The 57671-nt window shown below is 44.0% G+C and carries 46 protein-coding genes and 1 riboswitch (1 of these 47 running past the window's edge); of the genes, 12 read left to right on the top strand and 34 right to left on the bottom strand.

The window, feature by feature from the left end:
• The 4 genes from ACRQQK_RS09705 to rplU form a co-directional block, all read right to left on the bottom strand.
• Positions 1-432: the 5' portion of a threonine/serine exporter family protein gene (locus ACRQQK_RS09705; protein ID WP_457511196.1), read on the bottom strand. 330 nt of this gene lie to the left of the window's left edge; 432 of the gene's 762 nt are visible here — the first part of the coding sequence; it begins with the start codon at positions 430-432; its stop codon lies off the left edge, out of view.
• 129 nt (positions 433-561) lie between these two features.
• Entirely contained in the window at positions 562-1737 is a 1176-nt protein-coding gene (cgtA, locus tag ACRQQK_RS09700) for an Obg family GTPase CgtA (RefSeq protein ID WP_457511195.1), read from the bottom strand.
• Between the two features lie 223 nt (positions 1738-1960).
• Positions 1961-2218 carry a 50S ribosomal protein L27 gene (gene rpmA, locus ACRQQK_RS09695; protein ID WP_004409945.1) on the bottom strand — a complete coding sequence of 86 codons (258 nt, stop codon included), beginning with the start codon at positions 2216-2218 and terminating at the stop codon, positions 1961-1963.
• A gap of 21 nt (positions 2219-2239) precedes the next feature.
• The gene (gene rplU, locus ACRQQK_RS09690) at positions 2240-2551 is read right to left on the bottom strand and encodes a 50S ribosomal protein L21 (RefSeq protein WP_042489259.1); all 312 of its coding nucleotides are present in this window, start codon (positions 2549-2551) and stop codon (positions 2240-2242) included.
• Between the two features lie 268 nt (positions 2552-2819).
• Here rplU and ispB point away from each other — a divergent pair, with 268 nt between their 5' ends.
• Entirely contained in the window at positions 2820-3791 is a 972-nt protein-coding gene (gene ispB, locus ACRQQK_RS09685; protein ID WP_457511194.1) for an octaprenyl diphosphate synthase, read from the top strand.
• A gap of 68 nt (positions 3792-3859) precedes the next feature.
• Here the strand turns inward: ispB and mdh are convergent, their stop codons facing one another.
• Positions 3860-4792, bottom strand: coding sequence for a malate dehydrogenase (gene mdh, locus ACRQQK_RS09680; RefSeq protein WP_457511193.1), 933 nt, complete (start codon positions 4790-4792; stop codon positions 3860-3862).
• Positions 4793-5115: 323 nt separating this feature from the next.
• Here mdh and argR point away from each other — a divergent pair, with 323 nt between their 5' ends.
• The 5 genes from argR to ACRQQK_RS09655 all read left to right on the top strand — a co-directional run bounded on the left by argR (position 5116) and on the right by ACRQQK_RS09655 (position 10673).
• A complete protein-coding gene (argR, locus tag ACRQQK_RS09675; RefSeq protein ID WP_042489268.1) occupies positions 5116-5586 on the top strand; it encodes a transcriptional regulator ArgR in 471 nt (156 codons plus the stop codon).
• 367 nt (positions 5587-5953) lie between these two features.
• Positions 5954-6922 carry a TAXI family TRAP transporter solute-binding subunit gene (locus ACRQQK_RS09670; protein ID WP_457511192.1) on the top strand — a complete coding sequence of 323 codons (969 nt, stop codon included), beginning with the start codon at positions 5954-5956 and terminating at the stop codon, positions 6920-6922.
• Positions 6923-7063: 141 nt separating this feature from the next.
• Positions 7064-9643, top strand: coding sequence for a TRAP transporter permease (locus ACRQQK_RS09665; protein WP_457511191.1), 2580 nt, complete (start codon positions 7064-7066; stop codon positions 9641-9643).
• 62 nt (positions 9644-9705) lie between these two features.
• Complete coding sequence (locus ACRQQK_RS09660) at positions 9706-10146, top strand: universal stress protein (protein ID WP_102955317.1); 441 nt, start codon at positions 9706-9708, stop codon at positions 10144-10146.
• 140 nt (positions 10147-10286) lie between these two features.
• Positions 10287-10673 (top strand): DUF2061 domain-containing protein, encoded by a 387-nt coding sequence (locus ACRQQK_RS09655; protein WP_457511190.1) that lies wholly within the window; start codon positions 10287-10289, stop codon positions 10671-10673.
• Between the two features lie 43 nt (positions 10674-10716).
• Here ACRQQK_RS09655 and ACRQQK_RS09650 read toward each other — a convergent pair whose 3' ends face one another.
• The 27 genes from ACRQQK_RS09650 to ACRQQK_RS09520 form a co-directional block, all read right to left on the bottom strand.
• On the bottom strand, positions 10717-11517 hold the full coding sequence (locus tag ACRQQK_RS09650) for a glycosyl hydrolase 2 galactose-binding domain-containing protein (protein ID WP_457511189.1): 801 nt from the start codon (positions 11515-11517) through the stop codon (positions 10717-10719).
• Positions 11518-11616: 99 nt separating this feature from the next.
• Positions 11617-12036 (bottom strand): ribonuclease E inhibitor RraB, encoded by a 420-nt coding sequence (rraB, locus tag ACRQQK_RS09645; RefSeq protein WP_457511188.1) that lies wholly within the window; start codon positions 12034-12036, stop codon positions 11617-11619.
• A gap of 212 nt (positions 12037-12248) precedes the next feature.
• Positions 12249-13694 (bottom strand): metalloprotease TldD, encoded by a 1446-nt coding sequence (tldD, locus tag ACRQQK_RS09640; RefSeq protein ID WP_042489291.1) that lies wholly within the window; start codon positions 13692-13694, stop codon positions 12249-12251.
• Between the two features lie 27 nt (positions 13695-13721).
• Positions 13722-14555 (bottom strand): carbon-nitrogen hydrolase family protein, encoded by an 834-nt coding sequence (locus ACRQQK_RS09635; protein WP_457511187.1) that lies wholly within the window; start codon positions 14553-14555, stop codon positions 13722-13724.
• Between the two features lie 29 nt (positions 14556-14584).
• Positions 14585-18481 carry a YhdP family protein gene (locus ACRQQK_RS09630; RefSeq protein WP_457511186.1) on the bottom strand — a complete coding sequence of 1299 codons (3897 nt, stop codon included), beginning with the start codon at positions 18479-18481 and terminating at the stop codon, positions 14585-14587.
• 11 nt (positions 18482-18492) lie between these two features.
• A complete protein-coding gene (rng, locus tag ACRQQK_RS09625; protein WP_457511185.1) occupies positions 18493-19962 on the bottom strand; it encodes a ribonuclease G in 1470 nt (489 codons plus the stop codon).
• Between the two features lie 25 nt (positions 19963-19987).
• Complete coding sequence (locus tag ACRQQK_RS09620; RefSeq protein ID WP_457511184.1) at positions 19988-20587, bottom strand: Maf family protein; 600 nt, start codon at positions 20585-20587, stop codon at positions 19988-19990.
• A 1-nt stretch (position 20588) separates the two neighbouring features.
• Positions 20589-21077, bottom strand: coding sequence for a rod shape-determining protein MreD (gene mreD / locus ACRQQK_RS09615; protein ID WP_457511183.1), 489 nt, complete (start codon positions 21075-21077; stop codon positions 20589-20591).
• A complete protein-coding gene (gene mreC, locus ACRQQK_RS09610) occupies positions 21067-21954 on the bottom strand; it encodes a rod shape-determining protein MreC (protein ID WP_102955313.1) in 888 nt (295 codons plus the stop codon). Before mreC ends, mreD begins: the two co-directional genes overlap by 11 nt.
• Positions 21955-22003: 49 nt before the next feature.
• The gene (locus ACRQQK_RS09605; protein ID WP_042489310.1) at positions 22004-23047 is read right to left on the bottom strand and encodes a rod shape-determining protein; all 1044 of its coding nucleotides are present in this window, start codon (positions 23045-23047) and stop codon (positions 22004-22006) included.
• Positions 23048-23200: 153 nt separating this feature from the next.
• Positions 23201-26608, bottom strand: a complete 3408-nt coding sequence (locus tag ACRQQK_RS09600; protein ID WP_457511182.1) for a DUF6701 domain-containing protein — start codon at positions 26606-26608, stop codon at positions 23201-23203.
• A 5-nt stretch (positions 26609-26613) separates the two neighbouring features.
• Positions 26614-27063 carry an MSHA biogenesis protein MshP gene (locus ACRQQK_RS09595; RefSeq protein ID WP_457511181.1) on the bottom strand — a complete coding sequence of 150 codons (450 nt, stop codon included), beginning with the start codon at positions 27061-27063 and terminating at the stop codon, positions 26614-26616.
• Positions 27053-27751 carry a PilW family protein gene (locus tag ACRQQK_RS09590; protein ID WP_457511180.1) on the bottom strand — a complete coding sequence of 233 codons (699 nt, stop codon included), beginning with the start codon at positions 27749-27751 and terminating at the stop codon, positions 27053-27055. The genes ACRQQK_RS09595 and ACRQQK_RS09590 overlap by 11 nt, the downstream gene beginning before the upstream one ends.
• On the bottom strand, positions 27751-28293 hold the full coding sequence (locus ACRQQK_RS09585) for a type IV pilus modification PilV family protein (RefSeq protein WP_457511179.1): 543 nt from the start codon (positions 28291-28293) through the stop codon (positions 27751-27753). The genes ACRQQK_RS09590 and ACRQQK_RS09585 overlap by 1 nt, the downstream gene beginning before the upstream one ends.
• On the bottom strand, positions 28293-28772 hold the full coding sequence (locus ACRQQK_RS09580) for a pilus assembly FimT family protein (protein WP_457511178.1): 480 nt from the start codon (positions 28770-28772) through the stop codon (positions 28293-28295). The genes ACRQQK_RS09585 and ACRQQK_RS09580 overlap by 1 nt, the downstream gene beginning before the upstream one ends.
• Before the next feature lie 111 nt (positions 28773-28883).
• Positions 28884-29363, bottom strand: coding sequence for a type II secretion system protein (locus ACRQQK_RS09575; RefSeq protein WP_457511177.1), 480 nt, complete (start codon positions 29361-29363; stop codon positions 28884-28886).
• Positions 29364-29393: 30 nt separating this feature from the next.
• Positions 29394-29963, bottom strand: coding sequence for a prepilin-type N-terminal cleavage/methylation domain-containing protein (locus ACRQQK_RS09570; protein ID WP_457511176.1), 570 nt, complete (start codon positions 29961-29963; stop codon positions 29394-29396).
• Positions 29964-30079: 116 nt separating this feature from the next.
• On the bottom strand, positions 30080-31303 hold the full coding sequence (locus ACRQQK_RS09565) for a type II secretion system F family protein (RefSeq protein WP_457511175.1): 1224 nt from the start codon (positions 31301-31303) through the stop codon (positions 30080-30082).
• Between the two features lie 8 nt (positions 31304-31311).
• Entirely contained in the window at positions 31312-33036 is a 1725-nt protein-coding gene (locus tag ACRQQK_RS09560) for a GspE/PulE family protein (protein WP_457511174.1), read from the bottom strand.
• Positions 33026-34195: a tetratricopeptide repeat protein gene (locus tag ACRQQK_RS09555; RefSeq protein WP_457511206.1), complete on the bottom strand. Its 1170-nt coding sequence runs from the start codon at positions 34193-34195 to the stop codon at positions 33026-33028. The genes ACRQQK_RS09560 and ACRQQK_RS09555 overlap by 11 nt, the downstream gene beginning before the upstream one ends.
• An 8-nt stretch (positions 34196-34203) precedes the next feature.
• Positions 34204-35046, bottom strand: coding sequence for an ExeA family protein (locus ACRQQK_RS09550; protein ID WP_457511205.1), 843 nt, complete (start codon positions 35044-35046; stop codon positions 34204-34206).
• Between the two features lie 5 nt (positions 35047-35051).
• On the bottom strand, positions 35052-36731 hold the full coding sequence (gene mshL / locus ACRQQK_RS09545; RefSeq protein WP_457511173.1) for a pilus (MSHA type) biogenesis protein MshL: 1680 nt from the start codon (positions 36729-36731) through the stop codon (positions 35052-35054).
• A 14-nt stretch (positions 36732-36745) separates the two neighbouring features.
• Entirely contained in the window at positions 36746-37090 is a 345-nt protein-coding gene (locus ACRQQK_RS09540) for an MSHA biogenesis protein MshK (protein ID WP_457511172.1), read from the bottom strand.
• Complete coding sequence (gene pilO, locus ACRQQK_RS09535; protein WP_457511171.1) at positions 37083-37724, bottom strand: type 4a pilus biogenesis protein PilO; 642 nt, start codon at positions 37722-37724, stop codon at positions 37083-37085. The genes ACRQQK_RS09540 and pilO overlap by 8 nt, the downstream gene beginning before the upstream one ends.
• Complete coding sequence (locus ACRQQK_RS09530; protein WP_457511170.1) at positions 37721-39169, bottom strand: MSHA biogenesis protein MshI; 1449 nt, start codon at positions 39167-39169, stop codon at positions 37721-37723. Before ACRQQK_RS09530 ends, pilO begins: the two co-directional genes overlap by 4 nt.
• Positions 39170-39175: 6 nt before the next feature.
• The gene (gene csrD / locus ACRQQK_RS09525; protein ID WP_457511169.1) at positions 39176-41167 is read right to left on the bottom strand and encodes an RNase E specificity factor CsrD; all 1992 of its coding nucleotides are present in this window, start codon (positions 41165-41167) and stop codon (positions 39176-39178) included.
• Between the two features lie 136 nt (positions 41168-41303).
• Entirely contained in the window at positions 41304-41840 is a 537-nt protein-coding gene (locus tag ACRQQK_RS09520; RefSeq protein ID WP_457511168.1) for a single-stranded DNA-binding protein, read from the bottom strand.
• Between the two features lie 291 nt (positions 41841-42131).
• Between ACRQQK_RS09520 and ACRQQK_RS09515 the strand changes: the two genes are divergently transcribed.
• The 4 genes from ACRQQK_RS09515 (at position 42132) to ACRQQK_RS09500 (ending at position 48642) form a co-directional block, all read left to right on the top strand.
• Entirely contained in the window at positions 42132-42779 is a 648-nt protein-coding gene (locus ACRQQK_RS09515) for a LuxR C-terminal-related transcriptional regulator (RefSeq protein ID WP_457511167.1), read from the top strand.
• Between the two features lie 146 nt (positions 42780-42925).
• Complete coding sequence (gene galU / locus ACRQQK_RS09510; protein ID WP_042489356.1) at positions 42926-43795, top strand: UTP--glucose-1-phosphate uridylyltransferase GalU; 870 nt, start codon at positions 42926-42928, stop codon at positions 43793-43795.
• Positions 43796-43948: 153 nt separating this feature from the next.
• Positions 43949-46771: an excinuclease ABC subunit UvrA gene (gene uvrA, locus ACRQQK_RS09505; protein WP_457511166.1), complete on the top strand. Its 2823-nt coding sequence runs from the start codon at positions 43949-43951 to the stop codon at positions 46769-46771.
• A gap of 104 nt (positions 46772-46875) precedes the next feature.
• On the top strand, positions 46876-48642 hold the full coding sequence (locus tag ACRQQK_RS09500; protein WP_457511165.1) for a PglL family O-oligosaccharyltransferase: 1767 nt from the start codon (positions 46876-46878) through the stop codon (positions 48640-48642).
• A 43-nt stretch (positions 48643-48685) separates the two neighbouring features.
• Here ACRQQK_RS09500 and ACRQQK_RS09495 read toward each other — a convergent pair whose 3' ends face one another.
• A complete protein-coding gene (locus ACRQQK_RS09495) occupies positions 48686-49807 on the bottom strand; it encodes a pyridoxal-phosphate-dependent aminotransferase family protein (RefSeq protein ID WP_457511164.1) in 1122 nt (373 codons plus the stop codon).
• Positions 49808-50074: 267 nt separating this feature from the next.
• A riboswitch (Lysine riboswitch) is annotated at positions 50075-50252 on the top strand.
• Positions 50253-50369: 117 nt separating this feature from the next.
• Here ACRQQK_RS09495 and lysC point away from each other — a divergent pair.
• Positions 50370-51722, top strand: coding sequence for a lysine-sensitive aspartokinase 3 (gene lysC, locus ACRQQK_RS09490; protein WP_042489367.1), 1353 nt, complete (start codon positions 50370-50372; stop codon positions 51720-51722).
• Between the two features lie 69 nt (positions 51723-51791).
• Here lysC and metH read toward each other — a convergent pair whose 3' ends face one another.
• Entirely contained in the window at positions 51792-55472 is a 3681-nt protein-coding gene (gene metH / locus ACRQQK_RS09485; protein ID WP_457511163.1) for a methionine synthase, read from the bottom strand.
• Between the two features lie 196 nt (positions 55473-55668).
• On the opposite strand from metH, the gene ACRQQK_RS09480 reads away from it, so the two are divergent.
• On the top strand, positions 55669-57000 hold the full coding sequence (locus tag ACRQQK_RS09480; protein WP_457511162.1) for a cation:proton antiporter: 1332 nt from the start codon (positions 55669-55671) through the stop codon (positions 56998-57000).
• Positions 57001-57671 lie beyond the last annotated feature (671 nt).

The raw sequence follows: 57671 nt of genomic DNA, 5'->3' as shown, positions 1-57671 counted from the left end.
AAAGGTAATAGCAAATACCGTCCAGTCACCGCCAGCGAGGCGGGAAAAAGAGGAACAGGACAGCCCAATCATCAATACCACTAACCAACGGTTGTAGCGCTCAGGACTAATCTGGTTAAGCTTCTTCTGCGCTAAGGAGTGATCAAGCAGACCTTTTTCCATCATGATGCAAATACGCTGAATCTGAGTCACAGCGCGCATGTTGATACCACGATCAGCGCAGCGTCTGGTGGTAGTAATACAGTGGTCGTTTTCAAGTGTCGTGACAACCAAAGATCCAGCTGAGAGTGAAACTTCCACCTCTGTCATGCCACAGGCACGCCCCATCCTTTCCATGATCCCAACCACCAAAGCGCTTTCAGCGCCGTGAGCCAGTAACATTTGACCTGCTTGTGCGATTAACCTCGATACGGCTCTCTGTTTGGATGCCATGATTCCTTTCCTAACGTCCTAAGGGTAAAAATTGTGAAGCTCTAGTTTGCATGAAAATCATATCGTGAAATATGATTTAGACACAAAAAAGCCGCAATAAATCATTGCGGCTAATTTCAGTAGACAGAACTATTCACGAACATAGATAACGTGTCCGTCATCTTCTTCGTCGTCCCAATCATCCCAATCGTCATCATCTTCTTCAGTGACAACATTGCGACCAGCCATTGCGTCTTTGTGGTAATCATCCCACATAAACTCAACTTTCTGCTCTTCGCTCAACTCTTCTTCTGCGCGAGGTAGAGTTTCCATAAAGTCAGCCAACTCACGACAAAGCTCTACAGTGCCCTGTTTGTTCACCGCTGAAATCTTGAAGTGTGGACCTTCCCACGCTAGCGCTTCTAAGATCTCTTGGATCTTTTCATCCGCTTCTTCTTCAAGCATTAGATCTGCTTTATTAAATACTAACCATACTGGCTTCTTCGCTAGTTTTTCGCTGTACTGCTCAAGCTCATCCATAATGGTCAGAGCATTTTGTGCAGGCTCACTTCCATCAATAGGTAAAATATCGATCATGTGAAGCAATACACGGCAACGCTCTAGGTGTTTCAAGAAACGAATGCCTAGACCAGCACCTTCAGCGGCACCTTCGATCAACCCAGGGATGTCAGCAACAACAAAGCTTTTCTCTGGCACAACACTCACTACACCCAAGCTTGGGATCAATGTAGTAAATGGATAGTCTGCAACCTTTGGTTTCGCTGCTGATACAGAGCGAATAAAAGTCGATTTACCAGCGTTTGGCAAACCTAGCATACCTACGTCAGCAAGCAGCAATAGTTCGAGGCGTAGTTCACGAACTTCACCTTTAGTACCCATGGTCTTTTGACGAGGAGCGCGGTTTACAGACGATTTAAAACGGGTGTTACCAAGACCGTGCCAACCACCTTTTGCAACCATCACTTTTTTGCCGTGTTCAGCCACTTCACCCACGATTTCATTGGTGTGGATATCCACAGCACGAGTACCTACAGGCACTTTCAGTGTAATATCTTTACCACGTTTACCAGTACAGTTGCCGCCACTACCGTTTTGACCACGTTCCGCTGCATAGAAACGCTGGAAACGATAGTCAACTAGTGTATTTAAGTTCTCATCAGCTTCGATGTAGACATCGCCACCGTCGCCGCCGTCGCCACCATCAGGGCCACCTTTCGTTACGAATTTTTCACGCCAAAAGCTAACAACGCCGTTACCGCCATCGCCTGCTTCGACTTTAATTACCGCTTCATCAACGAACTTCATTACTTACTCCGCATTACTTGCGTTGCAATATCACTTATTACCAGTGATATAAATTTTAGCAGATCCAGATTCATCGTGTTGACGAGAGATCTAAACCTACATATTGGAACAGATAAGGAGGGACTCTATATTCTTCTACTGAAGAACCCCTTCTTTTTTGCTCTGCATAAATAAAAAACCCCACCGTAACGGTAGGGCTTTTGAATTCAGTTAGGTATTAAATTTATTCAGCTTCGATGCTAACAAATTTACGGTTTTTAGGACCTTTAACTTCAAATTTCACTTTACCTTCAGTAAGAGCGAAAAGAGTATGGTCTTTACCGATACCAACGTTAGTGCCAGCGTGGAACTTAGTACCACGTTGACGAACGATGATGTTACCTGCTAATACAGATTCACCACCGAAACGCTTAACACCAAGACGTTTACTTTCTGAATCACGGCCGTTACGAGTAGAACCGCCAGCTTTTTTGTGTGCCATTGTTAAACTCTCCTAAGTTACTTAAGCGTTGATGCCAGTAATTTTCACTTCAGTGAACCACTGACGGTGGCCTTGTTGTTTACGAGAGTGCTTACGACGACGGAACTTAACGATTTTAACTTTATCGCCACGACCGTGTTGTACTACTTCAGCAGTAATTTTACCGCCTTCAACAAGAGGTGCACCAACAGTGATTTCTTCACCGTTAGCAACTAGAAGAACTTTATCAAATTCAACAGTTGCACCAGTTTCAACGTCTAATTTCTCTAAACGAAGAGTTTGACCTTCGCTTACACGGTGTTGTTTACCACCAGATTGGAAAACAGCGTACATATTTTACTCCGCTCTTTCCGCACAGCCTATGCTATATGTGAGCAATGAGGGTGTGCGCTAAACTAATCATCAATAGGGCGCAGATTCTACGTGAATGATGGTCCTATGACAAGCCATATTTTAAAAAAATTGGCGAAAAGCTAATCGCCAAACAAAAGTGCCGCAATCATGCCTTTATGACGTGTATTAATCAATGCTTTTTAGTGTATTATTCAACAATTCTAGAAGACAAAATGCCTTACAAGCTCTAACTTCAGCCGGATGTACAATGGATTTTAAAGCTATCCAAGCGCTTACTGCCGATGACATGGCAAAAGTGAATGAAACAATTCAAGCTCAACTCAACTCTGATGTCTCTTTGATCAATCAACTCGGGTTCTATATTGTCAGCAGCGGCGGCAAGCGTCTAAGACCTTTGTTAGCTGTGTTATCGGCAAAAGCTCTTGGCTATGAAGGGACTGCTCACACCACCGCCGCAGCGTTTATTGAATTCATCCATACAGCAACCCTGTTGCACGACGATGTCGTCGATGAATCTGACATGCGTCGAGGCAAAGAAACGGCAAATGCGGCATTTGGAAATGCGGCGAGCGTGTTGGTCGGCGACTTTATCTATACTCGTTCATTTCAAATGATGACAGAGCTAGGATCAATGAAGATCCTTAAGCTTATGAGCGATGCAGTAAACGTGATTGCGGAAGGTGAAGTTCAACAATTAATGAACTGCAACGATCCTAACACCACAGAAGAGCTGTACATGCAGGTCATCTATTCTAAAACTGCTCGTCTGTTCGAAGCGGCAACTCAAATCGGGGCAATTTTAGTTGATGCTCCTGAAGAAGTAGAAACGGCTTTACAGAACTATGGTAAATATTTAGGTACCGCATTCCAACTTATTGATGATGTCATGGATTACACTTCTGACGGCGAAGAAATGGGTAAGAATGTTGGTGACGACCTAGCAGAAGGCAAACCTACACTTCCGCTGCTGCATGCAATGCGCAATGGTACTGCTGAGCAAGCTGAAATGATTCGCGACGCAATTGAGCATGCAAACGGTATGGAACGTCTAAACGACATCCTCGCTGCAATGGAAGAAACAGGCTCTCTCACTTATACCGTCAACAAAGCATTGGAAGAAGCGGATAAAGCGATTGCACAGCTTGAAGTTCTGCAAGAGAGCGAATACAAGCAGGCCTTAGTGACTCTTGCCCATATGGCAGTGAATCGCAGCAAATAATCACAAATAATTATCCATAAAAAAGCCGCTCCATCTAGGAGCGGCTAGAAAATTGTTTAAACACTGAATTACTTAACGAACTCAACACCAGTTTGAATATCGCCGTTAAGTGTTTCTAACATGCCATCCAACGCAGCTTTTTCAAACTGGCTAAGCGGACCATAGCTCAACACTTCTTCTACTCCGTTTTTACCCAACTTAACTGGTTGAGCAAAGAAAGGAGCATGTTCACCGTTACCTTCAACATATGCGTATTCAATAACATCTTCACCTTGTAGAGCTTTGACTAAAGACAAACCGAATCGGCAAGCCGCTTGTCCCATTGATAGCGTTGCACTACCGCCACCCGCTTTTGCTTCTACAACTTCTGTACCTGCGTTTTGAATACGCTTGGTCAATGCTTCCACTTCTGCATCCGTAAACTCAACACCTTCTACTTGAGAAAGAAGAGGAAGAATCGTCACACCAGAGTGACCACCAATCACAGGAACGCGAACATCACCTGGGTCTTTCTGTTTAAGGTCCGCAACGAAAGTCTCAGCACGAATAACGTCCAGAGTCGTAACACCAAACAGCTTGCGTTTATCGTAAACACCCGCTTTTTTCAAAACTTCAGCAGCAATAGGAACTGTGGTATTCACTGGGTTAGTGATAATACCCACACACGCATTTGGGCAAACTACTGCAATGCGCTCTGCCAAAGATCTTACAATCCCAGCGTTCACATTGAATAGATCCGCACGATCCATACCCGGTTTACGAGCAACACCAGCTGAAATTAAAACAACATCAGAGCCTTCAAGAGCAGGAGTTGGGTCCTCACCACAATAGCCTTTAATAGAAACAGGGGTTGGTATATGACTTAAGTCCGCAGCAACACCAGGCGTTACTGGAGCAATATCATACAGGGCAAGATCTGATCCTGCTGGTAAACGGTTTTTAAGCAATAAAGCGAGGGCTTGACCAATGCCACCAGCGGCACCAATTACAGAGACTTTCATTATCGTTCTCCTTGTGAGTTTTTCTCTTATTTATGTTTTGTAGGGTAGTGTAATATCTGACCAAAAAATTATAGTAATCACAAGTTGATTACAAACAGTTAACGCCAGCTTTGCGACCTCGAACACTTCCTTGTCAACTCGCAAATCGTTAACTGAGTACTAACATATCCCTTGCCCTTTTAAATCTCCCTTTTTTCTCTCTCCCTGAGCCCGAATTCTACCGATTTAAAGTGACCTTTAAGACAGTTTTGAACCTTAATTTGCCTGCAAGTGAATATCTATGCGAGAATATGCACCATTATTGAATTAGTGGTAACAAAAATATGCGTAGTGCAGATAAACAAGACAACTTAGTCCGCGCTTTTAAAGCTTTATTAAAAGAAGAACGTTTTGGCTCTCAAGGCGATATCGTTGACGCTCTTAAAAATGAAGGCTTTGACAATATTAACCAATCTAAAGTCTCCCGCATGCTTACGAAATTCGGTGCTGTACGCACACGTAACGCAAAAATGGAAATGGTCTATTGCTTACCTGCAGAACTAGGCGTACCCACTGTATCAAGCTCTCTGAGAGAACTCGTACTGGATGTTGACTACAACAATGCGCTCGTGGTTATCCACACTGGTCCTGGTGCTGCTCAACTTATCGCTCGTTTACTTGATTCTCTAGGTAAATCTGAAGGTATCCTTGGCGTTGTAGCTGGTGACGATACTATCTTTATTACCCCTACGCTGAACATTACAACGAAGCAGCTATTTACCTCTGTTTGTGAACTGTTTGAGTACGCTGGTTAAATAGCCATCTGAGTGTAACTCATTAATCGCTATACATTATTACCTTTCTAGAAGTCACGTAATGGGATCAATTCGTGACTTTTTTGTATCTATAATCCACAAATCAATCATTCTTTGATCACTCAAAAATAATTCAACCCATGAATTACAAATTTGAAACATCATGAAACAATTCATTCTAAGTTAGTGGTAATACTTAGCTTTTATGACTACATTTTTAAACATCACTATTATTATGTGATGTTTTTTTGCTATTATCCTGACACTTTTTCAACATAAGGATTGAAAAAGCTACTGTTTCTCATGAAGAAACGACCAAAGCAGCTACACTTGTTTTGGGTAATTATGAATGAAGGAAGGGAAATTCATGGCATTGAATAAAATTATAAAGGTCGGCGCTATTGCTGCAACTATCCTTGGTGCAGGCGTTGTTAACGCGCAAGAGTTCATCACAATCGGTACAGGTTCTGTCACTGGTGTTTATTACCCTACGGGTGGTGCAATCTGTAAGCTTGTTAACAAAGACCGTAAAGAACACAACATTCGCTGCTCTGTAGAATCTACCGGTGGTTCTATTTACAACGTAAATACAATTCGCTCAGGCGAGCTTGATTTCGGTATCGTGCAGTCTGACTGGCAATACCACGGCTACAACGGAACAAGTGAATTTGCAGAACAAGGCCCATACAAAAAATTACGCGCGATGTTCTCTCTTCACACAGAACCTTTTAACATCATCGCTCGTACTGATTCAGGCATTAATGGTGTAGCAGATCTTGCCGGTAAACGAGTAAACATTGGTAACCCAGGCTCTGGTGACCGTGCAACAATGCAAGTTGTTATGGATGCATTTGGCTGGACGAATGACAGCTTCACATTGGCTTCTGAACTCAAAGGCTCTGAGCGTTCTCAAGCATTGTGTGATAACAAAATCGACGCATTCATCTACATGGTTGGTCACCCAAATGGCTCAATCAAAGAAGCGACTACCTCATGTGACGCTAAGCTAGTTCCAGCAACTGGCGAACAGATCGACAAGATCGTTGAGGGCAACCCTTACTACGCATACAGCACAGTTCCTGCAGGTATGTACCGTGGCACAGATCAAGATGTGAAGAGCTTCGGTGTAGCAGCAACTCTAGTAACAACATCTGATGTTTCAGATGAAGTCGCTTACAACGTTGCAAAAGCAGTATTCGAAAACTTCGAAACTTTCACTCGTTTGCACCCTGCATTTGCAAACCTGAAGAAAGAAGACATGGTTAAAGCGGGTCTTTCTATCCCTCTTCACCCAGGTGCTGTGAAGTACTACAAAGAAATCGGTCTGCTAAAATAATTACTAGCAACTCCGACAATAAGGGGGCTTAGGCCTCCTTATTGTTAATCTCTATTTACGTTCAATATTTTGGGTTTTCGCTCATATTTAGAAAACCTCTCTTCGTTGTAACTCTTTACCATCATTAAAAGGATAATGTACATGACGCAGACAAATTCTCCGTCTCAAGATGTGCAAGAGATGGTCGCACAAGCGGATACAGGCGCCAGAAACCCAAGAGGTATTCCGGGTCGCATTTTGTGGTTTGTGCCACTATGTTGGTCATTATTCCAACTTTGGTACGCATCTCCGTTACCGTTCGTTTTTAATTTCGGCGTACTTAACGATACTCAAGCAAGAGCGATTCATTTATCGTTTGCTGTCTTTCTTGCCTTTACAGCCTATCCGGCTCTAAAGAATTCTTCACGAGACCGAATCCCGCTTATCGATTGGGTATTCGCACTTGTAGGTAGCTTTTGTGCTGCATACATCTATTTGTTCTACGCGCAATTAGCTGGCCGTTCAGGTGCACCAACCTTGCTCGATGTTGTTACAGCATCGGCAGGTATGTTATTGCTTTTGGAAGCAACTCGACGCGCGCTTGGTCCACCTTTAATGGCTGTAGCTGCAGTATTCTTGCTATATACCTTTGCTGGCCCATATATGCCAGAGGTTATCGCTCACAAAGGCGCGAGTTTAAATAAAGCAATGTCACATCTATGGTTAACCACCGAAGGTGTATTTGGTGTTGCTTTAGGTGTTTCAACTTCATTTGTATTCCTGTTTGTACTGTTTGGTGCAATGCTGGAAAGAGCGGGTGCAGGTGCCTACTTCATTAAAGTCGCTTTTTCTTTACTAGGACATATGCGTGGCGGCCCAGCAAAAGCGGCGGTTGTTGCATCCGGTTTATCAGGACTGGTTTCTGGTTCGTCGATTGCCAACGTTGTGACAACGGGTACGTTTACTATTCCTCTAATGAAGAAAGTTGGCTTCCCAGCATCAAAAGCTGGTGCTGTCGAAGTTGCAGCTTCAACTAATGGTCAGCTCACGCCGCCAATCATGGGCGCAGCTGCATTCTTGATGGTGGAGTACGTCGGCATTTCTTATGTAGAAGTGATCAAAGCTGCACTTTTACCAGCACTAATCTCGTACATCGCTTTGATCTACATTGTTCACTTAGAAGCGTGTAAAGCAGGCATGCAAGGTCTGCCAAGACGACACACTTCGACATTCTTACAAAGCATGCTCTCTTTCACCGGAACTATTCTGGCTATCTGTGTCATTAGTGCGGTGGTTTATTACGGGATTGGCTGGACAAAAGATGTCTTTGGCTCAGCGGCGACAGCGTTAGTGGGCATAGCGTTACTTGCTTCCTATGTTGCACTGGTTAAGGTATCTGCAAAGCATGCCAAAGATGGCGGGTTTAATCTTGACGAAGATATTCAAGAGATCCCTGATGTTGGCCCAACAGTAAAATCTGGTCTGCACTTTCTGCTACCGATTGTTGTTTTGGTTTGGTGTTTAACCGTTGAACGTTTTTCTCCGGGCTTATCAGCATTTTGGGCAACCGTCTTTATGATGTTCATTCTGCTGACACAGCGCCCATTGATGGCAGTGTTTAACCAATCAAATGATGCGGCTGAACAAGCAAAAGTAGGTGTTGTCGATTTACTTGAAAGCTTAGTTTCTGGTGCTCGAAACATGATTGGTATTGGGGTTGCAACCGCAGCTGCCGGCACGGTCGTGGGTGTGGTAACGCTGACTGGTATTGGCCTTGTGATGACAGACTTCGTTGAGTTCATCTCAGGCGGTAGCGTGATTATGATGCTACTGTTTACCGCTGTGATCAGCCTGATTTTAGGTATGGGCTTACCAACAACTGCAAACTACATTGTAGTTTCAACTTTGATGGCTCCAGTTATTGTGACTCTTGGTGCTCAACACGGATTGATCATCCCACTTATCGCTGTTCACTTATTTGTGTTCTATTTCGGTATTTTGGCTGACGATACTCCGCCTGTAGGTCTTGCAGCGTTTGCCGCAGCTGCGATTGCCAAATCAGACCCAATTCGCACCGGTATCCAAGGTTTTACCTACGACATACGAACCGCCATTTTGCCGTTTATGTTTGTGTTCAACACCCAGCTACTGCTAATGGGGATTGATACTTGGTGGCATCTAGGGTTAACCATCATCTCATCCATTATTGCGATGTTGCTGTTCTCAGCCGCGACACAAGGTTGGTGGTTTACCAAGACAAAATGGTGGGAAGTTGTTGCTCTGCTCGCTTTAACATTTACTTTCTTCCGCCCAGGTTTCTGGTGGGATATGGTTTACCCAGCACAAGAAGTGCATCCGGGTGTTGAGCTTGCTCAAATCGTAGAACAGACGCCAATTGGTGAGCCGGTACAAATGCTTGTTGCTGGTGAGACCATTGACGGTAACTTCGTATCTAAGACGGTGCTACTGCCATTTGATGACAGAGCTGCTACTCCAGAAGAACGTATTTCTTCTATGGGTCTAATGCTCAACAATGATGGTGAGAAAATGATCGTTGATATGGTGGAGTTCGGCAGCCCAGCAGAATCAGCGGGTATCGATTTTGGATGGGAAATTGAATCGATCATTATTGATAGTGAACGACCAATGAAAGAATGGGTATTCCTTCCAGCTCTACTCCTGACAGTGCTACTTGGCTGGAATCAACGAAGAAGAGCGAAAAAAGAGCAAGTTATAGCCTAACCTTTCGTCTGGCTAGTTCAATAAGGGAATAGCCAGACATTATCACTCAGAGAAATAACATTATGTATAAACACATTCTTGTTCCTGTTGATTTAAATGAGCACGGTTTCTGTGACAAGGCTGTTGAACATGCGGTTTGGCATGCAAAACAGAACAACGCTAAAGTTCATCTGCTCAATGTTCTGCCTGGCATTCACATGTCGATGGTTGCTACCTACTTCCCTAAAGAAGCGGCAAAACAAATGAAAGAAGATGTGAAACAACAACTGAAAAAATTTGCACAGCAGTTCAGCACTGACGGCGTTGAATTTGAAGTGTATGTTGCAGAAGGGAAAGCTTATAGCACCATTCTTGATTACGCTAAAAAGGTTCACGCAGATTTGATTATTATGCCGAGTCACAAACGATCTCGAATCGATAAAGTGGTATTAGGTTCTGTCGCCAGCAAAGTTGTTGAAAACTCCCCTGTCAATGTACTGGTTATCAAACCAACGGGTCTATAAAAGATTAACAATAGAGAAAGGCGCTTAATGCGCCTTTTTTGTTAGTTTTTACCTATCACACTAATTCAAAAACACCACTAGCAATAATGCGAATAGTTATCAATAATGACCCCAACAAAGAAAACAAGATTGGGCACATTATGAAAAAGACTATCAGTTTTGCAGCATTACACTTCAGCATTGCTTTTACCGTTGCATACGTACTGACAGGCGACATCATTCTAGGCAGCCTGATCGCAATGCTTGAGCCAATGGTGAACACTGTAGCATTCTACTTCCACGAGAAAGTTTGGGACAGATACGCTCCGCTACAGCGCTATGCTCATAACCCAAGAATCAAAACCATGAGCTTTGCTGTTATTCACTACACAGTGGCATTTAATGTGGCATACATACTAACAGGCAGCTGGTTAATTGGTGGAGTGATGGCGCTGATTGAACCAAGTTTTAACACTTGTGCTTACTACTTCCATGAAAAATTCTGGCAGAGCAAAGCCAATCATAATCACTGGCAATGTGCTCACTAAGAGAAAACCCCAACTCTAAGAGCTAGGGCTTTTGGTTTCTAATCTATACAAAGTGAGTCACGCAAAACTCTCTAGATAGACCGAGCTGACACACTTTTCTCTGCCCATCCAACTGAATGCTTAACTCATAAAGATCTTTCGGATTTGGATTAGCTTTGTCGTAATACTTCGGGGCGTCGACCTGAAATAGTGCACTGACATGGTCACTGCGGATATCAATTGGCAACTGATACGTCATACCATCGAACTTAACTGCTGCTGAGACTAGACCCGGAGAGAACGTAGTGAAGTACAAATTCACCAACAACTCACAACCGCCACCGTAGTGCCAGATTTGTTCTGTAGTGATCGAGCCTAAACGTACATGACGGATGAACTGCAAATAAGGCTCACGCCAAATGCCTATTCTGTCATCGTACTTTTTCACGTCTTCACTCAATAAACAGACTTCAACTTCAGCGATTTCTTCATCCAGCAGCCAATCTTCATCTTGTTCCAGAAAGAGGATCTCAAAACGATTTCTCCCCAGTGTTAAATGCGGAAGAACATCTTTTCGATAGACCTTCTGAGAGCCATCGCAATCAAACAGAGCGACACCGTTCAAACGGACTTCCGCATGATAATCAATACCTTCCAGAACAAGGTCAACGGCTCCGAAGTTCAACATGCTCTCATCGACTTCAATATCGTGCATGAGATGCCATTCCTGATGTGCAATCTCGCCTTCAGATAAAGTTTGAGGTAACACAGCACTGAGTGGTGACGGAAAAGTGATATCGTCCTGAGGTATGGATAAATCGGTGAGCGGTGAAAGTTGCCATAAACCGGCGAGAGAAAGCTGCATAATATTCTTATTGGATGAATTTTTTTATAGAAGAGTTGGCACCATTTAAACATAGTGCTAATAAAAAATACCAGCCTAGGCTGGTATCTATATTAAGACTTACTCTTCATCATCGTCTTCATCTTCGTCAGGGTACAAGGCATCTTCGCCCTCGTAGAAAGTACCCCATCCGTCATAGATGATGTCGTATTTTTCAGCTAGATTAACCAGTTTTTCAACTTGAGCGTCGATCGCTGCTGGATCAAGAGCAGACTGCATAGTTGCATCAAAGCACAGCAGTTTACTGCCGTCTTCATCTTCTGCTTCTTCAGCTTCAAGAACTTCAAAGCCCATTTTAAAAGCTTCAACAGCAGCTTTTTCTAGCTTTTCGAAATCTTCAGCGAAAAAGTGGTGTTCAATCTCATACAGCGCTTCAGGATCACTGCCATCTTCCAGCAGTGCTTGAATGATTTCGCGAGTATCTTCCTTTTGAATTTCTAGGAAGTCTTCCACTGATAGATAATCATCTTGTTGAGGCATAAAAATGTGCTCCAAAGTGTACAAAAAGGGTATCAATTTAATTGCGCGCAATATCGCATGGATCGTTGTGAATTACCACCTGCATAACGATCTTAAAACGATCTTTCTGGTAATAACCACTTTACTGCTAACAAGTCATTCTCTACTAACAAGCAATAAAGCCTACAACAATCCATAGGCTTTGCTTTAATGCTTCTAGCTGGAAGACACGGTTATTCCGTGCCACCCACGGTCAACGCATCCAATTTCAGTGTCGGCTGACCAACACCTACTGGCACACTTTGTCCAGCCTTGCCGCACACACCAACACCACGGTCAATGCTCAGGTCATTACCCACCATTGACACTTGCTGCATTGCTTCAATACCAGAACCGATTAAAGTTGCACCTTTAATTGGGCGAGTCACTTTACCGTTTTCAATTAAGTATGCTTCTGATGCAGAAAACACGAACTTACCGGAGGTGATATCAACCTGACCACCACCAAAGTTAGGCGCATACACCCCTTTCTTCACCGTAGAGATGATCTCTTCAGGAGTATGTTGACCCGGCAGCATGTAAGTGTTGGTCATTCGCGGCATTGGCAGATGAGCATAAGACTCACGACGGCCGTTACCCGTTGGAGCAACGCCCATTAAACGCGCGTTGAGTTTATCTTGCATATAGCCTTTAAGAACACCGTTTTCGATCAGTACATTGTATTGACCATTCACACCTTCATCGTCCACGTTCAGTGAACCACGAAGATCTTTCAAAGTGCCATCATCGACAATAGTACAAAGATCAGAAGTCACTTTCTGTCCGATTTTGCCAGAGAATACTGATGACTCTTTACGGTTGAAGTCGCCTTCTAAACCATGGCCTACCGCTTCATGCAGTAGAACACCCGGCCAACCAGAACCTAATACCACTGGCATAGTGCCCGCAGGTGCTGCATCGGCTTCTAAGTTAACCAGTGCCTGACGGATCGCTTCATCTGCATAAGCAAAAACGATCTTCTGTCCGTTCTCTTCATTTAAGAAATAGTCGTAGGTAAAACGGCCACCGCCACCAGCACTGCCGCGTTCACGGCGATCGCCACGTTGCGCTAATACGCTGATAGATAAACGAACTAATGGACGAATATCGCCAGCGTAAGTGCCGTCTGTCGCCGCAACTAACACTTGTTCATGTACACCACTCAGGCTTACAGAGACTTCTTGAACGAGTGGTTCTTTGGTGCGGATGTAAGCATCTATCTGCTGTAGTAATTCTGTTTTCTTTTGTTTTTCCCAGCTTTCTAATGGGTTAACAGCCGCATAGTAGGTTTGGTTACTATTACGCTTAAAGGCTTGTACCGATGCATTCTGCCCTTGCTGTGCAATACCGCGCGCAGCAATCGCACTTTGCTGTAAACCTTCTAACTGAATTTGGTCGGAATACGCGAAACCTGTTTTCTCGCCGGTGACAGCTCGCACACCCACACCACAGTCGATGTTGAATGAACCATCTTTGATAATGCTGTCTTCTAAAATCAAAGACTCATGCCAGCTAGACTGGAAATAAATATCTGCATAATCAATCTGGCGGGTTGCGATGCTCGACAGAGTATCGGCAATATCTTGCTCAGTAAGCCCTGCCGGTTTTAATAATGCTTCTTCAATGCGGGTTATACTCATGTTTAGCTCTTTTTCTCTATAAATTGCTTATGAAAGAATAAATTGATTGCGAAAGCGTGTGTGGGCACTAATAGGCATAGCAGCACGCACACTCTCTATTTGTTCTAACTCGATATCAACAATCAGACTTGCAGCATCTTGCTCTAGTGAAGCAATGATCTCACCCCAAGGACTGATCACCATTGAATGCCCCCAAGTTTCTCTTCCGCAAGCATGATGGCCACCTTGACCAACTGCGATAACCCAACACTGGTTTTCTATCGCACGAGCTCTTAGAAGCACTTCCCAGTGCGCCTTGCCAGTTACGGCAGTAAACGCAGCAGGTACCAACAGTATCTGGGCTCCTAATCGACGTAATTCTGCATACAGATTAGGGAATCGAACATCATAACAGATGGACAAACCCAGCTTAGCAAAGGTCGTTTCTGCCACAACGATATCGTTACCCGGAGTAAACGTTTCTGATTCACGATAACGCTTGTGACCATCAGCAACGTCAACATCAAACATGTGCAGCTTATCATAGTGAGCCACAATATGACCTTGCGGATTAAACAGAACGGATGTGGTAGTCACGCCTTGAGTCTCCGCTGAAGTTCGGCGAATCGGCATACTACCGATGAGAACCCAAACCTGCTGCTCTACAGCTAAGCGCGATATTCTTGCCTGAATAGGCCCATCACCCAGTTCTTCAGCACTGTTGTGGTAGTCCTCTTTGTTACCAAACACTACCGCATTTTCTGGGGTAACCACCCACTTAGCGCCTTGCTTTGCCAACTGCGTAGTTTGCTGTTCAATATAAGTGAGATTCTCATTCACATCCGAGCTGGATGTCATTTGAATTAAACCAATACGTTCCATGTAAATAGCCCAACCTACTTTTGTCTGACTTATTTTGCGAGATCTCTAAGTTTTTTCGGCAGCTTAAATTCACCGCGACTACGAGAGAGTTCTTTTACTGTCGGTGAATCCATCGGACCTTTCACCTCATAATTTACTTCGGTGAAAACTTCGACTACAGGTGCTATCACCGTGGTAATAGCCAACACATATAACGCCGTTTGTGGCGTTACTGCAAATGCGGTCAGTACAGGAATACCTGAAGTAATATCCGGCACGAAGTTAACTTCTGCATCTACAGTACGAGTATTGAGATCTGCTAATCCCTTGATGGTCATGTCACCAGCAATGGCATCCATCTTTATATCATTGGTAACAAAAATACCTTTATCAACTTCACCGCTGCCAGTGATCGAATCAAAGGCCATACCTTTATCGAATACATCACTGAAATCGAGCTGCATTTTACGAATGATAGAGTCTAAGCTGAACAGTCCCAAGAACTTCGCAGCACCGCTGACATCGGATATCACCCCTTTACCCAGTTCCGTTTTTACATTGCCTTGAACGGTATTGACCTTCATCGACCAAGGAGCTCCATCCCATTGTAAATCAGTCCACATGTTGAACGAGGCTTTTTGAATCCCAGAGCTGATACCGAATCGTTCCATCAGGTCGCTGTTGTTTTCACCCTGAACTTCAAACTTTAGCTTAGTGTGGCTGGTTGTGTCGGTCAGTGTCCAGTCACCACTCATATGAACGGTATTGGTACCACTCACAACATCCACTTTTTTCCACTCCAGAGTGTTACCTCTACGCTGGAAGTCCATATTCACTTTGCCGACTTTATAACCTTGCAGCCAAAAATCGTTAATCACCAGAGTAAGATTCGGCATCAGGCGATGAAACTCTCGATCAAACTCTGAAATCAGAGGGTCAGATTGTTTAGTATGCGCTGCCAATAAAGGTTTCGGCTGTTCTTCATCTAACGATGGAACAAATACATGCAGACGATCGAAAGAGACCGATAAATCATAAGGCTGAATATAATTGGCTTGCCCTTTTGCTTCTTGGCTTTCCAAGTTCATCACCCAGCCAAGGCCTTTCCGACGCGCATTAAAGTCAACATCGTGCCATTCAATCTCGGCAAGGGTCAGTTCTTGAGTTTTTAGATCGACACGTTGTGGAACTGGAATCTCCGGAGTGTTCATTTTATCTAGACTTGACTTGCCCGCTTTAGCGACAGGCACATCATTCATCACAGAAATCCAGTCATCTAAGTTAAATCGGTCAAGACGAATCTGAGCATGATGCCCCACCACTGGACTAATTTTAAAACCACCTTGCCCAAGTACTAAGTTAGTCGCTGTTAACACGGGTGTTTTAGGTCTAATATCAATCTCAGCCTGATACTTGGCTTGAGGAAGCTGAAGACGCGCAGTAATCGACTCCTGATTCCCTGAAGCCTGCAGATGCGCTTTGCCCGCTGTTTTCGTTTGCTTTGCCAATGGGTACGGGTATTCACTCGACACCATTTTCAGGTCTGCGGTGCTATCTATCTGGTAAGTAAAGCCAACATCGTTTAACTGCAAAGCCACACTGGTTTGCCACGGTGCGTGGCCTTTCAGACGTTTAAGCCAACGTTCCCCAACATAAGGCACCAGAGGTTTCACATCCCAGTCACCGATAACATCAATGTTTACCGCATAACCTTGAGGCGTACTTTCGCCCTGAAAATCAAAAGAGATCGGTTGTTTTAACAACTTGGATGACAAGCCTGCAGCGGTAATCACGTCGTTGTCGAAGTTAATGCGACCGGATACCGAATCCAACATCATTGGTGGAGCATCAATATCCACATGATTTTTTGACAAGTCAGCCCAACCCCAAGCCCGAGGTTCTTTGTCTCGGGTAAACGGGATATTTAACTGAAATTCAGAAGTAACTTCACCGCTCACTTGAACGGCGTTAAGCGCCGCACCCACAGAGTCAACAAGCGGGGTCGCCGTCATATACGCCCGAACGTCATTCCCTTCCGCCACAGCACTGGCTTCAATCTCGATATGACCATCTGGCGCTAAACTTGGGATGCGCCCGGTGATTCGTTTGGCTCTCACATCCATTAAGGTTGCCGCATTTGAATCCAAATACATGGCAGCGTTTTCGAACAACAAATCCAATTGCAAATTAGTGATCGTCGGCCAAGCAGTATCAAAACTAAATTTTCCTTCTTTCAGCCCAACCCATGCTTGAAATACGCCATTATGATCCTGATACGGAAATGAGCCTAAATCGCCATACCAAATCAGTTTAGCGGTATCTACTCGACCACCTTGAATGGCGGTAGACAAGTAGTCCGTCAAGTCATCGCCCAGCGCAAGAGTTGGCAAGTAGCGCCAAGTCTCACCCGCATTATAAGCATCCGCTTCTAGATAAAATGACAAGAATGGACTTTTATCGTGAGGAAAATCGAGACGAAATGCGCCTAATGCCTGCAAGTCAGGAGTAGCAACGGTGACTTTGTCGGCCCAAAGTGACCAGCCTTCACTGTCTGTTTGCCAAACTAAATTCACATCACCATGACGAATGTTCAGTGGCGCCTGAAACACATCGCCATACGGCAAGGTATCATCAATCAAGGTGGCATGGATTTTTGCAATATCAGCAGAACCGCTAATCTTTGCCTGAAGTTGATGCACTTCAGGAAGTAAATACCATTGTGCGATTCGACCATCCGTTAGCTGCGCAGAATAACGCAATGAGTCGATGTTTTGTCCCATAGAAACTCGGATATCTTCCAATAATCCGCCCGGTTTCAGGTCATTAATCAGTTTGGTCGATTGCTGAGAATTTGGCATCAAAGCCGCTAGAGGCAAGAGCGTTTCTACATCTATTTGAGAAAAATTTAACGTCCAACCTTCCGGTTGCCAATCAAGAGCAACATCGAGATCTGGCCAAGCTGTATCATTGGTACGTAACTGCAAAGAGTGGGCATTAACCTGCCACCCTTTGTCAGCAGGCATTAGCTTAACAATGCCAGACTCCAGTAAGAGTTCGTTGGTACTGCCTTCTTCCCCCCAGATAAGCTCTGACGGTTTCAGCTCAACGTAGCCATCAACGGGTTGATTGTGATTCAGGGTCATCCACGCGTTAAAGCTTACTCTTCCGCGCTCAATACCTGTTTCTTCTTTCAGGTAACGAGTTAACCAAGGGGTAACGCGCAGATTGTCGGCACTCGCATAGAAATCACCAGAAATATCAAGCAGTGAGCCATGGTCTTCAAAGTCAGCACTTACTAACAGAGAGTTGATATTAGCATCCGCTAAGCTCACTTCACCTTCTGCAAAATGGTGAGAACCTTTGTTCCGCCAACGCAACTTAGCGATATCAAGCTGTCGAATTTCGCCTGTCATTGTCTGGTACAAAATTGTTGAGTTAAGAAGCGAAAAATTATCAAGTTGGCGTAAGAACAGGTCGTCCAGCAGTTGCACAACTTGTCCTTCATTGCTCGCCTCAGAGTTTGCTTCAGATCTATCATCGCGATCAGAACTAGCAATACGGTTCCAGTCAATTGAACTGATATCCAACTTCATGCCATGAATGCTCATATCCGCTATCACCGGCTGGCGGTTTAGCAGAGACTGAAATAAGTCAAATTCGATATCAATTTGCTGAGTAGATATGTGGATTTTACTGCTTACGGGAAGTTCTGCTCTAACTGCTTTGAGGGCGAGCGAAGGGTGCGTGTTTTTCCAAAAACCACGCACATCGGTCACTTTGAACTGTATGTTTGTTTGCTGAGTCGCCCAGCGTTCGATTTCACTTTGGTAGCGATTCATTTCAGGCAGCAGTACCCGCAAAGCAGTTACCACAACGGCCAATAACACTAATAGGCTAACAATAAGCCATAAAATAAATCGCCCAAGGCGGGTAAAGGTTGAGCTCACTCAATATCCTTTTACATCATCACAACATCAAATTGTTCTTGGATATACAGAGGTTCTGCTTGAATACGAACTTCTTTACCAATAAACAGCTCCAGCTCAGCAAGCGCATGAGACTCATCTCCTTGCAAAGTCTCTGCCACTGCAGGAGATGCATACACAACAAACTTGTCTGAGTCGTAGGCTCGATTCACTCTCGTAATTTCGCGCAGTATTTCAAAGCAAACCGTTTCAACGGTTTTCACCGCACCACGACCTTCACAAGTTGGACAAGTAGAACACAGAACATGTTCAATACTTTCTCGTGTACGTTTACGAGTCATCTCGACTAATCCCAACTGCGTAAATCCGTTGATATTCGTTTTGACTCGGTCTTTACTGAGTGCTGCTTCCAGCGAAGCAAGTACTCGCTTGCGGTGATCATCGGAAGCCATATCGATAAAGTCGATAATGATAATGCCGCCTAGATTTCGTAAACGCAGTTGGCGAGCGATCGCCTGTGTTGCTTCGATGTTGGTATTGAAAATTGTCTCTTCGAGATTACGGCGGCCGACAAAAGCGCCAGTGTTAATATCAACCGTAGTCATGGCTTCTGTCTGATCGATAATCAAATAGCCACCAGATTTAAGCTCCACTTTACGCTCCAAAGAACGTTGGACTTCGTTCTCCGTGTCGTACATATCAAAAATGGGTTTATCACCTTCGTATAGCTCAAGTTTGTCGGTCAACTCTGGAACGAATTCGGATGTGAACTCTTTGAGGTTTTCGAATTCTAGACGTGAATCGACCATTATGCTGGTCAGTTCTGTACCGACAAAATCACGAATAATACGTTGAGACAACCCTGGTTCACCGTACAGCGTTGAACGAGTTTTGTTTTTCGCACGTCGCTCCATGACTTTGACCCAAAGGCGTTTGAGGAAAGCGGCATCTTGCGCCAATTCTTTCTCATCCGCACCTTCAGCCGCGGTACGAATGATGAATCCACCATTCTCATCGCAATACTGTGCCACTACTGCTTTTAGGCGATTACGTTCAGCTTCACTTTCAATTCGCTGAGAAACACCTACGTGCGCAGAACCCGGCATGTAGACCAAATAACGCGATGGTAAAGTGATATCTGTGGTTAAGCGGGCACCTTTGGTTCCCAAAGGGTCTTTCACGACTTGCACAACAATGTCCTGACCTTGGCGAACCAATTCAGATATGTCGCGCACTTGGAACTGTTGTTTTTCGTTTTCCGCCACACATTCTGTGTGAGGAACGATATCTGAAGCGTGTAAAAAAGCAGCTTTGTCTAGACCAATATCCACAAAGGCCGCTTGCATACCAGGTAAAACTCGACTGACTTTACCCTTGTAGATGTTTCCGACAATGCCTCTTTTTGCTTCACGTTCAATATGGATCTCTTGAAGAACTCCACCTTCGATCATTGCCACCCGTGTTTCACTCGGTGTGACATTCAAGATCAACTCTGCACTCATGAGCGCACCTCAATTTTTAATAATACTAAAATATAAATTCGTGCAAGAGCTGGTCAGTTTCATAGAGCGGTAATCCCACCACTGCGTGATAGCTACCTTCAATCCTAGTTACAAATCGCCCACCCAATCCTTGAATGCCATAACTGCCAGCTTTATCGCAAGGCTCACCACTTTGCCAATATTGTTCGATTTCTTGTTCTGACAAGGGTTTAAACCACACATCTGTGGTGACGACCACAGAACGATGTTTTTCTTTTGCAGCGACCGTTACGGCCGTCATTACTTGATGCTGGGTTCCCGAAAGATACTCAAGCATCTCTTTGGCGTGAGAAAAGTTTTGTGGCTTTTCTAATACGCGATTGTCTTGAACCACTATTGTGTCCGAGCCTAAAACCACATAGTCCTGCTCGTCCACATTCAGATTAGTCGCGTTTTGTTTAACCAGTTCTAAGCCAGCCAAAGCCTTATCACGCGACAAACGTTCTACATATTGAACGGGAGATTCACCGTCTAAACGCTTCTCCTCAACATTTGGGACTAACACGTCAAAGTCATATCCCAATTGAGAGAGAAGTTCTCGGCGTCTAGGTGAACCTGACGCCAGAATTAATCGTTGTTTGTTCATTTTATTTTATGTGCCAATGACGTCGAACGCGGCGCAGCAATAAAAACATCCATGGCCAAAGTATACAGCTAATTAACCCACTCCAGAGAGACAATGGGTTAAATGTGACATCCTGAATGAGATATTCACCAAAGAATATCAACACTTCAAGCGCCATAGCGAGCAGACCAACCACAAAAGCTTGCTGCCAAAGTGCCATATTTCGCATCACTAGGAAGTTCATTGCAACAATGTAAATCACGATAGACATCATCATCCCTCGGATACCGAGAGTCGAGCCTAATAACAGATCCCAAAGAAGACCCACCACAAGTGCAGAGCCGACATTGACACGATGAGGTAATGCAAGAACCCAGTAACAGGTCACCAACAAGATCCATGATGGTCTCAACAGATCAAGGGAACCCGGCCAAGGGATCGTCTGGAATATTAAGGCACACAGGAAAGAGCCCCAAATAACAAATCGGCCTCCCCAATCACTACTGCCCATCTGTTACGCCCTCTTCAATATCTTCTGGGTTTGCGAGTAATACTTTTTGTTGGCGGTCTTCATTCGGCCAAATCAATAGCAGGTAACGTAAGCGATCAAAATCAACCACTGGCTTCGCTTTTATGGAGGCAAATTCACGACGAGTATCTTTATCAACATCGGTAATGTATGCAACCGGATATCCTTCTGGATACACACCACCAAGGCCAGACGTTACCAACATGTCACCGACATCGATATCGGTACTGGTTGGAATATGCTCTAACTGGATTTCATCACTTTGCCCGTTACCAGAAGCAATCACTCGAATATCGTTGCGGATATTCTGCACTGGTATGGCGTTGTTTGGGTCGATAAGCAGTAATACACGGCTATTGTGTGCGGCAACAAACGTTACCTGACCAACAATACCTTTTTCATTGATGACAGGCTGACCTTCGTAGACACCGTCAGTTCTGCCCTTATCAATCACCACCTGATGGCGATATGGTGACGTATCAACAGCCATTACTTCTGTAACAACTTTCTTCTCATCACGGACAAATTCAGAACCAAGCAATTTACGTAAACGTTGGTTTTCTTCACGATATTGATCAAGCAAAGTTAAGTCACTTTTAAGCGTCATAACTTCACGTTTAAGATTTTGATTCGAACTCAACAGTTGATCACGAGTGCTGAACAGAGAGTAAAAATCGTTAAACATGGTACGCGGCAAATCTGCAGCATACTGAATAGGCGCTACTAGGCTATTGAGCAAATAACGTACATTTGCGAATGCTCCTAAACGACTATCAGCCAGCATTAGGCTGGCTGATAACATGACCGCGAAGAACAGTCGTTGTTGGAGAGATGGTCCTCGACCAAATATTGGCTTCATCTTATAACAATCCTATTGGGCACCTCATTACAAGGTGCCTGACAAGCCATTACTCATCGCTGAACAGATCACCGCCATGCATATCGATCATTTCTAAAGCTTTACCGCCGCCACGAGCTACACAAGTTAGTGGTTCTTCAGCGATCACAACAGGAATGCCGGTTTCTTCCGTTAATAGACGATCAAGATCTTTCAGTAGTGCACCACCACCCGTCAGAACCATACCATTTTCAGAGATATCAGAAGCCAGTTCTGGTGGACATTGTTCAAGGGCAACCATCACAGCAGAAACGATACCCGTTAGCGGCTCTTGCAGTGCTTCCAAAATTTCGTTTGAGTTTAGTGTAAAGCTACGTGGAACACCTTCAGCTAGGTTACGACCACGAACTTCAATTTCCATTACTTCATCGCCAGGGTAAGCCGAACCGATTTCGTGCTTAATTTTCTCAGCGGTTGCTTCACCGATTAAGCTGCCGTAGTTACGACGAACATAGTTGATGATAGCTTCATCAAAACGGTCACCACCGATACGAACAGAAGAAGAGTAAACAACACCGTTCAATGAGATAACTGCAACTTCCGTTGTACCACCACCGATATCAACCACCATTGAACCTGTTGGCTCAGAAACACGTAGGCCAGCACCAATTGCTGCTGCCATTGGTTCGTCAATAAGGTGCACTTCGCGTGCGCCTGCACCTAGTGCAGATTCACGAATCGCACGACGCTCAACTTGAGTGGAACCACAAGGAACACAAACGAGTACGCGTGGGCTTGGTTTTAGGAAACTGTTGTCATGTACTTGACGAATAAAATGCTGAAGCATTTTTTCAGTCACGTAGAAGTCAGCAATAACACCATCTTTCATTGGACGAATTGCAGAGATATTACCCGGCGTACGACCTAACATTTGCTTAGCTGCATGACCGACAGCGGCTACAGTCTTACCACCACGACCTTTGTCTTGTCGAATAGCAACTACAGATGGTTCATCAAGGACAATGCCTTGACCTTTAACATAAATAAGAGTGTTGGCGGTACCTAAATCGATCGATAGGTCGTTTGAAAACATGCCACGAAGTTTTTTGAACATATTCTTCGTTCGTCCTGCAAGTAATAATAAAGAGAGAAAATTGCACTAAATGTACCAATGCCTTGCCGTCACAGCAAGGCATTGAAGCATAAACATGGACTCAAACACGCAATTTCTAACAGTTTCCTAACTTAGGTTAGGGAAAATTGCTTGCTATTGTCCTGTTAGCCCACTTTCCCCTCGGAAAATAATTCGATCGTTGCCACGGTAGACACCGAAAGTCACAACTGCGGACGGATCTTCATCGCCCCGATCGCGCCAGTTGTATTGTAACCAAGGTTGATTTGTATAACTTGTACCACAGCTTACATTCATTTCTGATAATTGTGGTGAAGTATCTGACATTCTGAGCCAAAAACGGATTTGCTCTCTCAAAGAACTCGCATCCACATAAGAATGCGGCTTAGCAGAAAGCTTATTGCTAACACCATTTTTTACTGCAACGGCAGCATCCGCACCTTGAAGTGATGCACTCGAAGCAGCTCCAGAACTGGACCAAACGGTTTGCTGGCAAATATACCCGCCGAGAGAGACAAACGTCGAACCTGAGTCTTGCTCGTTTTCGATAAACCTTGAGCCATTCCAGTACTCAGTACGCAGAGGAATATAAATGGTACTGGTTGAGGTTCCGCCCACATCATCGAGAACCATGCGACCGTAACGGATATCGGGTTGAGCTGAAAATGGCTTACCTGTGTCCAAGGTAACGCCTGAGCTTATGAGCTCTAGGTTAGGAGCCTCTGATATTTTGAAATCCACACCATCGACTTTCACACCTGATGAATTTGCAGTGACACGAAGTCCAAAACCATCTTCATACGGACCGTCTGCACGAGTAATTAAAGGACTAGAGGTAGTTTGTAACTTATTAAATTGAAATGGCGCATCACTCACCTGCAACTGAGCACCAGACCATTGACTGCTGCCATCCCAGAAATGCAGAGCATAATCTTCAACACGAGAACCGAATTCACTGTTGTCATCAGAAGTGTCAACCGCAAGAAGCTTCACATCCGCAATCAGGCTCGGACTAAAACTGCTGTAGTTGGTCGTCGCCCCACCCTGCATATTTTGTGCTTCAACGACAAAATCATAGGCAATGGGCTGCCCCATATACATAAATTCATCATGGTTTGATGAGTAATTCCAACTGTTGCTGATAAGCGATAACCACGCCGGATAGAAACGGCCAATCTCTCGATATCCCTGATTGATATTCATGCCCAAATAGTTTGCTTGAGTATCAGCATTTACACGCAGAACACCGACTTCACTCCACGATAAACCGCTAAATGGCAAGTAGCTATTGCTAACGCCTTCGCTATTGCTAAGCGCGAGTGTTCCTGACAATGTACCATCAGCCCCGCCACTTGGTTGGGCAACAGTATGAGTCAGTTCAACAGTGGAGTTCAGATCACTACCTGCAATGAAAAAATTCTGTGTAACGGGAGAACTACAGTAACTCGACGTTTCTATGGCTTCACTACCACTCACAGGATCACTGTCATTGCCAGTTGAAACCCAACGCAGTGGTCGAACATTTAGCGCAAAAGCATTACCAGCAGAGGTAAAACCAGCGCTGGAAGCGTCATTAATATTACCGTTCATGGGTGTATTATTTGGTGAGCAAAGTGCGAGTGTCCACGGACGGGAGTAAACAGTGAACTGGCCTTTTAGCGTACCATTGCCGTCAATTGGGCAATCATCCAATTCGGTACAATCAAAACTATCATCGGTAAGAGTTACAGTCACTGTCCCTGAATCTTCTAGCATCAAGCCACTACTTGTTGCAGTTGAAATGCCTTCCACCAGAACTGGAGAGAAAGTTAAAACACCTACGCCGTTGCTGGGTTCTTCCCACTGCCAACTCACATTAGGTTGCCCGTTATACCCGACATCCACTTGCTCTCCGCTACTGCACGCCAAAGCGGATACGGTTGCCAGTTGTTGTTTATTAGCAATGACATACTGATCGTCGGCGGCAAATTTATACGGGACAAACTGATAGCTACCTGATACAGAATTAACATCCGAATAACCGTCCAAACTTGCATTAACGGAAATCGTCTTACTCTCACCATTACTGGATAAACCAATTGTTGCCGATCCATTGGTGATAGCAACACTAGTCTCAACACCATTAACGCTAACCGTGGCGGTTCCATTAAAATCTGTTGCAACAGCGCCATTAGACATGACAGTTAAAGTTGGAGATAAAGATTCACAGACAAGGGCGATATCGGAAGTTGGCAAGAGAACTAACGTGTAGTCATCTTCAGGTTGTTCAGTTAAACAGGCGCCTTCACCGATAATATTGATGTCTTGCGTTGACATTGTTAGCGTATTAGCCGTAATCGCTCCTCGAATCGATATTGGATTACTAAAGGTCACTCTGTCTGCCAATATCTGTGCAGCAAAGTCAATGTTAGGAGTACTAAACGCCAGTGATGCTGAGGGTCCATAAATAATCAGGTCTTTCTTGCCACCGACATCGATAGTTTCTACTGCATTACTCTGAGTTAGTGAGGTGACAAGATTAATTGTAACGTCGGAATGTACCTTTAATGTTCCTCCAGAAACAAAACTAATCAAACCAAAAGTGTAGTTACCAGAGTGAAAAACCGTCTCAACACTTCCCCCAGAATAATAATTTTGAATTAGTGGACCACTATTATTTTCAGTTGGTTTAAAGTTAACTACAAAGTGTTTACTTGAGTATTCATAAACTTTCAATGTATCCAATGGACCTAGAATATCAACGCTTACAACACCTGCTGCTTCTGAATATTGACAGTTGTTTGCTAGAGTACAGTTACGACTATAGTTATCGATATCGATATCGATAGACAAGTTAATATTACTATCAAAACTGACATCTATGGGTGGCGGTGTTGCAACTTTTGGTGCACCACTAACACAGCTGCCGACTTCACATGCTGCCGGCAGACCGGCATGATAAGAAAAGCTATCGAAACTTGTTTTTAATTTTCCATCAGATAAGTAAGCACTAACGTACTCTGTAGACCATCCTGTAATGATGCTATTCGAGTTTTGGATATTGAGCGAGGATCCTGATTTCCAACTTTGTACGGGTTCAGGGAAATACTTACAAAGATCTGGTGAAACTTCAGGTTCTTTAATCCCGTCCTGACAAGAGAAACTTACATCGTCATTATCAGATAAAACATGAATATTTCCCTGATGGACGTATCCATAATAAATTTCAGGTTGGTTCCAACTTCCACCTATAGGTTTCTTGTAGTACTTGAGAATACCATTATCAGCATCGTTAATAATTCGGATGGCATATTGCAAGCCATTGATTAACTGATCTTCTTTAAAGATATAATTCAGACCACTATCGGATGCACTTCCGGTGTACCATAAAACTTCCGTTTTTTGGTAGCCAAAGTTCGTTACATAAATTTCTTGTGGGGTTGGTTTACCAGTAACAATCACTTCGATGGTGAAATTATTATGACCTTGAAAGTCACATCGATTCGCAGCGAATAGCGAGCTACTAAACAATAAGATAGTAAGGTAGAAAAAAAACTTCCTCACAACTACTACTCCTTCACCCATACTTCTTGCTTACGCTCAACCTGATACTGCCCGCTGCCACACACAGCGACGCTCTCAACTTTGTAATAATTCACGGAATCTAATGCTCCCAATGAATAACACTGAGTATTCACAGAACAACCTACAAATTGAGTCATCAAATTATTTGCCTTTGTTTGAACATTTCCCCAGTTGCTAAGACACACATTAGCAACCAAGCTGTTAGCCGTGTTCAATGGATACAACTGAGTAAGTGCTAACTCATTAACTGAGTGAGCAACAAACCATGCTCTTGTTCCCAACAGATCTTTCGATAATGCATCTCGGTTTGACCATTCCATACGAGCAAGCGCATTGGCAAGAAAGCCCATCACCACAATCACAAAGATAGCAACGATATAGAGATTACCAGTCTGCTTTTTAACGCTAGGGAACATACGTTTTCTATGGGACATTCAACACCTGCACATCAATATCAAAGTGGCTGGATTCGCCATTTTGAGCAAAAGTTAATGCCAGATGCACCACGCCACCTCTTTGCAGAGTAGGTTGTGCGTAACTAAATTCTCCCGTACTAACGCTATCAGCAACTTGAATGCCATTTCGAGAGATGCTTTGTGCAGAAAAGTCTAAGCAATAACTCACCAAATCTTTGTATATGTATTGCCTTTGAGCAACCGATTGACTCGGTAACGAAGAAGAAAGGGTAAAAGTGGTGTTGCTACCGCTCAATAGGAAATTCGTGTTTTGCCCCACAGCAAAATCCGTTTGTCTCGACGGATTAATAATCATCCTAAGCCCATCAAAACTAGAGGGAGCAGGTGTATTACCAACAATAAAACTCATGGTTTTATTATCACTACCAGATAACGAATAAAACCCAGAATAAACAATAGGATAAAACGATAAACATTGCTGTCCGGCAGAACTACTAACAGCAAAGCTGTTTGGTACTGCGTGGCGAATTTCACGGGTCATTTTTTCTAATACAAACTTGGCTTGAGTTTGCAGTCTCTGTCTCGCAACAGTATCTGAATACCCTTTACTACCCAGCTCCACAAAGCCTGCAATTCCTAGAATCAATATCGAACCGACCACCATAGTCAGCACCATTTCAATCAGAGTGAAACCACGAACTTTCATTAGTAGTTTCCTCGAAAACCAGTGAAATCAAATTCACCGTAGCGACCAGTATCAATCTTGATCTGGATTTTCTTCATGGTCGCAGTGTCGTAGTTAACATCGATTGTTACCGTGAAATGCGCATACTTACTCGCTATCTCAGTGCCAAGAATATTGCTAAGAGGGTACCCTGAACCTCCACAATCGTTCGTGCTGTCTGTCCACCAGCAACCAATGTAATCATCAACATCATTAAACTGAGCTGGGTTACTTTCTCCAGAATCACGTCCCAAAGTGGTAGAACATGGGTTAGCTACCCCATTCCTGTCCGGTTCACCACAGCGATATCGGCCACCATCAAAATCACTGTTGTTATCAAAGCCTCGAGCAAGAATTTGGCTCATCAGGCTTTGCCCTAAGTTAGCAGCACGAGTTTGATAATGTGGTGTCGCAGAGCGCTCAATTTGAGGGTAAAGAAAACTCACAAGTGTCACCATGGCAAACCCAAGGATCACCATAGCCATAATACTTTCAACCAGCGTAAATCCGTTGCTACGTTTCATCAGCAACTTCCTTTCGCCACATAGCCTTCCGAGTTCAAACATAGTGATGTCGAGTTTGCAGATGAGGCAATATTGATTGTCACGCCATTAGACGCACCACCTAAAGGATTGCCCAACAGGCTAAATTCAATAACGGAAAAGGATGGCGAGCTGGTGAATGTGAGTTCATCATTCCGCAACAAGTCACTTCTTCGGTCATCATTAGCAGAGCTGCATGCCTGTACTGAGCCGATACAGTGGTTGGTTATTTGCAACGCATAATCACTGTTTGCTGAAGTGGATGATAAGTTGGATTGCATTCGGTCAATTTGAATTTGACGAATAATAGAGATGATTTGTTCTTGTGCAGCAAACGCAGAAACACTGGAAACACCAGAAAAACGGCTAGCAGCATAAACAGAGAGAATTGACACTAGCAGTATTACCACGATCAATTCAACTAAGGTAAAACCTCGCATTCGTTGCTGGTTTCTCTTCATTACCGTATCCGAGCTATTTTGTATTTAGTGTATTAGCGAGATAAAAAATGGCACAGAACAAAAGTGCTGTGCCACCACATTTGTATATCAGTTTAAACACACGATATTCAATTAACAATTATCAACAACTAACACTGTAGACGCAGCTTGATCAACCCCTGTACCTACAGCTTGTGTATATCTGATATAACAACCACTACTTGCCGTATATACTGTGGTATTTTGACCAGCTAACGTATATTCAATCACATTACCAGTGCCAATTGCAGGCGTAATAACTTGCCAATCATTCGTATTTAAACCAGCTACAGCTGAACCAATACCATCAGCAGTTGCAGTAGGATAACCAAAAATTGTTTCAATGTTCTCAACATCTACTGCTGTGCTTGAAGTCTCTTGGCCTTGAATTGCAGCTTTGCCATACACAATACCAGCAGCTCCATCCATTGCGCCTTTTAAACCCTGTAGCGCAGAAACACGAGCATCACCTTGTAGGTTTAGGAAACGAGGAGCAGCCGTCACTGCAAGGATACCCAGAATTACAATGACTACGACCAATTCGATAAGGGTGAAACCACCTTGTCTTTTCATGAACTATCTCTCTTTATAACAAGCTAAAAATTAATTAAAAGTGACCGCTACGCGACCAGTTTTTATGTTGTAAACAAACTGATATGCACTGCTCTTTTCTTGTTGTATATAAGTACAACTAGCATTGGCATTATCAGCGATGGCTGAATACTGCAGTGAAGCATCACTACTAACTTCAGCGGCTGTCCCTACCTTTGGAGAGCTATGAAGCAAGTTCTCCATCAAATCCACACAGGTTTGATCAGTAATCGTTTCCGAATAAAGGCTTTGTCTTAAAGCTAGCGGATAACCATCACTGAATCCCGTACTGCTGCCTGCACTCGTTTTTGAACGAGTGAGCCAAAACTCCACACCGTCATAGTCGACGACGTTATATTTTTCGCCACCAGATGTAACAGATGGTCTTACCTGAGCTTCCCATTGAGTACGTGCAGCGACTACAGCGGATGAATAACCGCTGGCAACGCCTTGAATACTCGCCTCTCTCGCATCATCAATCGTACCTAATAACCTTGGTAAAGCCGTCGCGGCTAATAAGCCAACAATAACGATAACAATGATTAATTCGATTAAAGAAAAACCCGGCACTCTCTTATTCATTTTAGAACCAATACCTCTTGACCAGAGGAATTATACCTACACTCATACAGGACACCGTATGTGCTACATCAATAAAACATTAAAGCTAATGTTTTTAAAGGATTTTTATTAGCTAATTATCCTTTCATCGCATCCATCATATTCCACATAGGTAAGAAAATACCCAAAGCCAGAATCAATACCATACCAGCAACAATCACCAGTAAAATCGGCTCAATCCGAGCGGTTAAGGTTTTCAAGTCATAATCCACTTCTCGGTCATAAAAATCCGAGACTTCCAGCAACAACTCATCAATTCGCCCCGTTTCTTCGCCCACAGAGATCATTTGAATGACCAGAGGCGTAAAAATATTGGCATTAATCGCCGTTGATGAAACGCTGCTACCGGCTTCAATTGCAGATTTCATTTCCATTAAGCGAGCTTCGAGGAATTTATTATCCAAAGCCTCAGCTGACAATGCCAAAGACTGATTTAATGGAACGCCTGAATGCAACATCAGAGAAAACGTACGTGAGAATCGAGATAACTGTGCTCGGTTGACGATTCCGCCAACTATCGGCATTCGTAATCGAAATTTATCCCAGCTTTCTCTTCCCTTTGATGTTCCTAACCAAGATCGAAAACCGAAAAATGCTGCCGCCATTGCTGCCAACATCAATAACCAGTAGTTCACAAAGAAATCCGACATCCCAATCAGAATTCGAGTTGGCAAAGGCAAGTCCACACCAAAGCGATTAAACATGGTTGCAAACTGCGGTATTACTTTGACGTTCAGAATGAACATAGCAATAACAATAAAGCCAATAACAAAAGTGGGATAACGCATCGCGGTCTTGATTCGCTTACGGGTTTCCACTTCTTGTTCATAGTAGTTCGCCAATTGCAGCAGAGCTTGATCCAATCGACCTGTGTTCTCACCCACATGCACCATAGAAACAAACAGTGAACTAAACACTTTCGTGTGCATCTGCATTGCAGCGGAAAGACTACGTCCATTGGTCACTTCACTACAAATTTGTTCCAATGCATCTTTTAACTGCTTATTTTCACAGTTCTGCGCCAGACCTCTCATTGAACGCAGCAAAGGCACACCCGCTTTGGTTAGGCTGTACAGCTGACGACAAAAGATCACCAACACTTCCAGTGGAACAACTGGAGCAAATAACTCTTTCCAATCAATAGTGGCAGTACCGACACCGGATCGCCCTTCACTTATAGAGGTTGGAATGATCCCTTTATTGATCAATGTTTCTGCAGCAACATCTTCATTGGCAGCTTCTAAGCTACCTTTAGTAACACTGCCATCTAAATTGCGTCCTTGGTATTGATAAGTCGGCATACCTTTCCTTAAAGATAAATAGGCTCAGAGACTGTGTGAGCTTCACCTTCACCCAAAGCCATGACTTCATCAATACTGACGATACCTTTAACTGCCAGCTCCATCGCTGATGCGAGCAATGGCTTATAGTTCTCTGAGGCTCGGGCGGCTTTGGCAAAGCCGATAGAATCATCAGCGCGCAATGCATCCATCATATGATGCTCAAGCTCCAGCATTTCGAACACACCGATACGACCTTTATAGCCTGTGAGGTTACAGTTCTGACAGCCACGACCATGCACAAACTGTGTATTAACCTGATTTGGGAACCGAACCGTAAGCCACTGTTTCTGAGCTTCATCCAATTCATCATGTGTTTTACAATCTGAGCAGACTTTACGAACCAGTCGCTGAGCGATCACAGCTCGAACAGCGCTCGCCACTAAATAGCCGGGAGCCCCCATATCAATTAAACGTAATGCAGTTTCTACGGCATCATTAGTGTGCAATGTGCTCAGTACCAAGTGACCAGTTAGGGCTGCTCTTAAACCGATTTCCACCGTTTCTTGGTCACGCATCTCACCGATCAGAATAATGTCTGGGTCCTGACGTAAGAAGGTTCTTAATAAGGTCGAGAAATCTAAGCCAATTCGTGAATTAACCTGTACTTGGTTAACTCGCGATAGTCGGTATTCAACAGGGTCTTCGGCGGTAATGATTTTCTTACCAACTTCATTAAGCTCACTTAACGCTCCGTACAAGGTTGTCGTTTTCCCCGAACCTGTAGGACCTGTGACAAGGATCATACCATGCGGGCGCTTAAGCTGACGTCGGAAGCGCAGTAACAGATCGTCAGGAATGCCTGATTTATCCAGTTCTCGAATACCAGAAGACTGATTTAATAAACGCATTACAACCGATTCACCATATTGCACAGGCATAGTCGACATACGAATATCAACTGACTGTCCTTTAGCTCGGATGTTAAAACGGCCATCTTGCGGCAGACGTTTTTCAGAAATATCGAGATTAGCCATCAACTTCAGTCGCGAAACGAGCGCTGATGCGATACCCACTTCGTTTAAAACCGTTTCATGGAGAATACCGTCTACACGCTGACGAATACGCAATAGTTTAGAATCAGGCTCGATATGAATATCCGACGCCCCCACCTGAATTGCATCTTCAAACAGCGAGTTAATCAGCTTAACAACCGTTACTTCTTCGCTGTCATCATTCGCGATATCAAAGTCGAACGCTTCTGTAACTTGGTGTTCCGCTTGTAACTGTTCCGCGAAAGAGGCAATTTCTTTGGTTCGACGGTAATAACGGTCAAAGCCATCCACCAGTTGCTTCTCTGGTGCGATAACAAATTCAAAGCTGTACTGTGGCAATTGGTTAAGGAGAGACTCCTGAGCAAACAAATCCGCCGGGTCACTCATTGCAACACGTAAAGTGTCACCACTGCGGCCAATCACGAGTGCACGCAGACGGCGAGCATGTACTTCGGAAAGCAGTTGTACCGCGTCGATATCGACTGTCGCACGGCTCAAATCAATCAACGGAATCGCCAGTTGCTGAGACAAAAAGCTCAGCATTTGCTGTTCAGATAAGAAGCCTAACTCAATTAAGGTATCACCCAGCTTACGACCAGTATTCTTCTGAGCTGACAATGCCTGCCCAAGCTGTTCGTCAGTAACAATGCCCTCTTCGACCAGCAAGTCACCCAGTCGTTTTCTTAACTTAATTTGCATTGTTGTTCTCCTCTAGGTGATTCAGCACATCTAGACGATTACGAATAAAGGCTTGTGACTGAATCGATACCCCAACCTTTGTTAACGCCTTTTGATAAGACGTTTTCGCCTCTTCTAACAAAAACGAACGCTCTTGCTGAATCGCTAAACCAAGCCACCAGCGACCATTGTTCGCCTCTTTCTCAGTAAGCTTCTGATAGCTTTCTAGTGCAATTTCATTCTGTTTCACTTTTTGCGCCAACGCCGCGCGTAATGACAGATACTCCACACTTACCGATGCAGGTAAATAAGCGAGCGGTGTTAATGCTGCTTCTGATTGCTGCTCTTTCATCAGCAATTTTGACAGCGCAATTCTCAAAGTTTCACCTTCAGGGTTTATTTCGATACCACGCTGCATCAAATCAAATGCTTTGCGCACTTCACCTTTACCGTAATACAAAGCCGCCAATTTTTGACGTACCGATTCATTATCCGGCGTATAGCGAAGAGCCTCGCTGTAAGCACTGACAGCATTTTGAAAATCGCTAGAATCCATTGCTTTATTTGCTCGGGAAATTGCTTTTTCTGCCAGTTTTTCAGAGCTCATTTCTACCTGTTCAATGGTTACCGTGTTCTCTTGTGTGCTTTTCAATTCTGAAGAAACCGTTACAGGTGCCTGAGTTACTGAACCTGAGTTCACTGGTGCAGAAGTGGTATTGCTCGCTAACAACACAGGCTTTTGAATCCGTGTTTGATTCCCTGCTGCCTCATTTGAAGCAATGACCTTTGGCGTTGTGATTGCTGGTTCAACAGGCTGTGCAAAATTGGTAGCTTCTGTTGCTTCTGCTCTAACTAGATGAGATTCCAATAGAGGCTCTTCAATCGGCGCGGAGTAATAAACCACCACTGATGCCTGATTTACTTTCTGTGTTGGTGAAGCAACAACGGGAGCAGGTTCAACAAACGCCTTTACTTGCATTGGTTGAATGCTGACTTGGGCATTCTTAACTTCTGGCGCTTGCTGCGACACAGCCCAACCGCCAACCGCTAAACTCAGACCAAACCCTGCCATCATCCATACCCAAACTGGACGTGTTTTGATTGGCTCAACGTGCGCTTTCTCGATCGGATCAAGTGATGATTGCTGCTTATCGGCAAGTTGAGATAAAGCTTTGTTCATAACACTCATCAATGGCTCCATCCCCAGATAACTGGAGTTTTATGTTTGGGTTTACAAGTATCGTACGTATCGTGAATAGCGGCGTATAGCTGCTGGTTTCTCACCCGCAGGGTCTTTTCGTAGAACGCAAGCAACAGGGTTTTATGACACACCTGATTGATAAGGCGAGGTGTTCCCTGACACGCTTTCCAAATCGCTTTCTTCTGATTCAAACTGAACAGATCACCTTGATAACCGGATTTAGACAGTCGATTGTCAATATAAGCCACGGTTTCCGCCATATCTAATGGTCTTAACTTGGCACTAAAGGTAATTCGCTGACGAAACTGCCTTAAATGGTATTGTTCGAGTCTTTCATCCAGCTCTGGCTGACCAATCAATACCAGTTGTAATAACTTGGTCTGCTCTGTTTCCAGATTACCGAAAAGCCGCAACACTTCCAGCGCTTCATCAGAAAGCGCTTGTGCTTCATCAAGTAAAGCAACTACACGCTTGCCACTGCGATGAAATTCAATGAGTCGCGCTTGAATAGCTTCAACCAAACCAACGTTGGAACACTCTTTGATATTCAGTTCTTTTGCTATCGCCGTACGTAAATCGTTGCCATTCAAAGCCGGATTGGGCAAATATATCAGTTGGACATACTCTTTTAGGTGAGTCAGCAGCATCCGACACACCATGGTTTTACCCGTGCCGATTTCACCAGTTACTTTTATAACGCCTTCGCCCATTTGCAGAGCGGCACTGACGGTTTGAATCGCTTCATAATGCGGGTCTAGCCCCAGAAACAAACCAGTGTCAGGCGTTAATTGAAAAGGCTGTTGTGTAAAACCAAAGTGCTCCAAATACATACTCATTACTCAGAGTCAGGGAACCACTCCTGCAACAAATCACGTGAGCGCTCCAACTCTTTTTGCCAAGTGTTGACACCAACTACCGTTGGTTTTAACAGGATGACCAATTCTGTTTTCTGTGTCACTTGAGATGTGTTACGGAACGCGTGGCCTAACACGGGTATGTCGCCTAAAAACGGGACTTTCGATGTTTGGTTTAAGGTATTGGTTTTCATCAGGCCACCAATTACAACCACATCACCATCTTTGGCACGAATTACAGAATCAGATTCACGAATAGAACTTCTCGCCAAAGGCAGAGAAATCACCTTGTCGTTGTATGTGATGGTCTTGTTCTGTTGCTCAACTTCAATAACAGCAGGGTGAACATGCAGTAGTACATGACCTTTGTCGTCAATTTGTGGAGTTACATCCAGTGAAATACCCGAGAAAAATGGTGTTAGTTCTACATCAGGAGACGCTTCAGAATTATCGCCACTGCCTACCACACTGGATAAATCAGTAACGTAGTACTCATCCGTACCAACTTTGATCACCGCTTTTTGGTTATTGGCGGCCGTTACGCGAGGACTTGATAGTACGTTTAAGTCACCTTGCGTCGCCATGAAACTGAGAACGGATTCAAAACTGCCACTCGACATGACAATGTTAGTCTGCCCGCCCAATAGCGTACCAATGGTGCCAATACCGGGTAGCGATGCGATTGTACCTAATCCATTGCTGAGTGCAGTGTTTGCGCCCGATGTGTTACCAGTACCAATTCGGTAGTTGACACCATTCGAGGTAAACATTTTGCTCCAATTAATACCTTGCTGATAGCCGTCATTTAAAGTGACCTCTAGAATCTTCGCTTCCATAATCACTTGACGATGCATACGCTGTTGAGAAATACCTAGAAATCTGCGAACTTCGCGAATTTCATCTGGATATGCACGCAGCGTAATCACACTCGCTTGCGGTGTTACAACCACGCTTTGCCCGCGACCAGAACCAATCAACTGTGCTACGGCAGTTTGTAGCTGTGGCCAGAAATCACTTTCGCTCAACGTTTCAATCTCTGTGCCACCTCGATCCGATGTGGCATTGCTATCACTGTTATTCGAACTATTGTTATTCGAACTATTTGAAGACGATGAAGAGCTGTTACTCGAAGAGCTGGTGTCCGTATTAGTAATTGTGCCGGTTGTGATGGTCGTTAATGAGCGACCACTTCGTTTAAACTGCAAGTAGTCAACTGGGATAGTCACCGTGCGTAAGCCCGCTGGATAAACTTGGATAACCTTGCCGACTTTTTCAATTTGGTAACCGTAAAGATCGCGAACCACATCTAACACTTCATCAAGTGTGACTTCCGATAAGTTCACTGTCACGGTGCCATCCACCATTGGATGAATTGCAACGCTGTATTCTGTACCTTTCACTAAGCTGGTAAAAAAAGCTTTCGCCTGAACACCGTTCGCCTGAATACGAAAACGTTTCAAGCTAGGATCAGATGTCGCTATTGCTCCGTTCATATCAGGCATAAGATCCGCTTCTACCGATGGCGGTAGATTTTCTAAATTGCGGCTGTTCGCTTCATTAATAGCCTGATTCAGCGACTGTTTGGCTTCCACGGGGTCACGATGCCCCATAGAGCAACCCACTAAACTCACCATCACTACGCCGATGATCATATTACGCATAGGAATTCTTAACCTTATTTCTTAATATCCAGAGAGAACAGCTTCAAAGTCCAACTTTTACTGCCTTGCTTAAGTTCGACCTGCGATGGCGTGACCTTGGATACTTGATAGCCAGAGACTCTATCGCCCTTGTCCACGACTTTATCATTTAAAATGGCATAGCATTGATTATCATCTTTACAAACAATACTTTGCAGTTCAGGCACGGGTATATTTCTTTTTGCTTTTCTAACTTGTTCTGTTTTCATCCAACCTAAGGGGGCGGTTGGATCTTGTTCTTGGTTCGCCGATACGGAGGCCGAAACAGCAGCAAGTACCATTAACCACCATGCCTTAGTAAGCACCGATATCCTAACCACCGATAAATTCCTCACGAGTTCCAAGCGTGTAAACCTCTAATACCAATTTAGCATTAGGATAGGTTTCAACTTGATAGTGAAAACTACGCCAATAATATTTCACAGGCAGGCTTTCTAACGCATGCAAATAATCCCTGATAGCGAAATAAGTGCCATTCAGTTCCATCCGAACCGGATGTAGGAAATATTCGGCATTGCTGTCTGTCTCATTTATTGGACTAGCAGGCAACGACGTTAAACTCACTAATTTCAATTTAGCACTATGATCTAAAACGCTTTGTAACAAATTAGCCATCTGTGATGGAGAAACCAAATTACTCATCACTTCAGAAAGCTGCATAGACAGTTCCTGACTCTGCTGTTGCAATTGTTCCAATTCTTTATTTATTTCTGAGTTCGGATCTTTAGCTAGCTCGCGCTGCAAAATGATGATTTCACTTTGCATTCGCTGATTAACTGAATTCTGCGACGCTAACTTCTGTTGTACGTCACTTTTTTGTTGCAATAGCGGTTCGATCAACAGCGTCTGCATCATCATCACAATCACTATCAAGCCACAGATGGCAATTAACCACTTTTCGCGCGGGGCTCTGTCTGCGAACTGTTGACTCCATTTTTGCCAGCGTTCGTTCATTTCTCCACACCTCGTTTTGATTTCAATTCAAACGTCACTATGTCTTGCTCGTCACGCCCAATAGTGAGTTGTTCGAAGCTGCGTCCAGTCAAGCTCACTTCATCTTTAAATTGCGCAATCCACGTTGGTATTACGTTGGCATCTCTCGCTATGCCTTTTACATCCAACGTTGCTTCATTTATCTCAATCTCACTTAAGCTAATATCACGACGGGAAAGTTTTGCTAAACCATCCATAACACCGGAGTAGCCCAACTGGCGCGAAGCGTCATACTGACCAATCGCGGCTAGTGATGCTTGCTGTGATTCAATCTCTTTCTTCAAACGGGCTGAAGCCGCCACTTTTTCTGCTGAAGGCAGATGCGTCGCATGCTTTTGTTTTAGCTCTCCAAGTTGCGCCGTCAGCTGAGTATTTTGTTGATTGGCTTGTTTAAGTTGTTGCTGATACTGAATATGTTGAAACTGAAACCATGCGAACCAACATAGTATGACAACAGCAACGGCTCCCCAAATCGCAACAATAGATGACAGCGTCATCAACTCTTTTTTCGGTTTTAAGTGCTCTTGATAAAAGTTAATTACATCTGCCGGAACAATGGGGGCTTTTTGGGCCAACACCTGACCAGAGACAATATGTTCAGAGCCTTCCACCAGCGCTGTAACTTTTACACTTAAGCGTTCGCCCAATGCTTGGACGAGTTCGGCGTGTTCTTCTTCATCGCAACACACCTTTAACTGATGAAGTGAAGTACCTTTGAACTGAGAAGAGAGGTAATCAATTGAACGTTGCAGCTCTAGGGCAAGGCCGTCCAATTGCAACGCAGTGCTAGCGACACCTGTTATTGGTGCAACAACACCACGCAGTGTACGCTGGAAAATACAGCGTTCATTGACGAAAGCGTCCAATTTAAAATGGCTGCCTTTGCTGCGTTGCACTAATAAGTAGTTTTTCAGTTCGCCGCTACCTCGCCCCCAAACTTCTTGTTCAGGAACAATACTCTCGAGGCTACAACCGATGCTCTCAAGTAAACTGCTCGCTTCTAAAACCACCTTCTTGTTAATAACGTAAGCTTGCGCTTTATTGCCCCCCTCCAGTGGGTAAGCATCCGCGATCACATCTGAAGATTTTTCAGTAATAAGGTCTTTTAACAAAAATGGCAGCGCACTTGGCCACTCTTGCTGGGGAATTGAAGGCTTATCAATTTGGTAACTTTGAAACAGCTGAGCATGCAACACTACGTGAACACTCAGCCCTTTTGTACCTGCCGTTAGAAGAGCACTCACCAAGGCTTGAGGCCAAGTGTGGCTAGCCAGAGGGTATTGTTCAGGCAAAGTGAGAGATTCTGATGACGAGAAATAAATAGCATCAGGTTGAACCACTGCATACACAGCCAGCTGCTTAGACTTTTTTCTGGAGAACCGTTTTAACAATGTTTCAATCTTCATTTGTCTCTACTTCGTGCGCCATCGGTTGCGTTTACCGGGCTTAATTTGACGTTCCGTTACAGGTAGTTTACTCGGGTTTAATGGCTGCTCAGTATCAAATAACCGCCCTTGAACACCATCAACACCAAGATTATGCAGAACCTGCAACTCGGGCTGGTTTTCTACGCCCACGGCAATGACTTTTGTTTGTGTGCCTTTGCAAACCCCTAACAGGCTGCGCACTATCAACTGATTTTCATGTCTTTGATCGATTTGCTTTATTAGGCTTCGATGCAATTTAAGATAGTTGATTTTTAAGTCTTTTATATAATGGGTTGCAACTATTGTTCGCCCTGCTTGTCCGACTATCAATTCGCACCCGAGTGCGGATATTGTTCTTAGTACCGGACGCATATAATCCAGATGTTGAACTAAATGCCCTTCGGTAAATTCAAACGATAACTGACCACGCTGGTGGAAGGTTAATTGCATTAACTCATTACGGAACCAGCGGAAATATTGTTTATCAGAAAAAGGCAGTACATACAGGTTTACCGACAACGCAGATTCGTTAACTGAAGACTTAATCAGTTGTAACGTTCTTCTCATCACCGCTTTATCTAGGACAGCTTCATAGCCAACGGTTTCTATAGCTGAACTAAATCGAGACGCTTTCAACACCCCTTTGTCAGGGTCGTTAATTCTAGCAAACAATTCGTTATGCAATAATTCTAAGTGATTAGAACGACCGGACAAATAGCAAGCCTGTCGGAATAGGATGATATTGTCATCAATAAGAGCCTTATCGAATAGGGTCCGCCAACGTACACTGCCTCTGTCTTCAGAATGCGTTGCTTTTTCAAAGCGACTCCAAGCATTGACTCTCTGCAACTGAGCACTTTTCAAAGCCGTTTCTGTTTCATCAATAATTCGGCCTCTACGCTCACCTTCCTTGTACATACTGACACCAATATGAGACCAATTATCTTTCTCTAATGGCTCTGGCGGCGTTAAACGCTCAATAAACTTCAAGCATTGAGAAGCAACATGAGAGACATCTTTAACCGTTTGATGTGGCATAAACAAAGCGAAAACTGAATCATAGTAACGAGATAAAATCACATCCGGATAACGGCTAATCACGTTCGATATACACTGGCCAACCTCAACGACAAAATCGTCAATGACACGTTTCTCGTTTTCTTCTTTCGCTAAATCAAAATCATCAATACGTAGCATCAAAACGCCACCTTGAGCACCACTCTCCTGCAACGCCGATTCTAATTTGCTGTCAAACAGGACTCGGTTTGCCGTACCCGTTAACTGGTCAAGAAATGTCTGTGTACGGATAAAAGTATCAAAACGGCTACGTTCTTGACGCGCATCTTGTAACTCTTCGATTAGAACATCTAAAGCTTCACTGGCCGTATATGGCCACTCTCTTTCATCGCCTTTTGCGTATTGCTCAACTCTGCCGGCCAATATCATTCGCCCACGCTCTTCCAGCATTTCCGAGCCCAAAAGCTGAGAGCGCAACCATTTCACACTCTGTACTAAACAGAAAACAATGAATAAAACAGCGAGAGTTATCGACCACATAGCACCGATGGAATAGCTAAAACCAACATAAGGCGGTACCACTTTAAAGTGCACCGAATAACCTTGGATGCGTTGCAAAGGAAAATCGGCTTGATAAAGCCGTGCGGGGTCGATTTTTGAAGAGGTGTCTTTAAAACGGTAAATAATGCCAGCTTGAGATGACAGTTCCATCTCAACAATATTGCTTGCTTGCAGCATTTTGGGCATCCAACGCTGCATAGAATAAGCAGCATCTGGATCTTCCATTTCTTTGTCCACCACCTCAACTATGCCCTGCATGTAGTGGTTGAGATATTCCTGACCTAACCGCTGAAAAGATAAGGTTCCGCCAATAAACAAAATGAACATCGCACTGGTCACAATCAGGGTGACGAAAACCACTAAACGTGTGCTGAGTTTTAGCGTAGGCGTGTAGCGCATAGAAATTGAATTCCCTTTCAATTTATCGATGGGTGGCATTATTCATCGAAGAAGGCTGCTCGCAAAAATTATGCAACCAGTGCGCTAAGTATATAAAAAAAGCCACAAAATTGCGGCTTTTTTAAAATCGAGACAATTAAAACGGGATGTCGTCGTCAAAATCCATTGGCGGCTCATTGTATTGAGGCTGAGGAGCTTGTTGAGGTGCTTGCTGAGCAGCTGGCTGATATGTTGGTTGGCTCTGTCTCGCAGGCTGTTGAGGTTGTCCCCATCCACCTTGTTGCTGAGGCTGACCTTGGCTCGCTCCTCCCGCTTGCTGTTGACGACCACCAAGCATCTGCATGATGCCGTTATAGCCTTGCACAACAACTTCTGTTGAGTAACGATCTTGACCGCTTTGATCTTGCCACTTACGAGTTTGCAACTGACCTTCAATGTACACTTGAGAACCTTTACGCAGGTACTCACCAGCCACTTCAGCTAGTTTTCCATACAGAGCAACTCTATGCCACTCAGTTTTCTCACGCTGTTCGCCTGTTGCTTTATCACGCCATGTTTCTGACGTTGCAATGGTGATGTTCGCAACAGCACCGCCACTTGGCATATAGCGAACTTCAGGATCGCCACCCAAGTTGCCAACCAAAATTACTTTATTCACGCCACGGCTTGCCATGTTTCGCTCCGTCTTTAAATCGTATAATTTTTGAAAAAATTTCAAATAGTCAGTTAGGATAACACGCTTTTTCTCGAGCTTAAATGTCCGGTCGAATTGTTATCAAAAACTCATTCCATTTTCATTTTTAAGCTTCTAATTTTCGGGGGAAATCTTCCATTTGCAATTTGATATATAACTCATTTACTCAATCGATTGAAATCCCACGCAAACTCGCTATCCCAATTCGCTCTATTTTTTAATTTTAGGCATTGTTGACGCATTTCACCGCATCCTACTAAGGAATAATCCATGCCAAAACACAACTATGCCAGAACCATATATTTTATTTGCATGGACGACACATGCGTCCCTGAACAATTGGAAAAATCTCTAGAACTTCTCGCTTTGCCAATACCTCAAATTCTCCCAGAGCAGTTATTGCGAAATTATCACACAGATAAGCACAAAATTTTGCTGATTAACTATCAGGAACATCATCTGATTAGACAAAATTTAAAAGCGTTAAAAATTACCAGTCCTCACTTTGAAACGATTCTGTTTAACGTTGATAAGAGGCTGCATACCGAAGAATTACTCACTTTTGGTAACTTAAAAGGGCTGTTTTATCAGGATGATACTCCTGAGTGTATCTGTGAAGGCTTAGGAGAAATAATCAACGGACAAAACTGGCTTCCACGTCATGCTTCAAGCCAGCTTCTACATTATTACCGATATCATTTTCAGGCTCACCACGCACAAGCTTCGGTTGACCTCACAGCAAGAGAAATTCAGATTTTGCGTTGCTTACAGACGGGGGCGTCAAATATGCAAATGGCTGAAAGTCTTTTTATCAGCGAGTTTACGGTGAAGTCTCATTTGTATCAGATATTTAAAAAGCTTTCGGTGAAAAACCGAGTTCAAGCCATCAGTTGGGCAAATCAAAATCTGCTTTCATAAATGCGTCTTTCAGCACATTTTCATTTTCATAACACAGAATGTGCTGAATCTCACGAAAGTATCATGCTAAAGTCTGCATTAAATCTATGTTTAAACATAACAACTCCGTTTTAAAACAAAAACAGATAGTTTAACAGGGCTAAAAAATGATCAAAAAATGCCTCTTTCCGGCAGCTGGCTACGGTACTCGCTTTTTACCAGCAACCAAATCAATGCCAAAAGAAATGATGCCTGTGGTAAACAAACCACTGATTGAATATGGCGTAGAGGAAGCGATTCAAGCTGGCATGAACGGAATGTGTATTGTGACAGGTCGAGGTAAACATTCGATCATGGATCACTTTGACATGAACTACGAGCTTGAGCATCAGATCCAAGGAACGAACAAAGAAGACCTACTGGTTGATATCCGAGACATCATCGAAACCGCTAACTTCACTTTCATCCGTCAACGAGAAATGAAAGGCTTAGGACACGCGATCCTCACTGGTAGAGAGTTAGTGGGTGACGAACCCTTTGCTGTTGTTTTAGCGGATGACCTTTGTGTCAATGAAGAGAAAGGTGTTCTTGCACAGATGGTAGCACTGTACAACCAGTTCCGCTGTTCAATCGTTGCAGTACAAGAAGTTCCCGCAGACGAAACACACAAGTATGGTGTGATCTCGGGTGAAATGATCAAAGACGACCTTTTTCGCGTGGATGACATGGTAGAAAAGCCAGAACCGGGCACAGCACCAAGCAATCTGGCTATCATTGGTCGTTATATTCTGACTCCTGATATTTTCGAGTTAATCGAACAAACTGAGCCAGGTAAAGGCGGTGAAATCCAAATCACTGACGCGCTATTAAAACAAGCAAAATCAGGTTGCGTTTTGGCCTATAAATTCAAAGGCAAGCGCTTTGATTGTGGTAGCGTAGAAGGTTATATCGAAGCGACAAACTACTGTTTTGAAAATTTATATAAGAAAAACGAACAGCAAGTTGCATTGGCGAAACACTCTACCCAGAAGAGCTAATACTCTCGACAGTAATCTTCAAAAGAGCTGCAATCAAGCAGCTCTTTTTTATTGGTCAACTGTTTTTATATCCAGTATTTCTTGCACATTTCTCACTCTATGTAATACTTGCTCGACTTAGCCTTTAACGAAGCCAAAGACAGAGCAAATCAAATGGACAAAATTGAAGTACGTGGTGCTCGAACCCATAACCTGAAAAATATCAATCTCACGATTCCCCGTGACAAGCTGATCGTCATTACCGGACTTTCTGGTTCAGGGAAATCATCTTTAGCCTTTGATACTTTATATGCCGAAGGTCAGAGACGTTATGTTGAATCTCTCTCTGCCTACGCTCGCCAGTTCCTGTCTTTGATGGAAAAGCCCGACGTAGACCATATTGAAGGTCTATCACCAGCAATTTCTATTGAGCAAAAATCCACATCTCATAACCCGCGTTCAACAGTGGGTACCATTACCGAAATCTACGATTATTTGCGATTGCTGTTTGCTCGTGTCGGCGAACCTCGTTGCCCAGAGCATAAAGTTCCACTTGCCGCTCAAACAATCAGCCAGATGGTAGACAAAGTATTAGAGCTGCCTGAAGGCTCTAAATTGATGCTGCTTGCTCCTATCGTTAAAGAGCGAAAAGGTGAACACGTTAAAACGTTGGAAAATTTGGCCGCACAAGGTTTTATTCGTGCGCGAATTGATGGCGAGATCTGCGATTTGTCCGATCCACCGACGCTTGAACTGCATAAAAAGCACACGATTGAAGTTGTGGTTGACCGATTTAAAGTGCGTTCTGACTTACAACAACGTTTAGCTGAATCATTTGAGACAGCTCTTGAGCTCTCTGGCGGCAACGTTGTGGTTGCACCAATGGATGAAGAAGGCGAAGAGCAAATATTCTCCGCCAACTTTGCCTGCCCACATTGTGGTTATAGTATGCGAGAGCTTGAACCTCGCTTGTTCTCATTTAACAACCCGGCTGGTGCATGTCCAACGTGTGATGGTCTTGGTGTACAACAGTATTTTGACCCAAGCCGAGTGATTCAGGATGAGAAGTTGAGTTTGGCTGAAGGCGCAATTCGCGGTTGGGATCAAAAGAACTACTATTACTTCCAAATGCTCAGTTCTTTAGCTGCCCATTACGACTTTGATTTGCAAACGCCTTTCAACAAACTAGGCAAGAAAATCCAAGAGATCATTCTTCATGGCTCTGGTCGCACCGAAATCGAATTTAACTATATTAATGACCGAGGTGACATCCGAGTTAAGCGTCATCCGTTTGAAGGAATTCTGAACAATCTCGAGCGTCGCTATCGTGATACGGAATCCAACTCAGTTCGTGAAGAGTTAGTGAAATACATTTCTAACAAACCATGCAGCCATTGTGAAGGTACACGTTTACGCCTTGAAGCTCGCAACGTATTCGTCAACGACACGCCACTACCGCAAGTTGTAGAACTCAGCATCGCTGATGCGCTGCAGTTTTTCCAATCCCTGTCGCTTGAAGGTCAACGAGCTCAAATTGCAGAAAAGATCATGAAAGAAGTGAATGATCGTTTGCAGTTTTTGGTCAATGTCGGTCTGAACTATTTAAACTTATCACGCAGTGCAGAAACTCTCTCAGGTGGCGAAGCACAGCGAATCCGCTTAGCAAGCCAAATAGGTGCGGGGCTGGTTGGTGTGATGTATGTTCTCGATGAACCATCCATCGGTCTCCACCAGCGAGATAACGAAAGATTACTTAAAACCCTAGAACATCTGCGCGATTTGGGGAATACCGTTCTTGTGGTTGAGCATGATGAGGATGCCATTCGCATGGCTGATCATGTGATTGATATTGGCCCGGGAGCTGGTGTACATGGTGGTAACGTTGTAGCTGAAGGTAACGTCACAGATATTATCAACAACCCTAACTCCCTTACAGGCCAATACCTAAGTGGTGTGAAAGAGATTGAAATACCTAAACAGAGAACACCAAAAGACGCGAAGAAAACAGTTGAGCTTCTTGGGGCATCTGGCAACAACCTAAAAGATGTCAATCTTTCTATCCCAGTCGGATTATTTACTTGTGTAACAGGGGTTTCCGGTTCAGGTAAATCAACACTGATCAACGATACCTTCTTTAATATCGCGCATATCGCATTAAACGGTGCAACCACATCAACACCCGCACCATACAAATCGATAAAAGGATTAGAGAATTTCGATAAAGTTATCGATATTGACCAGAGCCCAATAGGCCGTACACCTCGCTCAAATCCTGCGACCTATACTGGTATTTTCACTCCGATTCGTGAGCTGTTTTCAGGCACGCAAGAATCTCGTTCACGCGGTTACAAGCCAGGACGCTTTAGTTTTAACGTCCGAGGTGGTCGCTGTGAAGCGTGTCAGGGCGATGGGGTAATCAAAGTTGAAATGCACTTCTTACCCGATGTGTACGTCCCTTGTGATGTGTGTAAAGGAAAACGCTACAACCGCGAAACATTAGAAGTTCGTTACAAAGGCAAAACGATCGATGAAGTCCTTAACATGACAGTTGAAGACGCTCATGAATTCTTTGAACCTGTACCTGTGATAGCTCGTAAACTGCAAACGCTAATGGACGTAGGTTTGTCGTACATCCGCCTCGGTCAGTCTGCTACGACATTGTCTGGTGGTGAGGCTCAACGCGTCAAACTCTCACGTGAACTGTCCAAACGAGATACGGGTAAAACACTTTATATTTTAGATGAGCCCACCACAGGTTTGCATTTCCATGATATTCAACAACTGCTCAATGTATTGCACCGCCTGCGTGATCACGGAAACACAGTTGTCGTTATTGAGCACAATCTTGATGTAATTAAAACCGCTGACTGGATAGTTGATCTGGGCCCTGAAGGGGGACAAGGCGGTGGTGAAATTATTGCACAAGGTACACCTGAAGATGTGGCGAAAAGCAAAGTTTCCCATACCGCTCGTTTCTTAAAACCGATGTTGAAATAGAAAAGATCTGTAGAAACTGAAAAAAAACGGTAAATTAGGGCCAATCAGCCCTAATTTATCTGCTCCAATAAAGCAGCTTTCTTCGCAAAGGACATTGACCCCCTATGGCAACCTTGCTGTTAAGCGGAACACAACTTGAACCACAAGCACCGAGTGTGCCTAAAAACAAACCGTTCCTGATAACGGTTGGCTTTGTTTATCTCATAGCAATGCATGTTTTTATGCCAAATTTAGGTGGGGATGGGTTGTTGCTCCCCTTCAATGCAACGACTTGGCTTGCGATCAGTATTCCCTTAGCTCTTGGCTTATATCAAATGAGTAACTACCAACGTTTGAGATATTCCAAACTGACTATCGGTCTTTGGGTTTGCTGTGTGATCATGACGCTTCCGCTGTTTTTTGCTAACGCACAGTGGTACAGCGAACTAACCAGAATCATTGGTTTATGGGCTGGATTTTCACTTTTCTTAGTACTACAACAATTTCATTTCAGTAATAAAAACAAGCAGAAATTACTTCTGTTCATTGTCTTTGCTAGCCTCATTGAAGCACTATTTGGCGTTTATCAATACTGCGTTTTACACGCTGGAAATATCTTTAACTATGATACGGTAAAAAACCTGCCTTACGGTATCTTTCAACACCCTGATGCCATGGCCAGTTTCCTTGCTACCGGCCTTGTGCTTTCTGGATACTTATTGGCTCGCCAACCGAAAAAATACAATAAAAAACTCAGTGAAGTGAGCTTACTTTACATCACACCAGTCATCTCAACACCGCTAGTAATCGTTTTGCATTCTCTGGTTGGATGGATATCTGCTGCATTAGGTGTGTTACTTATTCTTCCTTATCTGTATCGTTTTTCACCTCACCAGCGTTTTATAAACTGGGTTTTGGCCACTGTTTGCGGATTAATCATTGGCTTAGGCACGCTGTATTTACAACACAATCAAGAGCACGTTGTAGAGCCTTACCTTTCATCCGTTCCTTATAGCAGCGTTCTTCCTCAAGCCATTGATATGCTGGTTGAAAAACCATTTACAGGCTATGGTTACGGCAAGTTTGAGTCGAGTTATATCCTGTATACCGCTAGACAACACCAGCTCAATCCAAACTACAAAGTAGGAATTCCATCAATGGAACATCCTCATAATGAGTTTCTATTTTGGGGGATTGAAGGCGGATTATTACCCGTATTAGGAATAGCTTTAGCGGCGAGCTTTGTACTGATTCGGATATACTCAGCGAAGAAAGGTACCCGATTGGCAATGTTCGCTTTGTTACTGCCAATCGTCATTCACAGCCTAGTTGATGCGCCTTTCTACCAGTCGAGCATTCATTGGTTAACGTTTATGATATTGCTGTTCTGGATTGACCAGCGCGTAGCGAAATATCGTGTGTTTCGTTTTAGCAAACTCAGCAGAACACTATTACGAATCACCAGTTTAATTCTACCAATCGTCACCTGTTTTTATATCGTGAGTGTGCTACATACCAATTTCTACCTGACTAAATTTGAAACATCGAACCCAAAACAACTGGATATATTAAATAAAGTCGTCAATCCAGTACTCATCAAAGACAGATTAGATTGGGAGATGTATAGCACTTATTTAGATCTAGGGTTAAACGAGAGGAAATACGAATACATCCAACCTTATATCGACTGGTCTTTGAAGATTATTCAAAGCAAACCAAGACCGGGATTGTATGAAAAGTTGATCATGGCTTATCAGGCGATTGGCGATACCAGCCGAGCGGAACAAACCAGAACTGAGGCCGCATTCCTGTTTCCCGAATTAGATTTTAGCCATATTCAATACCGAGGCTTAATCGATAACTCGGAACAAACAGAGACCGATTTAGAATAAAAAGAAAGGTGGCTTTCGCCACCTTTCTTTATTAATCGAAACTTTATTGATTCAGAGATTCTTCCAGCGCTCTGAGACACAAAGCGATATTTTCAGAACGGGCACCATAACCCATAACACCAATACGCCACGCCTTACCAGCTAGAGCTCCGAGCCCTGCACCAATTTCCAAATTGTATTCATTGAGAAGATGGCTACGAACTTTAGCGTCATCAACACCCTCTGGAATATAAACCGCATTCAGTTGAGGTAGGCGATATCCTTCTTCCACCACAAATTTGAAACCCATTTGTTCTAAACCAAGCTTGAGTTTTTCATGCATAGCTTGATGACGAGACCAAGCATTCTCCAACCCTTCATTTTTCAAAATCAACAATGCTTCGTGCAGTGCGTATAAACTGTTCACGGGGCCAGTATGATGATAGCTGCGTTTATTACCGCCTCCCCAATACCCCAACACTAAACTCTGATCTAAAAACCAACTTTGGATCGGCGTCTTTCTCGCTTGGATCTTATCGATCGCTTTTGCTGACAGAGTCAAAGGTGATAATCCCGGCACACAAGAAAGGCACTTCTGACTTCCAGAATAAACCGCATCCAATTGCCATTCATCCACCAGCAGTGGAACGCCACCTAATGAAGTCACGGCATCAACAATCGTCAGCATATTATTTTGCTTAGCCAAAGCGCCAAGTGTTTGAGCGTCACTCAAAGCCCCTGTTGATGTTTCAGCATGGACGAAAGCAAGAATTTTTGCATCGGGATGTTGCCTGATGGTTTGCTCTACTTTGCTGACAGATACTGGCGTGCCCCAATCATCATCGACCGTGATAGCAATTCCGCCACAACGGACTACGTTTTCACGCATACGCTCGCCAAAGACACCATTGCGGCAAACAATTACTTTATCGCCGGGCTCAACCAAATTGACGAAACACGCCTCCATGCCAGCGCTACCTGGTGCAGATACTGCGATGGTAAACTCGTTTTCAGTCTGGAAAGCATATTTAAGTAGCACCTTTAGCTCATCCATCATAGCGACAAACAGCGGGTCTAAATGGCCAACCGTTGGACGGCTTAGAGCTTGTAATACTTGAGGAGAGATATCCGAGGGACCAGGCCCCATAAGAATTCGATGCGGAGGGATGAAGCTTTGTATAGTCATAGGTGCTCCCAGTTATTAGTAGTAATAAGCTTTCACGGACGAAAATGTAGAGTACGGCAGAATCAAGACGACGGCAATTCGACAGAGGTCTATGCTGGCTGACAATTTCGACACATTTATTTTCATTTATCACAAATTTACAATTGACAACAGTTTCACAAAGCCGTTCAATGAGTGAGCTAATTATCCCTTACTCATTAGGGTTGTATGCGTGAGCTGATTTGAGCACAAATCGTAGCCGCACAGATACAACACTAAGCAGGAAGGGATAACAGAAGAGGAGCACTGCCCAGGCAGATGTTTTGTGGAGCCTCAACTCCAAAACAAAACATTCAGGGGGAGCAGTGCCGAGATAAATCAAAGTTGTGGATTTGATTTATCGGTTGTCAGGGTTGAATCCCTTCAACTGTCATCGGTGCTATGCTGATGAAGAGCTTCTGAGGAATTTTATACAACCTGCCTGTTGTTACTCCCCTCTATTTTGCTCTAAGAAACTCTCTTCAAAACATTGGAAGTTGGATTACCAACCTTTTTTATTTCTAGGAAGTCCGGGAGAAATGTAGTGAGCGCATTTAATGTCGCCAAGTTTGGTGGAACAAGTGTTGCAAATTTTGAAGCAATGAGCCGTTGCTCTGCAATTATCGAAAATAACCCACAAACACGATTAGTCGTCAGCAGTGCTTGCTCTGGCGTAACGAACTTACTTGTTGAACTTGCTAATGGCGTTCAGGATGCAGATCAAAGATTAAGCATCATGAAACAGTTGGCTGATATTCATGATTCGATTATCGACCAATTGTCTGAACCGACCCAAGTAGAAAAAGAAGTTCATTCGATGCTAGATAGCATCGCTAGCGCTGCCGAAGCTGCATCATTTCAGTCCAGCAAAAAGCTAACAGATCATTTAGTCGCTTGCGGCGAACTGATGTCAACCTATATCTTGACCCAGTTAATGCGTGAGCGCGGTGTTAATGCCGTTCGCTTTGATATTCGTGAAGTACTAAGGACAGACAGCCATTACGGCCGAGCCGAACCACAAATCGAAGAGATCGCGAAACTGGCTCAAGAAAAATTGGCCCCACTTTGTGCGGAATATGTGGTTGTTACTCAAGGATTTATCGGTTCCGATGAACAAGGCAATACCACAACACTTGGCCGTGGCGGCAGTGATTACTCGGCTGCTCTAATTGCTGAATCGGTAAAAGCTTCCGGTTTAGAGATTTGGACGGATGTTCCGGGGATCTACACAACCGATCCTCGCATTGCACCTAAAGCCGCTCCAATTCCAGAGATCAGCTTTAGTGAAGCCTCTGAAATGGCGAACTTTGGTGCGAAGATTCTCCACCCTTCAACACTGGTTCCTGCACTGCGTCATGAAATCCCTGTTTTTGTCGGTTCTTCAAAAGAACCAGAAAAAGGTGGCACCTGGATTCGTCAACAAGTCGAGAACTCACCACAGTTCCGAGCGCTAGCACTACGCTGCAATCAAACTATGGTGACGTTACGCAGTGCGAAGATGTTCCATGCGTATGGTTTCTTGGCGAAAGTATTCGAAGTTTTGGCGAAATACAAAATCTCGGTAGATCTTATCACCACTTCAGAGATCAGTGTGTCGCTGACGCTGGATAAAACGGACACATCAGGCGGTGCGCCTGAGCTGCCACAAGAAGCAAGAGAAGAATTACAAGAGCTTTGTACTGTAGAAGTTGAGCATAACCTTTGCCTAGTAGCATTGATTGGTAACCATATGGAAACCAAAGGCTATGCGAAAGAAGTGTTCAGCACCTTAGGTGATTTTAACTTGCGTATGATCTGCTACGGAGCAAGCGACCACAACCTTTGCTTCCTCGTCGATGCTCCTGAATCTAAAGCCGTGATTCAGAAGCTGCATTTGGATCTGTTCGAGAACCGATAATCAGATAACTCATCACATAAAACAAAGGTCACCAAACGGTGACCTTTTTCGTTTCTATGCTCGATAATCCTAACCGTTAATGTTAGGACCCAACCATTTTTCAGCTTCAAGGATGTCCCATCCTTTACGCTGTGAGTAACTCTGAACTTGATCATCTTGAATCTGAGCAACGGCAAAGTAACGAGAATCAGGATGTGAGAAATACCAGCCAGAAACAGATGCTCCCGGCATCATGGCGTAACTGGTTGTTAGTTCCATACCAATCTTCTCTTGAACACCTAATAGCTCCCAAATCGCGCCTTTTTCCGTATGTTCAGGACAAGCCGCATAACCCGGTGCTGGGCGAATACCCTGATATTTCTCGCGAATCAAATCTTCATTACTTAGATTTTCATCAGGAGCATAACCCCAAATCTCAGTACGCACTTTCATATGCAGATATTCAGCAAACGCTTCTGCCAAACGGTCAGCAACCGCTTGAACCATGATCGCGTTGTAATCATCGCCTTGAGCTTTGAAGTCGTCAGCCAGTTCACGCTCGCCAATACCACCCGTCACAGCGAACATACCTACCCAGTCTTGTTTGCCACTATGCTTAGACGCCACAAAATCGGACAAGCAGTAGTTAGCACCTTTTGGCTTCTCGGTTTGCTGACGCAGGTTATGCAGCACTTTAATCACTTGTTGCCGTGATTCATCCGCATACACTTCAATGTCGTCATCCACACTTGCCGCTGGGAACAGACCACAAATACCGTTCGCCTTCATAAGCCCTTCGCTTTCGATACGGTCAAGCCAATCATTCGCATCTTTGAAAAGCTTACGAGCCTCTTCCCCGACCAACTCATGGTCAAGAATTGCAGGATATTTTCCAGACAGAGACCAAGTCATAAAAAATGGCGTCCAATCGATGTACTGACGTAAGACAGAAACATCAAAATCTTTAAACACATGAATACCCGGTTTAACTGGTGCCGGTGGTGTGTATACCTGCCAATCTATTGCAGCTTTGTTTGCTCGGGCTTGCTCTAAAGTCACAGGTCGACTCTTCGGTTTTTTACGAGCGTGCTGTTCACGCGTTCTTTCGTAATCAAGATTCAGACGTTCAACAAACTCGGGACGACGCTCATCAGAAAGTAGTGCTGAACATACGCCTACCGCGCGTGACGCATTGTTTACATATACCACGGGTTGATGATAGTTCTGCTCAATCTTAACAGCCGTATGCGCCTTTGATGTGGTTGCGCCACCAATCAGTAGTGGTAACTCAAATCCTTGGCGCTCCATCTCTTTCGCTACGTGAACCATTTCGTCCAAAGACGGCGTAATCAAACCTGACAGACCGATAATGTCGACATTCTTCTCGCGAGCCACTTTCAGAATTGTCTCGCACGGCACCATTACGCCAAGGTCGATGATTTCATAGTTGTTACATTGCAGTACAACACCAACGATATTCTTACCGATATCGTGAACATCACCTTTCACGGTTGCTAATAGGATCTTACCGTTTGTCGACCCAGCTTGTTTCAGCGCATTGATGTAGGGCTCTAGGTACGCAACAGCCTGCTTCATCACTCGGGCAGATTTCACCACCTGCGGCAGGAACATTTTCCCTTCACCAAACAAGTCACCGACTACATTCATACCGTCCATTAATGGACCTTCGATTACTTCAAGAGGCTTGGTCGCTTTAGCCCTAGCTTCTTCAGTATCTTCAACGATAAATTCGGTAATACCTTTAACAAGTGCGTGCTCTAAACGCTTTTCAACTGGCCAAGTACGCCATTCCAGTAAAGAGGCATCTTCCTCTTTGCCAACGGCGTTCTCTCGGTACTCTTCAGCGATGTCCAACAGACGCTCAGTGGCGCCGTCGTCGCGGTTCAAAATGACATCTTCAACCGCATTACGCAGTTTATCTGGCACGTTGTCGTATATCTCTAACTGACCTGCGTTTACGATGCCCATGTCCATACCATTCTTAAAACAGTGGTATAGGAACACCGCATGAATCGCTTCACGTACGTAGTTGTTACCGCGGAAAGAGAAAGAGACGTTAGACACACCACCAGAAATCATTGCATGTGGAAGCTCGCGTTTGATATCTGCAACGGCGTTGATGAAATCGAGAGCATAGTTGTTGTGTTCATCAATACCGGTTGCGACGGCAAAGATGTTCGGGTCGAAAATAATATCTTCCGCAGGAAAACCCACTTGGTCGACAAGAATATGATAGGCGCGACGACAGATTTCGATCTTACGTTCACGAGTATCTGCTTGCCCTACTTCATCAAACGCCATAACGATAACGGCTGCGCCATAACGACGAATCAGTTTCGCCTGATGAATAAATTTCTCTTCGCCTTCTTTTAGAGAAATTGAGTTGACGATACCTTTACCTTGAATACATTTAAGGCCCGCTTCAATCACTTCCCATTTCGAGGAGTCCACCATAATTGGCACTTTCGAGATTTCAGGCTCTGATGCACACAACTTAAGGAATCGTTCCATACACGCCATCGCATCCAACATGCCTTCATCCATGTTGATATCAATGATCTGTGCGCCGTTCTCGACTTGCTCGCGAGCAACATCTAAAGCCTCATCATAGAGTTCTTCTTTAATAAGACGTTTGAAGCGAGCTGAACCCGTAACGTTAGTACGCTCACCAACGTTTACGAATAATGTTTCTGGAGCAATGCTAAGAGGCTCTAAACCAGACAATCGACACTCTACGTTGATCTTTGGAATAGCGCGTGGAGCAACCCCTGCAACCACTTTAGCCATTGCTGCGATATGCTCAGGGGTAGTACCACAACAACCGCCAACTAGGTTGAGAAATCCAGCTTGAGCCCATTCGCCAATGTGCTCTGCCATATCTTCTGGTGATAAGTCATATTCACCAAATGCATTTGGTAATCCCGCATTCGGGTGTGCAGACACATAACATTCTGAAATACGAGAAAGCTCTTCGACGTACTGACGCAGCTCATCGGGGCCCAAAGCACAGTTCAAACCAAAGGAAATTGGACGAACATGACGCAAGGAGTTATAGAATGCTTCTGTAGTTTGACCGGACAGAGTTCGACCTGATGCATCAGTGATAGTGCCTGAGATCATGACAGGCAGTTCGATACCGAGTTCTTCAAACACAGCATCAACCGCAAAGGCACATGCTTTCGCATTCAAAGTATCGAAAATGGTTTCGATCAAAATCAGATCACTGCCACCTCTAATTAAAGCGCGTGTTGATTCAGAGTAAGCAGTGACTAGCTGATCAAACTCGACATTACGGTAACCAGGATCGTTTACATCTGGAGAAATAGAACAAGTACGGTTAGTAGGACCTAATACGCCTGCGACATAACGTGGTTTATCCGGTGTTTTTGCAGTCCATTCATCTGCAACTTCACGTGCCAATTTGGCTGCGGCAAAGTTAATTTCTTCGCTCAAAGATTGCATGTCGTAATCGGCCATTGCAATCGTCGTCGCGTTGAAGGTATTGGTTTCAAGGATGTCAGCCCCTGCTTGCAAATAAGCAGAGTGAATTCCTCTAATTAACTGAGGCTGAGTGAGAACTAAGAGATCGTTATTTCCTTTTAGATCACAATGCCAATTGGCAAAACGTTCACCACGATAATCTTCCTCTTGCAATCTATGCTCTTGGATCATGGTGCCCATGCCACCATCAATCAACATAATACGTTGCTTCAATTGCGCTTCGATCTGGCGCTTTAGATTACTACCCACAGTACAGCCTCATTATTCCTTTATTGCTTGTTCGACATCCTATCACACATTGATTAGAAATCTAGACGTCTAAAACATCTAAATGACACAAATGCGTTCGTTATAAAATTGATAAATCTATAGGTAAAAAGTGTTTGCTATTTGTTCATCATCAAAGGACAATTTCGCTCACATTTAGTTACATTTGAAGAAGAAAATGTCGGTCTACTATACTCTGTGCTTTCTATCTGCTGCTGCAATGATGATTGCTTTTTTAAACAGTAAGATAGGTAAAATGCAAACCACAATAGCCATTACTGCTGGCTCTATGGTGCTCTCATTATTAATCCTTATTGCTGGTCAGAATGACTGGTTCCATCTCACTCAAATCGCAACGGAAACAGTCACAAGCATAAATTTTGAAAGCTTTCTGCTAAAGGGGATTTTAGGCTTCCTTTTATTTGCTGGCGGCCTCGGTATTAAACTCCCTCACTTAAAAGATCAAAAATGGGAGATTACTGTGCTCGCACTAGGCGCGACTCTGTTCTCTACCTTCTTCATTGGATTTGGCCTGTACGGCTTCTGTTACTTTATCGGTATTCATTTAGATCTTGTTTACTGCTTATTGTTTGGGTCGTTGATTTCACCAACCGACCCAATAGCAGTATTGGCTATCGTGAAAAAGCTCAATGCTCCTAAGCGAATCTCAACCCAAATCGAAGGTGAGTCGCTGTTTAACGACGGCTTCGGTTTAGTAATATTCGTAACTATCTTTACAGTTGCTTTCGGTAAAGAAGCGCCAACAGTAGGAAGTGTAGTCGCATTATTTGCGCAAGAAGCGATTGGCGGCATCATTTATGGTTTCCTACTAGGACTATTGTTCCACTACTTGATTAGCGCAACCAACGACCACTCAATGGAACTCTTACTGACTATAGGTGTACCAACCGCTGGTTATGTATTTGCAGACGTAATCCACGTGTCAGGCCCATTAGCCATGGTGGTATCAGGCATCATGATTGGTAACTGGACACGCTTTATTGGTTTCTCTAAAGAGAGTGAAGAACATCTCGATCACTTCTGGGAGTTGGTGGACGAGTTCTTAAACGGCGTCTTATTCCTTTTGATTGGTATGTCGATGCTTCTTTTCAAATTCCACGAAGAAGACTGGATCCTAATGGCTTTTGCTGTACCACTAGTACTGGCAGCCCGTTACTCTAGCGTGTTTGTCTCATATATAGGCTTCAAGCGTTACCGTAAATATAACCCTTGGTCGATAAAGATCTTAACATGGGGTGGACTACGCGGAGGCTTAGCTCTAGCGATGGCATTATCGATTCCTTCAGGAATGATGGTCATCCCAGATAAGCTTATCGACGTTAAAGAGCTGATTCTGGTAATGACCTACGCTGTTGTGGTGTTCTCTATTCTGATTCAAGGTTCTACAATCACTCCGATGATTGAAAAAGCCAAACTGAAAGAGAAAGAGATGGAAGAAGAGAATGCTCAACACAGCGATATACAAGAAAGCCAACAACAGAATGTCTAAGCATTAATCTTCAGGAAAGCAGCAACCTAGGTTGCTGCTTTTTTTTTGCCATTTGTTATGCACCAAAGAAGCATGGCCAATTTGCCTAGCCCTCCTTCCTTTAGCCCCACCATTAGTTCTCCTTTCATCTCCTTGCTCATAAGAACGTGATACCGTTGATCTATATTCTTATAAAACCATTGTTTAAAGAGAACAATAAGCAAAGGTACATGTAGCCCCATCAACGAGCATCAACTCAAGTATCGAAGCTTTAGCATCGCTCAATATTGTTGTTGAGTGGAGTGAGTGAAGAGGAAATGAAAAAGTAGGAAAGTAACTACTCTGGCTCAGGAGAGGTCATGTATTAAAAGTTAAAAGACTAGTTACTTATGAATAGTTTCTTTTTATTAAACAAACGGTAGAACCCAAGGTACTAAAAACCTGTATGATTCATGTGTTTCTGAAATCTGCTATTTATGACAAGACCTCAAATAGTAGCGGAACGGACGGAATTCATTAGTACCTTACTTAGCGTTCCACCGCCGTGACAGGCCGGCTTACTCTTAAACCAAGAGTAACCCACTGAATTTCCGCTTTGCATCGGTCACTTTTCTTCAGACGTAAAAAAGCCCCAGTCTTTCGACTGAGGCTTCAAATAGTGGCGGAGCGGACGGGACTCGAACCCGCGACCC

This window comes from Vibrio sp. C8, assembly GCF_054051265.1.
The sequence above is the reverse complement of the archived record's forward strand: the minus strand, read 5'-3'. Positions and strand labels throughout refer to the sequence as shown.

What these genes read in the sequence shown, in the direction of transcription:
- cgtA (WP_457511195.1), bottom strand. Translation starts at nt 1,737, where the DNA reads ATGAAGTTCGTTGATGAAGCGGTAATTAAAGTCGAAGCAGGCGATGGC.
- rpmA (WP_004409945.1), bottom strand. Translation starts at nt 2,218, where the DNA reads ATGGCACACAAAAAAGCTGGCGGTTCTACTCGTAACGGCCGTGATTCA.
- rplU (WP_042489259.1), bottom strand. Translation starts at nt 2,551, where the DNA reads ATGTACGCTGTTTTCCAATCTGGTGGTAAACAACACCGTGTAAGCGAA.
- ispB (WP_457511194.1), top strand. Translation starts at nt 2,820, where the DNA reads ATGGATTTTAAAGCTATCCAAGCGCTTACTGCCGATGACATGGCAAAA.
- mdh (WP_457511193.1), bottom strand. Translation starts at nt 4,792, where the DNA reads ATGAAAGTCTCTGTAATTGGTGCCGCTGGTGGCATTGGTCAAGCCCTC.
- argR (WP_042489268.1), top strand. Translation starts at nt 5,116, where the DNA reads ATGCGTAGTGCAGATAAACAAGACAACTTAGTCCGCGCTTTTAAAGCT.
- ACRQQK_RS09670 (WP_457511192.1), top strand. Translation starts at nt 5,954, where the DNA reads ATGGCATTGAATAAAATTATAAAGGTCGGCGCTATTGCTGCAACTATC.
- ACRQQK_RS09665 (WP_457511191.1), top strand. Translation starts at nt 7,064, where the DNA reads ATGACGCAGACAAATTCTCCGTCTCAAGATGTGCAAGAGATGGTCGCA.
- ACRQQK_RS09660 (WP_102955317.1), top strand. Translation starts at nt 9,706, where the DNA reads ATGTATAAACACATTCTTGTTCCTGTTGATTTAAATGAGCACGGTTTC.
- ACRQQK_RS09655 (WP_457511190.1), top strand. Translation starts at nt 10,287, where the DNA reads ATGAAAAAGACTATCAGTTTTGCAGCATTACACTTCAGCATTGCTTTT.
- ACRQQK_RS09650 (WP_457511189.1), bottom strand. Translation starts at nt 11,517, where the DNA reads ATGCAGCTTTCTCTCGCCGGTTTATGGCAACTTTCACCGCTCACCGAT.
- rraB (WP_457511188.1), bottom strand. Translation starts at nt 12,036, where the DNA reads ATGCCTCAACAAGATGATTATCTATCAGTGGAAGACTTCCTAGAAATT.
- tldD (WP_042489291.1), bottom strand. Translation starts at nt 13,694, where the DNA reads ATGAGTATAACCCGCATTGAAGAAGCATTATTAAAACCGGCAGGGCTT.
- ACRQQK_RS09635 (WP_457511187.1), bottom strand. Translation starts at nt 14,555, where the DNA reads ATGGAACGTATTGGTTTAATTCAAATGACATCCAGCTCGGATGTGAAT.
- rng (WP_457511185.1), bottom strand. Translation starts at nt 19,962, where the DNA reads ATGAGTGCAGAGTTGATCTTGAATGTCACACCGAGTGAAACACGGGTG.
- ACRQQK_RS09620 (WP_457511184.1), bottom strand. Translation starts at nt 20,587, where the DNA reads ATGAACAAACAACGATTAATTCTGGCGTCAGGTTCACCTAGACGCCGA.
- mreD (WP_457511183.1), bottom strand. Translation starts at nt 21,077, where the DNA reads ATGGGCAGTAGTGATTGGGGAGGCCGATTTGTTATTTGGGGCTCTTTC.
- mreC (WP_102955313.1), bottom strand. Translation starts at nt 21,954, where the DNA reads ATGAAGCCAATATTTGGTCGAGGACCATCTCTCCAACAACGACTGTTC.
- ACRQQK_RS09605 (WP_042489310.1), bottom strand. Translation starts at nt 23,047, where the DNA reads ATGTTCAAAAAACTTCGTGGCATGTTTTCAAACGACCTATCGATCGAT.
- ACRQQK_RS09595 (WP_457511181.1), bottom strand. Translation starts at nt 27,063, where the DNA reads ATGTCCCATAGAAAACGTATGTTCCCTAGCGTTAAAAAGCAGACTGGT.
- ACRQQK_RS09590 (WP_457511180.1), bottom strand. Translation starts at nt 27,751, where the DNA reads ATGAAAGTTCGTGGTTTCACTCTGATTGAAATGGTGCTGACTATGGTG.
- ACRQQK_RS09585 (WP_457511179.1), bottom strand. Translation starts at nt 28,293, where the DNA reads ATGAAACGTAGCAACGGATTTACGCTGGTTGAAAGTATTATGGCTATG.
- ACRQQK_RS09580 (WP_457511178.1), bottom strand. Translation starts at nt 28,772, where the DNA reads ATGAAGAGAAACCAGCAACGAATGCGAGGTTTTACCTTAGTTGAATTG.
- ACRQQK_RS09575 (WP_457511177.1), bottom strand. Translation starts at nt 29,363, where the DNA reads ATGAAAAGACAAGGTGGTTTCACCCTTATCGAATTGGTCGTAGTCATT.
- ACRQQK_RS09570 (WP_457511176.1), bottom strand. Translation starts at nt 29,963, where the DNA reads ATGAATAAGAGAGTGCCGGGTTTTTCTTTAATCGAATTAATCATTGTT.
- ACRQQK_RS09565 (WP_457511175.1), bottom strand. Translation starts at nt 31,303, where the DNA reads ATGCCGACTTATCAATACCAAGGACGCAATTTAGATGGCAGTGTTACT.
- ACRQQK_RS09560 (WP_457511174.1), bottom strand. Translation starts at nt 33,036, where the DNA reads ATGCAAATTAAGTTAAGAAAACGACTGGGTGACTTGCTGGTCGAAGAG.
- ACRQQK_RS09555 (WP_457511206.1), bottom strand. Translation starts at nt 34,195, where the DNA reads ATGAACAAAGCTTTATCTCAACTTGCCGATAAGCAGCAATCATCACTT.
- ACRQQK_RS09550 (WP_457511205.1), bottom strand. Translation starts at nt 35,046, where the DNA reads ATGTATTTGGAGCACTTTGGTTTTACACAACAGCCTTTTCAATTAACG.
- mshL (WP_457511173.1), bottom strand. Translation starts at nt 36,731, where the DNA reads ATGCGTAATATGATCATCGGCGTAGTGATGGTGAGTTTAGTGGGTTGC.
- pilO (WP_457511171.1), bottom strand. Translation starts at nt 37,724, where the DNA reads ATGAACGAACGCTGGCAAAAATGGAGTCAACAGTTCGCAGACAGAGCC.
- ACRQQK_RS09530 (WP_457511170.1), bottom strand. Translation starts at nt 39,169, where the DNA reads ATGAAGATTGAAACATTGTTAAAACGGTTCTCCAGAAAAAAGTCTAAG.
- csrD (WP_457511169.1), bottom strand. Translation starts at nt 41,167, where the DNA reads ATGCGCTACACGCCTACGCTAAAACTCAGCACACGTTTAGTGGTTTTC.
- ACRQQK_RS09520 (WP_457511168.1), bottom strand. Translation starts at nt 41,840, where the DNA reads ATGGCAAGCCGTGGCGTGAATAAAGTAATTTTGGTTGGCAACTTGGGT.
- ACRQQK_RS09515 (WP_457511167.1), top strand. Translation starts at nt 42,132, where the DNA reads ATGCCAAAACACAACTATGCCAGAACCATATATTTTATTTGCATGGAC.
- galU (WP_042489356.1), top strand. Translation starts at nt 42,926, where the DNA reads ATGATCAAAAAATGCCTCTTTCCGGCAGCTGGCTACGGTACTCGCTTT.
- uvrA (WP_457511166.1), top strand. Translation starts at nt 43,949, where the DNA reads ATGGACAAAATTGAAGTACGTGGTGCTCGAACCCATAACCTGAAAAAT.
- ACRQQK_RS09500 (WP_457511165.1), top strand. Translation starts at nt 46,876, where the DNA reads ATGGCAACCTTGCTGTTAAGCGGAACACAACTTGAACCACAAGCACCG.
- ACRQQK_RS09495 (WP_457511164.1), bottom strand. Translation starts at nt 49,807, where the DNA reads ATGACTATACAAAGCTTCATCCCTCCGCATCGAATTCTTATGGGGCCT.
- ACRQQK_RS09480 (WP_457511162.1), top strand. Translation starts at nt 55,669, where the DNA reads ATGTCGGTCTACTATACTCTGTGCTTTCTATCTGCTGCTGCAATGATG.